Source organism: Flavobacterium piscisymbiosum (assembly GCF_020905295.1).
Lineage (GTDB): Bacteria > Bacteroidota > Bacteroidia > Flavobacteriales > Flavobacteriaceae > Flavobacterium > Flavobacterium piscisymbiosum.
This window is the reverse complement of the sequence record NZ_JAJJMM010000001.1, coordinates 461,371-519,041: the sequence shown is the minus strand read 5'-3', so window position 1 is coordinate 519,041 and position 57,671 is coordinate 461,371. Positions and strand designations below refer to the sequence as shown.

At 33.0% G+C, this 57,671-nt stretch carries 44 protein-coding genes (2 of these 44 only partly in view); 20 read left to right on the top strand and 24 right to left on the bottom strand.

All coding sequences use genetic code 11. The features are described from left to right. A protein-coding gene (locus tag LNP81_RS02465; RefSeq protein WP_230033174.1) for a hypothetical protein crosses the window boundary here: on the top strand, window positions 1-254 show its 3' portion. Its footprint begins 1,231 nt before the window's first position; only the last 254 of its 1,485 coding nucleotides appear in the window; the start codon falls outside the window, past its left edge; the stop codon is at window positions 252-254. Window positions 255-421: 167 nt separating this feature from the next. On the opposite strand, the gene LNP81_RS02460 is transcribed toward LNP81_RS02465, so the two are convergent. The 3 genes from LNP81_RS02460 to LNP81_RS02450 are packed head-to-tail and all read right to left on the bottom strand — an operon-like array spanning window position 422 to window position 3,514. Beyond that, window positions 422-916 carry a hypothetical protein gene (locus LNP81_RS02460; protein WP_230033171.1) on the bottom strand — a complete coding sequence of 165 codons (495 nt, stop codon included), beginning with the start codon at window positions 914-916 and terminating at the stop codon, window positions 422-424. Window positions 917-918: 2 nt separating this feature from the next. Then, complete coding sequence (locus LNP81_RS02455) at window positions 919-2,085, bottom strand: hypothetical protein (protein WP_230033170.1); 1,167 nt, start codon at window positions 2,083-2,085, stop codon at window positions 919-921. A 16-nt stretch (window positions 2,086-2,101) separates the two neighbouring features. Beyond that, entirely contained in the window at window positions 2,102-3,514 is a 1,413-nt protein-coding gene (locus LNP81_RS02450; protein ID WP_230033169.1) for a hypothetical protein, read from the bottom strand. Window positions 3,515-3,695: 181 nt separating this feature from the next. On the opposite strand from LNP81_RS02450, the gene LNP81_RS02445 reads away from it, so the two are divergent. Then, window positions 3,696-4,958: a cation:proton antiporter gene (locus tag LNP81_RS02445; RefSeq protein ID WP_230033168.1), complete on the top strand. Its 1,263-nt coding sequence runs from the start codon at window positions 3,696-3,698 to the stop codon at window positions 4,956-4,958. A 112-nt stretch (window positions 4,959-5,070) separates the two neighbouring features. Here LNP81_RS02445 and LNP81_RS02440 read toward each other — a convergent pair whose 3' ends face one another. The 4 genes from LNP81_RS02440 to LNP81_RS02425 are packed head-to-tail and all read right to left on the bottom strand — an operon-like array spanning window position 5,071 to window position 8,539. Next, on the bottom strand, window positions 5,071-5,730 hold the full coding sequence (locus LNP81_RS02440; RefSeq protein ID WP_230033167.1) for a SanA/YdcF family protein: 660 nt from the start codon (window positions 5,728-5,730) through the stop codon (window positions 5,071-5,073). Between the two features lie 13 nt (window positions 5,731-5,743). Further along, on the bottom strand, window positions 5,744-5,905 hold the full coding sequence (locus tag LNP81_RS02435) for a hypothetical protein (protein WP_154339901.1): 162 nt from the start codon (window positions 5,903-5,905) through the stop codon (window positions 5,744-5,746). Next, a complete protein-coding gene (locus tag LNP81_RS02430) occupies window positions 5,892-6,479 on the bottom strand; it encodes an ATPase (protein ID WP_230033166.1) in 588 nt (195 codons plus the stop codon). The genes LNP81_RS02435 and LNP81_RS02430 overlap by 14 nt, the downstream gene beginning before the upstream one ends. A gap of 32 nt (window positions 6,480-6,511) precedes the next feature. Further along, window positions 6,512-8,539: a M3 family metallopeptidase gene (locus LNP81_RS02425; RefSeq protein WP_230033165.1), complete on the bottom strand. Its 2,028-nt coding sequence runs from the start codon at window positions 8,537-8,539 to the stop codon at window positions 6,512-6,514. Window positions 8,540-8,759: 220 nt separating this feature from the next. On the opposite strand from LNP81_RS02425, the gene LNP81_RS02420 reads away from it, so the two are divergent. Then, complete coding sequence (locus LNP81_RS02420) at window positions 8,760-9,431, top strand: hypothetical protein (RefSeq protein ID WP_230033164.1); 672 nt, start codon at window positions 8,760-8,762, stop codon at window positions 9,429-9,431. Between the two features lie 104 nt (window positions 9,432-9,535). On the opposite strand, the gene purE is transcribed toward LNP81_RS02420, so the two are convergent. The 3 genes from purE to LNP81_RS02405 all read right to left on the bottom strand — a co-directional run bounded on the left by purE (window position 9,536) and on the right by LNP81_RS02405 (window position 11,673). After that, window positions 9,536-10,018: a 5-(carboxyamino)imidazole ribonucleotide mutase gene (gene purE, locus LNP81_RS02415; protein WP_041516353.1), complete on the bottom strand. Its 483-nt coding sequence runs from the start codon at window positions 10,016-10,018 to the stop codon at window positions 9,536-9,538. 70 nt (window positions 10,019-10,088) lie between these two features. Beyond that, the gene (locus LNP81_RS02410; protein ID WP_230033163.1) at window positions 10,089-10,493 is read right to left on the bottom strand and encodes a hypothetical protein; all 405 of its coding nucleotides are present in this window, start codon (window positions 10,491-10,493) and stop codon (window positions 10,089-10,091) included. A 28-nt stretch (window positions 10,494-10,521) separates the two neighbouring features. Beyond that, window positions 10,522-11,673: a 5-(carboxyamino)imidazole ribonucleotide synthase gene (locus LNP81_RS02405; RefSeq protein WP_230033161.1), complete on the bottom strand. Its 1,152-nt coding sequence runs from the start codon at window positions 11,671-11,673 to the stop codon at window positions 10,522-10,524. Between the two features lie 210 nt (window positions 11,674-11,883). Between LNP81_RS02405 and LNP81_RS02400 the strand changes: the two genes are divergently transcribed. From LNP81_RS02400 to LNP81_RS02385, 4 genes are all read left to right on the top strand, one after another. Next, window positions 11,884-12,939 (top strand): helix-turn-helix domain-containing protein, encoded by a 1,056-nt coding sequence (locus LNP81_RS02400; RefSeq protein WP_230033160.1) that lies wholly within the window; start codon window positions 11,884-11,886, stop codon window positions 12,937-12,939. A 3-nt stretch (window positions 12,940-12,942) separates the two neighbouring features. Beyond that, on the top strand, window positions 12,943-14,019 hold the full coding sequence (locus tag LNP81_RS02395; RefSeq protein ID WP_230033158.1) for a helix-turn-helix domain-containing protein: 1,077 nt from the start codon (window positions 12,943-12,945) through the stop codon (window positions 14,017-14,019). Window positions 14,020-14,536: 517 nt separating this feature from the next. Next, window positions 14,537-18,889, top strand: a complete 4,353-nt coding sequence (locus LNP81_RS02390; RefSeq protein WP_230033156.1) for a T9SS type B sorting domain-containing protein — start codon at window positions 14,537-14,539, stop codon at window positions 18,887-18,889. A gap of 22 nt (window positions 18,890-18,911) precedes the next feature. Further along, window positions 18,912-19,799: a PorP/SprF family type IX secretion system membrane protein gene (locus tag LNP81_RS02385; protein ID WP_230033153.1), complete on the top strand. Its 888-nt coding sequence runs from the start codon at window positions 18,912-18,914 to the stop codon at window positions 19,797-19,799. A 109-nt stretch (window positions 19,800-19,908) separates the two neighbouring features. Here LNP81_RS02385 and LNP81_RS02380 read toward each other — a convergent pair whose 3' ends face one another. The 3 genes from LNP81_RS02380 to LNP81_RS02370 form a co-directional block, all read right to left on the bottom strand. Further along, window positions 19,909-20,460, bottom strand: a complete 552-nt coding sequence (locus LNP81_RS02380; protein ID WP_230033151.1) for a hypothetical protein — start codon at window positions 20,458-20,460, stop codon at window positions 19,909-19,911. 21 nt (window positions 20,461-20,481) lie between these two features. Continuing rightward, complete coding sequence (locus tag LNP81_RS02375) at window positions 20,482-22,578, bottom strand: TonB-dependent receptor (RefSeq protein ID WP_230033149.1); 2,097 nt, start codon at window positions 22,576-22,578, stop codon at window positions 20,482-20,484. Window positions 22,579-22,796: 218 nt separating this feature from the next. Continuing rightward, a complete protein-coding gene (locus tag LNP81_RS02370; RefSeq protein ID WP_230033147.1) occupies window positions 22,797-24,068 on the bottom strand; it encodes a PQQ-dependent sugar dehydrogenase in 1,272 nt (423 codons plus the stop codon). A gap of 183 nt (window positions 24,069-24,251) precedes the next feature. On the opposite strand from LNP81_RS02370, the gene hpt reads away from it, so the two are divergent. From hpt to obgE, 4 genes are all read left to right on the top strand, one after another. Next, complete coding sequence (gene hpt / locus LNP81_RS02365) at window positions 24,252-24,782, top strand: hypoxanthine phosphoribosyltransferase (protein ID WP_230033145.1); 531 nt, start codon at window positions 24,252-24,254, stop codon at window positions 24,780-24,782. Window positions 24,783-24,856: 74 nt separating this feature from the next. Next, window positions 24,857-25,429, top strand: a complete 573-nt coding sequence (locus LNP81_RS02360; RefSeq protein WP_065450832.1) for an adenylate kinase — start codon at window positions 24,857-24,859, stop codon at window positions 25,427-25,429. Between the two features lie 238 nt (window positions 25,430-25,667). Next, window positions 25,668-26,942, top strand: a complete 1,275-nt coding sequence (locus LNP81_RS02355) for a hemolysin family protein (protein WP_255700728.1) — start codon at window positions 25,668-25,670, stop codon at window positions 26,940-26,942. A gap of 145 nt (window positions 26,943-27,087) precedes the next feature. After that, complete coding sequence (gene obgE, locus LNP81_RS02350; protein WP_194617139.1) at window positions 27,088-28,089, top strand: GTPase ObgE; 1,002 nt, start codon at window positions 27,088-27,090, stop codon at window positions 28,087-28,089. Between the two features lie 111 nt (window positions 28,090-28,200). On the opposite strand, the gene LNP81_RS02345 is transcribed toward obgE, so the two are convergent. Further along, window positions 28,201-28,731, bottom strand: a complete 531-nt coding sequence (locus LNP81_RS02345; RefSeq protein ID WP_230033141.1) for an outer membrane beta-barrel protein — start codon at window positions 28,729-28,731, stop codon at window positions 28,201-28,203. A 314-nt stretch (window positions 28,732-29,045) separates the two neighbouring features. Between LNP81_RS02345 and LNP81_RS02340 the strand changes: the two genes are divergently transcribed. Next, window positions 29,046-31,190, top strand: coding sequence for a S46 family peptidase (locus tag LNP81_RS02340; RefSeq protein WP_230033140.1), 2,145 nt, complete (start codon window positions 29,046-29,048; stop codon window positions 31,188-31,190). Window positions 31,191-31,536: 346 nt separating this feature from the next. Here the strand turns inward: LNP81_RS02340 and LNP81_RS02335 are convergent, their stop codons facing one another. Then, window positions 31,537-37,902, bottom strand: a complete 6,366-nt coding sequence (locus LNP81_RS02335) for an alpha-2-macroglobulin family protein (protein ID WP_230033139.1) — start codon at window positions 37,900-37,902, stop codon at window positions 31,537-31,539. A gap of 130 nt (window positions 37,903-38,032) precedes the next feature. Between LNP81_RS02335 and LNP81_RS02330 the strand changes: the two genes are divergently transcribed. Both LNP81_RS02330 and LNP81_RS02325 read left to right on the top strand, forming a co-directional pair. Then, window positions 38,033-38,719, top strand: coding sequence for a tetratricopeptide repeat protein (locus tag LNP81_RS02330; protein ID WP_230033138.1), 687 nt, complete (start codon window positions 38,033-38,035; stop codon window positions 38,717-38,719). Window positions 38,720-38,783: 64 nt separating this feature from the next. Beyond that, window positions 38,784-40,139 carry a UDP-N-acetylmuramate--L-alanine ligase gene (locus LNP81_RS02325; RefSeq protein ID WP_230033137.1) on the top strand — a complete coding sequence of 452 codons (1,356 nt, stop codon included), beginning with the start codon at window positions 38,784-38,786 and terminating at the stop codon, window positions 40,137-40,139. Window positions 40,140-40,251: 112 nt separating this feature from the next. On the opposite strand, the gene LNP81_RS02320 is transcribed toward LNP81_RS02325, so the two are convergent. Next, window positions 40,252-40,878 (bottom strand): DUF1287 domain-containing protein, encoded by a 627-nt coding sequence (locus LNP81_RS02320; protein WP_230033136.1) that lies wholly within the window; start codon window positions 40,876-40,878, stop codon window positions 40,252-40,254. Window positions 40,879-41,007: 129 nt separating this feature from the next. On the opposite strand from LNP81_RS02320, the gene LNP81_RS02315 reads away from it, so the two are divergent. The 4 genes from LNP81_RS02315 to LNP81_RS02300 are packed head-to-tail and all read left to right on the top strand — an operon-like array spanning window position 41,008 to window position 43,606. After that, a complete protein-coding gene (locus tag LNP81_RS02315) occupies window positions 41,008-41,478 on the top strand; it encodes a GNAT family N-acetyltransferase (RefSeq protein ID WP_230033135.1) in 471 nt (156 codons plus the stop codon). Then, entirely contained in the window at window positions 41,478-42,167 is a 690-nt protein-coding gene (radC, locus tag LNP81_RS02310; protein ID WP_230033134.1) for a RadC family protein, read from the top strand. The genes LNP81_RS02315 and radC overlap by 1 nt, the downstream gene beginning before the upstream one ends. 3 nt (window positions 42,168-42,170) lie before the next feature. Further along, a complete protein-coding gene (locus LNP81_RS02305) occupies window positions 42,171-42,857 on the top strand; it encodes a YjjG family noncanonical pyrimidine nucleotidase (protein WP_230033132.1) in 687 nt (228 codons plus the stop codon). Window positions 42,858-42,859: 2 nt separating this feature from the next. Continuing rightward, window positions 42,860-43,606 carry a hypothetical protein gene (locus tag LNP81_RS02300; RefSeq protein WP_230033130.1) on the top strand — a complete coding sequence of 249 codons (747 nt, stop codon included), beginning with the start codon at window positions 42,860-42,862 and terminating at the stop codon, window positions 43,604-43,606. A gap of 15 nt (window positions 43,607-43,621) precedes the next feature. On the opposite strand, the gene LNP81_RS02295 is transcribed toward LNP81_RS02300, so the two are convergent. Next, window positions 43,622-44,899: a replication-associated recombination protein A gene (locus tag LNP81_RS02295; RefSeq protein ID WP_230033128.1), complete on the bottom strand. Its 1,278-nt coding sequence runs from the start codon at window positions 44,897-44,899 to the stop codon at window positions 43,622-43,624. 152 nt (window positions 44,900-45,051) lie between these two features. Between LNP81_RS02295 and LNP81_RS02290 the strand changes: the two genes are divergently transcribed. Both LNP81_RS02290 and LNP81_RS02285 read left to right on the top strand, forming a co-directional pair. Next, window positions 45,052-45,816 carry a rhomboid family intramembrane serine protease gene (locus LNP81_RS02290; RefSeq protein ID WP_230033126.1) on the top strand — a complete coding sequence of 255 codons (765 nt, stop codon included), beginning with the start codon at window positions 45,052-45,054 and terminating at the stop codon, window positions 45,814-45,816. A gap of 66 nt (window positions 45,817-45,882) precedes the next feature. Then, window positions 45,883-46,389 carry a hypothetical protein gene (locus LNP81_RS02285; protein ID WP_230033124.1) on the top strand — a complete coding sequence of 169 codons (507 nt, stop codon included), beginning with the start codon at window positions 45,883-45,885 and terminating at the stop codon, window positions 46,387-46,389. 6 nt (window positions 46,390-46,395) lie between these two features. Here the strand turns inward: LNP81_RS02285 and LNP81_RS02280 are convergent, their stop codons facing one another. The 7 genes from LNP81_RS02280 to LNP81_RS02250 form a co-directional block, all read right to left on the bottom strand. Then, window positions 46,396-47,196: a DUF2490 domain-containing protein gene (locus LNP81_RS02280; protein ID WP_230033123.1), complete on the bottom strand. Its 801-nt coding sequence runs from the start codon at window positions 47,194-47,196 to the stop codon at window positions 46,396-46,398. A 43-nt stretch (window positions 47,197-47,239) separates the two neighbouring features. Continuing rightward, window positions 47,240-47,974 (bottom strand): 23S rRNA (guanosine(2251)-2'-O)-methyltransferase RlmB, encoded by a 735-nt coding sequence (rlmB, locus tag LNP81_RS02275; RefSeq protein ID WP_230033122.1) that lies wholly within the window; start codon window positions 47,972-47,974, stop codon window positions 47,240-47,242. Between the two features lie 174 nt (window positions 47,975-48,148). Beyond that, the gene (locus LNP81_RS02270) at window positions 48,149-49,609 is read right to left on the bottom strand and encodes a SusD/RagB family nutrient-binding outer membrane lipoprotein (protein ID WP_230033121.1); all 1,461 of its coding nucleotides are present in this window, start codon (window positions 49,607-49,609) and stop codon (window positions 48,149-48,151) included. Between the two features lie 18 nt (window positions 49,610-49,627). Further along, window positions 49,628-52,789: a SusC/RagA family TonB-linked outer membrane protein gene (locus LNP81_RS02265; RefSeq protein WP_230033120.1), complete on the bottom strand. Its 3,162-nt coding sequence runs from the start codon at window positions 52,787-52,789 to the stop codon at window positions 49,628-49,630. Between the two features lie 759 nt (window positions 52,790-53,548). Further along, entirely contained in the window at window positions 53,549-54,436 is an 888-nt protein-coding gene (locus LNP81_RS02260; RefSeq protein WP_230033119.1) for a hypothetical protein, read from the bottom strand. 17 nt (window positions 54,437-54,453) lie between these two features. Further along, window positions 54,454-56,163, bottom strand: coding sequence for a SusD/RagB family nutrient-binding outer membrane lipoprotein (locus tag LNP81_RS02255; RefSeq protein WP_230033118.1), 1,710 nt, complete (start codon window positions 56,161-56,163; stop codon window positions 54,454-54,456). Window positions 56,164-56,173: 10 nt separating this feature from the next. After that, window positions 56,174-57,671, bottom strand: the 3' end of a protein-coding gene (locus LNP81_RS02250) for a SusC/RagA family TonB-linked outer membrane protein (RefSeq protein ID WP_230033117.1). Its footprint extends 1,667 nt past the window's final position; 1,498 of the gene's 3,165 nt are visible here — the last part of the coding sequence; its start codon lies off the right edge, out of view; the stop codon is at window positions 56,174-56,176.

The following is a 57,671-nucleotide window of genomic DNA, read 5'->3' as shown; positions in this document are numbered from 1 at the left end:
ATGATATTAATAATAGTAATTTAGTAAGCTGCTTTTATTGTCATCAATCTGCAAATTTTGATAAAAGCAGACCTGGAAATTCCCCTTTGTTTTTAAGTCATTTATTTGGAGATTATTTACTGTTTACCAAACCAGCCACAGCGCTTACGGGTAAAAATGCCAATAATTTAGATAATTCACGTGCAAAACGTATTAAAGAAATAGAAGCATTGAAAACGCAGCAGCTTGTTGATTTTATTAATGCTAAGAAGTAAAAAATAACCGTCAGTGTTCAGCAAAATCTTGGGTGAAAAATAAAAATGTCGAAGTTTATCTTCGACATTTTTTATGACTTTTGTTGTCTTTAAAAATAAAGTTCTTTTAATTTAGGAAATGAAATTGTTTTTAAGTGATTAACGAAATGATGCGAAAACCGAATCTATTATTTCCTTAAAATGATAGATACACCACTGCTAAAAGAGGATTGCGACTCAGGTTCGTATTTTGTCAGCTTGAAAGCAAATGTGTATTTGCCATCTTTTGGCGCAGTAAATTTTTTATTTTCAAGTTCAAATTCAAAATTTTCCTTGTGTATTATGGTATCTTTTTCTTCAAAAGTTTTTTCAGTTATGTCTTCAGAAGTTGCCGTAGCGTTTATTATATGATTTTTTTCATAAGTGAATCTACTAATACTATCAAATTCAATTGTTTTTTTATTTTCTTCAATCAAATATTTAATGGTGTATTCAGGATATGGAGTACCGCTATTTATTTTCGTCCAAAATGAAATGGTTTCTCCTTTTTTTAAATTGATTTCACCTGAAGAAGTAATTTCTTCTTTTGTTACTGGTACTTCAATTAATTCTTTCCCAACAGAATGGCAACCGTAGAGTGTTAGTAACACTGTTAATACAATCGTTTTTAGTATGATTTTCATATTTATTTTTTTAGGGCAGGAATGTCTAATGTTTTGTTTTTTGAATAATAATTGAACATTTTAATGTAGAAGTCCCTTGTAAGATCTGAGACCTCATTAGTAACTAAGTAAAAACTTTTTCCTTCATATTGTACATTACAAATCAATTTTTCAAAAACACGATTATTGTATCCTGAATCCGTAATTTTTAAATCCGTGAGATTATCAATTTGGGTAAAACTATATTTATTTGAGAGTGAATATCTGGAACTAAAAAAAATATTATCGAAGTCGGAACTGATTTTCTCAGGAATTGTGAAGTTTTCTAAGGCGTTTGTTTTTACTGCATTTAGAAAATTAAGATAAGTAAAATCCATTTCATCATTTGTTCTGTAAAATGTGACATAATCATAGTTTCCCTCTGATCTTGGTGAAACGGATTGGTTGATGTCTAAAAAAGCTTTCATTTCTTTATCTAATTTATTAAAAATAGATTTGAATAAATAGATTTCAGCCTGAGGTGTATTCAAAACATATTCTTCCCAGGAATTGAAAGGATTTTTTTTGAAATCTTTCTTTAATAAATTTTTGCCATTTTTAAGCATATGAAGCGCCAGATTTTCTTTTTCAGGAAATTTAGCAAAATGATCTACTTCTCCGTTGTAAATAATATAGCTTTTTGAGGTAGAATCGTACTCGTAATGTATTACGGTAAAATTTTCGCCATAAATAATACTATTAGAATCTTCAAAGTAAATATGATTTTCTTTAACAATTTGTTTTTTGATTTCGGCTATAGTGACCAAATTAAGATTTTCTTCTTTGACAATGTAAACGCTTTGTGAACAAAGCCTTTCACGCGGGAGTAAAGCTGAGGTTAAATCAATAGCGATTACATCTTTTAGGGTTTCAAAATCTATTTTCCCAAATTTCAAATCAATATTACCCTGCTCGTAGACGGTAACTGTAGAAATATAATTGTCCGGAATAGAAATATTGAATTTACCTGGTTCAGAAAATGAAGCCAGGTTTACTTTTGAATTCAAAATCTTTTGAGCTTCTTGTTTGTTGATTTTTGTCGCTTGTGCAGTTAACTCATTATTGCCTTGATTTTCTTCAAGATTATATCTTTTGCAACTTAATATTGATAAAAGTAATACTAGTAAATATATTATTTTGATAATTTTCATAATGCGCATCTATTTGTTAATTAAACTTATCAATATTTACTGTTACGTTTTCTTCGTTTTTACTGTTTGAATACTCAACATAAAAGGATTTATGCAAAACATAATAAAGAACATAATAAAGAATAAAAACACCAAAACTAGAGAGCCATAGAAAGGAGAAGATTTTGTCTTTAAAAAAAATGAGATATCCTTCAGTAAAATCAAAAAAGTGTTTCACATCTTCAAAATATAAAAACAGAACAACTGCAAAAGGAACAATTTTAGTCATGATTTTATAGTAAGCAACCAAAAGGATTGCTAGTATAAATACAGGGATTTTTATCAAATCGTTTATGGCTTTTACTTCACTTGTAAAATACTCATATATTAAAAAAGCAGTCAGTAAAAGGCAATAAAGAGCCAAATGAAGTTTTTTGTTTTTCTTTAGATTAAGAAAATATTGCGTAACGTTTTCTGCTCTTTTTGTTAGCAGTAAAACTAAAAAGCTAAAAATATTGAAGATAGGAATAAGCGTAAATACATTTATAATTCCGAAATATTTTTTTAAGGAATAACCGCGAAACTGAATCAGATTGCCTAAAAATCTTCCTGAATATAGTAGAAGGAAATAGTTTGATACTAATTTTATTACTTCAGATAAATCAAATTTTGAAGAGAAAATAGAAATTGTAAATATCGATTGAGCCAGATTTAAGAGAGTTAGAATTAAAAGAAAAAAACTAATGATAAAACCCCATTTAAAGAATTTTGTGTCAATAAATTGTTCATCGATAGGTTTTCGGATACTTTTAATTCCTCCAAATCTATTGGTAATGTAGAAAAAGCCGATCAGAGCAAATAAAATTTTGAAGGTATTGATAAATTCCATAATCGTTATGAATATATCCTGCATATAAGGTTCGGTGAAATTTAAAAATGTAAAATTTCCAAATGTATTTTCAACTTCTATATCAATAACGTTGAGTAAAAGTATTGATATTAGTATAGGAAAAAGCCATTTTGTTTTTTTAGAAACATTAAAGTTTTCTAGTGCAAAGTAATGCTTGACAAAATAAAGAAAAGGCACTATTAGCGATAGAAAATTGATGATTTTGTAGATGTAACTACTCTTATACCAGGTGAAATCGTAAAGATAATGTGTGAAATTATAGTCTAATAAAAATGAAACATCATTTTTGAAAAAATAAGGAATACTCAGCAATTGTAAAATGATCCCTGTCTTTATTTTATTGTTTTTATAAAAATACCAGGAAAGAATTAGTGTGTTGAAATACCAAAAAAGTACACGCCAAATTTGTATAAATATAAATGTGTTGGGGGTAAAGACTTCGAGGTAATACAAGAGCATACTTAGTGAGAAAAGTATAATTCCGAATACCCAAATTTTATCAATAACATTATTTTGAGTTTCGCTAAAAATTAATTTCATAGAATGGTTTTAAAAAGAAGAGTAATTACGTACAAAAATATTCTTTTTAAAATGATATCAAAATATTCTTTACTATTTATCGCTTTAGAAAATCATTTCTCATAATTGTAAAGTTATGTTAATTTAGGAAATGAAATTTTGTATTAGATAATGGAAATATATTTTTGTAAAAATCACATTTATGGAATTATACTACACCTTTTCAATACTTATTGTATTGGCCTCTTTCTTCGCCTATTTAAATTTAAGATTTTTAAAACTTCCTGGAACTATCGGAATAATGATTATTGCCATGTTGGTTTCTGTAGGCATTCGCTTATTGGGAGATTCTTATTTTCCGGCTACAACCAAACATTTTTTTGAATTAATAAAAGAATTTGACTTCAACGAAATCTTAATGGGAGCGATGTTGAATTTTCTTTTGTTCGCAGGCGCACTGCACGTGAATATGTCTGATCTTAAAGAACAAAAAGTTCCTATTATGATATATTCTACAGTTAGTGTTGTGTTATCAGCATTAATTATTTCTATGCTGCTTTATTATATAGCGCCAATTTTAGGAATAAAAATACCTTATATATTTTGTTTGGTTTTTGGTACATTAATTTCTCCAACCGATCCAATTGTGGTGTTAGGCGTTTTAAAACAAGCAAAAGTTCCTAAAAGAATAGAAACCAAAATTGTTGGTGAATCGTTGTTTAATGATGGAGTAGCAGTAGTAATGTTTGCTGTTGTTCTTAAAATGGCAACTGATCCAACATTTGATATGACTTTTGGTTCTATCGCCTGGTTATTTGCAAAAGAAGGAATTGGTGGGCTTTTATTAGGAGCTGCTTTAGGATATACCGCATCGAGAGTTATGAAAAAAATCGACGATTATAAAGTGTCAGTTCTAATCACGCTTTCTATCGTAATGGGAGGTTTTCTAATTGCCCAAAGCTTTCACGTTTCAAGTCCGTTAGCGATGGTAGTTGCCGGATTGATTATTGGTAATTATGGTAAAAAAGTAGCCATGAGCGAAATTACTCAGGATTATTTAGGTAAGTTTTGGGAACTTATTGATGAGATATTAAACGCTATCTTATTCTTATTTATTGGTTTTGAGTTGTTATTATTACCAGATTTAAATAAACAATTATTAACCGGTTTTGTAGCTATTTTTATAGTGTTATTCGCCAGAATTTTTTCTATCGTTTTACCGTGGAAATTCTTTGATATATTTAAATTTTTCGGAATTAAATCTGCCTACAACAAAGGATCCTTAATGGTTTTAGTTTGGGGAGGAATTCGCGGAGGAGTTTCTATTGCATTAGTACTTTCTATGCCGGAAGGAGAATATAAAAACCTATTGCTTGAAGTAACTTATATTGTAGTACTGTTTTCAATTGTAGTACAAGGGCTGACCGTTGGAAAATTAGCCAAAAAGGTTTTGGAGAAAGAGTAAATGACTTAGAAAATAGAGCATAGAATAAAGAATAAAGAATAAAGAATAAAGAATTTTTATCTTTATTTGGCTGAAAGAAAAAAGCCTGCAAAAATATTTTTGCAGGCTTTTTTTATCGTTTGTCTTCTTTAGAATAATTCGAAGCTCCGTTTATATCAATTTGATTTCCTAAAAAGCGAGGTTCACGATTTCTCAAAACATCAAAAAAGGATTTAAAGATAGAACCATATTCTCTAAAAGTAACATATTTATATCCCAGATATTCTCCATTGTTGGCAGAATATCCAACAGCTTTTATCCCAAGTTTTTGTCCGATGTAAATTGCACGGTTTAAATGATATTCCTGAGAAATTAAAGTTGCTTTTTTGATGTTAAAAATATGTTTGGCGCGATACATTGTAGAATAGGTATCAAATCCTGCATAATCAATAAATATTTTGGTAGTATCCACACCATGATTAAAACAGTAATTTTTCATTACCGTTAATTCATCATATTCGTCGCGGCCATTATCTCCCGAAAGTAAAATTTTATTGATTCGGTTGGCTTTATATAATGCGATTCCGGCATCTAGACGGTCTTTTAAATATTTACTCGGTTGATCTCCGTTGATTCCGGCACCAAAAACAATTCCCACATCGTTTTTAGGGAATTTCTTAAGTGAATAATAAATATGTTTTTTGGTCGAAGACTTCACGTAATAGTTTACCGAAACAATAGCAACCAATCCGATTATAGCTAGATAAAGAGCGATTTTTAAATATTTTTTCAAAATATATTTAGGTTTAATCTTTAATGTCTACTGCATTTATAGTCTGAATTTTACCATCAGCATAAACAACAATTTTACCATTGATTTTCTTTTTGTTCTCAATCATTTTTTTTGATGAAACTTTAAGGCCTTCAACTATTTTATTCTGTAATTCTTTAATTTTATCTTTTGTCATGTTGTAAATTATTTATTTTTTTAAATAAATTTTCATCTATAATAACTGGTTCTTCATTAATTTCTTTTTCTAAGATAAGAACGGGTAATTTGTTGGAATTATCAAATAGCATTACATTATCACAAACATTTAAATAAATTTTGAAGAAGTTTTTAATTCCTCTAATATACCTTCTTTCAATAACATCTACGAGAATATTATGTCCTCCTTCGCTTACTCTAATTATTACTCTTTGTTTTGCAAGTTCTACTGAATTTAGCCAAAAGAAAACTAATGTTATAAAATAACCTTGGTTTTGAGCTTTTTTTATAATCGAAATATAACTTTTTGCTGAAAGAGTTGTTTCAAATGCAAAGTCAGCTTCTTTTTGTAATAATTCATCAATACGATTAAGCATTATTCTTCCGGCTTCAAAGCTTACTTTTTCAGGTTGAAAAGGAGAGAGACCTTTAGCGATTTCATCTGCATTTACAAATTCTTTACAATCTAAAATTTCGGGCAGAATTGTATATGAAGCTGTTGTTTTTCCAGCTCCATTACAACCTGCAATAATATATAAATTTTTATCTTTCAATAGATTGAATATTAAACAAAGGTATTAAATATTTAAAGTAATCCCGCTCTCTTTAATAAAGCTTCAGGTTTTGGTTCCTGACCTCTAAAACGTTTGTACAAAATCATAGGATGTTCTGTTCCTCCTTTAGAAAGTACATTGTCTTTGAATTTTGTAGCAATTTCGTGATTGAAAATACCGTTTTCCTGAAAATATTCAAAAGCGTCCGCATCCAAAACTTCAGCCCATTTATAGCTGTAATATCCGGAAGAATATCCGCCCTGAAAAATATGAGAAAACGCCGTACTCATCGCGTTTTCTTTTACATCAGGATACAATTGCGTGTTGGCAAATTGCTCTGTTTCAAAAGTTTTTAAATCTGTAATATTGGTCGGATCTTGTCCGTGCCAAGCCATATCCAATAATCCAAAACTTAACTGACGTAAAGTTGCTAATCCTTCCTGAAAACTTGCACTTTCCTTGATTTTCTGCACATACTCAATTGGGATAATTTCTCCTGTTTCGTAATGATTGGCAAATAAAGCCAAAGCTTCCGGTTCGTAACACCAGTTTTCCATAATCTGACTTGGTAATTCTACAAAATCCCAAAATACAGAAGTTCCGGATAAACTCGGGTAAACGGTATTGGCTAACATTCCGTGTAAACCGTGGCCAAATTCATGGAATAAAGTAGTCACTTCGTTAAAAGTTAATAAAGATGGTTTTGTTTCCGTTGGTTTTGTAAAGTTGCAAACGTTCGAAATATGCGGTCTTTCATTTACGCCATCTTTTATAGATTGATGTTTGAATGAAGTCATCCAGGCACCATTTCGTTTTCCTTTTCTTGGAAAGAAATCGGCATAGAAAATAGAAACTAAATTACCATCAGCATCGGTTACTTCGTAAGTCGTAACTTCATCATGATATTTATCTATGTCAAAAACTTCAGTAAATGTTAATCCGTATAATTTTTTGGCAACTGTAAAAGCACCGTTTAATACTTTTTCTAATTGAAAATAAGGTTTTAGTTTTTCATCATCTAAATTGAAAAGCTGTTGTTTCAGTTTTTCAGAATAATAAGCTCCGTCCCATTTTTCTAATTGTTCGATTCCGTCCAGCTCTTTGGCGAAAGCCGTTAATTCAGCAAATTCTTTTTGAGCGGCAGGTTTTGCTTTTGCCAATAAATCATTCAAAAAAGAGAAAACTTTCTCCGGACTTTCCGCCATTCTTTCTTCAAGAACAAAATGTGCGTGCGTTTTATAACCTAATAAATTCGCTCTTTCGAAACGTAATTTCGCAATTTTCAAGACGTTTTCCTGATTGTCGAATTCGTTATTCTGAAAAGATCTTGAGCCAAAAGCAATTGCCATTTTTTTACGCAATTCACGATTATCTGCATAAGTCAAAAATGGAAGATAACTTGGATGATCTAAAGTGAAAATCCAACCTTCTTTTTCCTGGTTTTTAGCTAATAATCTTGCTGCTTCGATTGTTCCTTCAGGCAAACCAGATAAATCTTTTTCATCAGTTAAATGCAATTCGTAGGCATTGGTTTCTGCCAAAATATTCTCTTCAAATTGTAATTTTAATTTTGATAATTCTTTGTCGATTTCTCTAAGTTTATCTTTTTTATCTTCAGCTAAATTTGCTCCGTTTCGGGAAAAGCTTTTATATTTTTTATCTAAAAGGGTAGTTTGCTCAGGATTTAGATTTAAAGTTTCTTTTTGATGGTAAACGGCTTTTATTTTAGCAAATAAAGCAGCATTTAGCGTAATGTCATTTCCGAATTCAGATAATAAAGGCGAAACTTCCTGAGCGATTTTTTGCATTTCGTCGCTTGTTTCTGCCGAATTCAAGTTGAAGAAAACACTTGAAAGACGATCTAAAATATCTCCTGAAAAATCCATTGCTACAACAGTGTTTTCAAAAGTTGGCGCTTCGGGATTGTTTACGATAGCATCAATTTCGGCTTTAGCCAAAGTAATTCCTTCCTGAAAAGCCGGAAGATAATCGTCAATTTTTATTTGCGAAAAAGGTGCTGTGTTATGTTTGGTTGTGAATTTTGAAAGTAAAACGTTCATTATAATGTAATTATTTATATTAATTGAAGTCAAATTTTTGAATTCCAAAGATAGCAATTTATAAAAATCTAATCATCTATATAGAATTGATTGTAGGCATAAAATCCTCTTAAATTGTGTTATAGATATGTTATTTATTTATGTAAGGGTTTTAAAAATCGTAAATTGAAAAAATGCGATTAGAATATAAAATGCTAATCTGAAATTGTAAAACAAAAAAATGATGAATTATCAAGTTGTAATAAAGAATATAGATACGGTTAATGAAGTAGAAGGATATTGGTCTGATGAGGATTTCGTTCAGTTATTAGAAAAATTCAATTATCCGGATGGTGCAACTGCAGACAAAGCCAGTTTGCCGGAATTGTTAGAAATGGCGATATCGGATTACGAACCTAATGAAGCTGCCGAAATAGTTTTAAAATACAAATTTGCTGATCGATTAGGCGACGGACAAATTGAGCAAATATCGCACAATATGTTGATTGATAAAGTTTGCGAGGAATATCCCGAAATAGATATGCAGGGAACTTTGTTTCATATCAATCAATTACTTTTTAAAGCATACAACGGAAAATTTCCCAATGCAAAAGCTTCTATTGTTCATTTTTCAATGACACCAACAGATGGCGAAGCGCAAAAACTGACAGCAGAAAATGTACTGAAATTATTGAACAATGGTTTGTCTGATAGAAATCTTATTAAAAGATTATTTGAAAATCAAATGTCTCAAAACATTGCGTTTCCGGAATCCGAAGCTATTATTTGGGAATTGACAACAGAAGATAATGTAAATTATAATTTGGTTACTTCTGAGAATTGGATAAATAAAGAAGATATTACAGAGTATGAATTTGAATCTGTTCTTGAGGATATCGAAGAAGAAGCATAATTCAGAATATAGAAGGGTAAAAAAATGAAGGCTTCCGTAATGGGAAGCCTTTGTTTTTTGTATTTTATTCAGTCGCTTTTTATACTGAAAACTGCGACTGAAAACTATTTCAAACCTTCAGCCGCTTTATTAACCGCAGCTTTTAGTTCTTCTTTGTAAGCAATAATCGTATCAAGCACTTTTTTATCGTGACTTCCGATGATTTGTGCTGCAAGAATTCCGGCATTTTTTGCTCCGTTCAAAGCTACAGTTGCAACTGGAACTCCGCCCGGCATTTGAAGAATCGATAAAACCGAATCCCAGCCATCTATAGAATTACTTGATTTTACCGGAACTCCAATTACAGGAAGCGGTGACATAGAAGCAACCATTCCCGGTAAATGTGCAGCGCCTCCGGCTCCGGCAATAATCACCGAAATACCGCGAGTATGTGCGTTTTTACTAAAATCGAATAATTTTTCCGGCGTTCTGTGTGCCGAAACGATATCTACTTCAGTTTCAATGTTAAATTGTTTTAATATGTCGATGGCATCCTGCATGACTGGCATGTCAGAGATACTTCCCATTATAATGGCTACTTTACTCATAGTGTGTTTTTGTTTGTTTTGTTTCAGGTTTCAGGTTTTTTGTTGAGACTGAAAATGTTTGTTTTTTTATTTATGAAATTACGTCAGTATTTTTATTGTTTTGATATTCAAAAAATGCTTTGAAGCTTTTTGAAATTGTAAAATGGTAAAGTGAAAAACTATATACGACTGTCATAATTATTATTGGAGCTTTATTTATCAAAGAGATATCAATTGAAAATAAGCTAATTATGAGAATTACGTTTGCAATCGAAAAAAGTACGATCGTTACTACTTTTGCCCATTTTTTTCCAATATATACCAGATAAAGAAGTCCAATCGTTAAAAAAAAGCGGGTTATTCCAGAGATCAAATTTTTTATGTCAATTTCTGATTGATAAGACTGATAGATGTAAGTTGAATATAATGAAATTATCAAAATACAAATGAATACAAATAATGTTTGCTTTTTTCCGATTTTTGCTAATTCAGTCATAAATCCTATTGGTTAGAAAATGTTGTTATTAAGAAATCACTTTAATTGTATTCTTAACATCCTCTGCAATTCTTCTTGCTTCGCCCATATTTTCATTTACAATCGTAACGTGACCCATTTTTCTAAAAGGTCTTGTTTGTTTTTTACCGTAAATATGTGGAGTAACTCCATCCCATCCTAAAATGGTTTCGATATTTTCGTAAACGACATCTCCTGAGAAACCTTCGGCACCGACTAAATTTACCATAACTCCGGCAACTTTACTATCTGTGTTTCCTAACGGAAGATCTAAAATAGCGCGTAGATGATTTTCGAATTGTGATGTATAACTTGCTTCGATCGAATAATGACCTGAATTGTGTGGGCGAGGAGCAACCTCATTTACCAAAATTTCATCTTCGTGAGTTTGGAACATTTCAACTGCTAAAAGACCAACATGATTGAATTTCTCCGAAACATTCAAGGCAATTGCTCTGGCTTTTTCGGCTACTTTTTCGTCGATTCGTGCAGGGCAAATTACATATTCTACCTGATTGGCTTCGGGGTGAAATTCCATTTCTACAACCGGATAGGTTTTTATTTCTCCTGAAGGATTTCTTACTACAATAACGGCCAATTCATTTTTGAACGGAACCATTGTTTCTGCAATGCATTCTACATTTGGTAAATCATCCATATCAGAGATCTGACGAATGACTTTTACGCCATTTCCGTCATAACCAAACTCTGTGCATTTCCATACAAACGGAATGGTGATTTCATTATTTCCAACTGATTTTTGCAAATGTGCCGGAGAATCAAATCGTAAATATGAAGCTGTCGGAATATTACTTTGTGTGTAAAAATCTTTTTGAACGCCTTTATTCTGAATTCCTTTTAAGGTTTTTGGAGAAGGATATACTTTTAGACCCTCGTTTTCTAGTTGCGTTAAAGCTTCAAGATTAACCAATTCGATTTCGAAAGTCAAGACATCGACTTGTTTTCCAAAATTGTATACTGTTTCATAATCCATCAAATCGCCCTGAAAGAATTTATTGCAGGCAATTTTACTCGGAGCTTCATCGCTTGGATCTAAAACATAAGTTTGTATGTCAAATTTTCGAGTGTCAAACAATAGCATTTTTCCTAATTGTCCACCACCTAATATTCCTAATTTAAAATCAGAAGAAAAATAGTTCATTGTAGTTGTGTTTCTGCAAAGATAATTGATAAAATAGAAATGCCAATTTATTGTGTATTGAATTGCTATTTTTTGATATTGTAAGATTAAAGAAATAATTATTGTAAATGTTAAAATTTTTTGAAATATCTCGTTTGAAAATTTTGTTTTGTGGACTTGAATTCCGTACGTTTGACCCGATTTTTAACCGCCGTAGATTTAATAAAGTACATGACCACAAACGATTGGGCAAAACATATTCAAAAGTTTCTTTTTCTGCTAAAAGATGACTTTTTCGAATTACCATACTTGTCTAATTCTCCTCATGTGATGTTAGACAGTCTTATAAAAATCCCTATAATTAAACATAACGCCTTAAAGCAAGTCATTTTTTCAGACAATGCTTTTTGGAAAGGTAAGATGCGTTACCGAAAAATAGAGGAAGGTTTCTGGATTTTAGAAACGAACATTAATCTTAAAGAAAATGTTCTTGCAAAAGCAACTTACACAAAAGATCATCTAAAAGAATATTATATTTTATCGTTTTCAGTTTTCGAATATAAGTTTCCTTTCAAGGATTCTGATCCTATTACTTTACTGAGTACTTGTTGGACTTTTTATAAGCCTGAAACTGAAGTGGCTACTTATTTCTATAAAGGAACCGAAGGTAAGTTCTTTAATATTGCGATGAACAAGAAATGGGTTGATCAAAATATCAAATCGGGTAAGTTTTGTGGGAAAGGTGTTTTGGAAAGTTTCTTTAATAACCAAAAAGGGTTTTATACCTGGCTGGATATTGCTCCAAATGCACATATATTGTCTAAAAAAATATCCAAAATATTAGACGATGAAAATAAAATTCATCTCAATACTCCAGAATTACGAAAGTCTTGTACAAAGTTGATTGCTGAGTTTTTTAAGAATTCATTAGACAGTCGCATTGCAGATAATATTTCACTAAGCAATTTAGATTATTATAATGTAGCGAAAGCCGAGAAAATGATTTTGCATAATCTTCAATCCTCCTTTTTAGGAATAGATCAAATTGCATATGAGGTGAATACGTCTCCAACAAAATTAAAAGCGAATTTTAAAATTGTATTTGGTTTTTCGATGCTACAATATCATAAAGAAAAAAACATGCTTCTTGCCAAACAATTGCTCGAAAATTCTGAAGTCGAAATTCAGATAATTGCTATAATTACAGGTTATGAAAGTGCAAGTAAATTTGCTGCAGCGTTTAAGAAAAGATTTGGTACATCACCTTCCGTTTTTAGAGAAAATTAAAATTTGAGTATCAGTTTTATGAATGTAGGAAAGTGGGTTAAATTTATAAAAGACAATATCAACTTTTACAGAGATGGTTTTTTTGAATTGCCCTATTTGTCTAATTCTCCTCAGGTTATAGTACAAAGTATTGTAAATTCTCCGTCGGTTAAACATGTTATAGAAGAGCAGGCTGTTTACAGAAACAATCCTTTTTCGAAAGGTGTAATGCGTTATCGGGAAATCGAAGAAGGTTTCTGGATTATTGCTACCAGCATCACTTTTAAGAAAAACGTGATGCTAAAAGCCATTTACGACGAAGATTTGCCTATTGATTATTATACACTGACTTTTTCGGTTTTTGAAAGTGAAGTGAAATTACAAAACACGTTTGCGGATAAAACTCCTTTTTCGAGCAAATACTGGGGATTTAAAATACCAGGAACAGAAGTTGGTGCCTATTTTTATAAAGGTTCTGTTTGTGAATTCTATTTATACGGATTTAGTAAAGAATGGGCCGAACGCAATTTTTCTTTTGGAACCTTACCGGAAGATAATCAGATTAAAAAATTCCTGAACTCTGATAGAGGTTTTATCACCTATCAGGATATTGTGCCCAATGCAGCTGAATTGTCTAAAGAAATTTTAATTAATTTAGAAAAGAATAATCATGATTTATTAAGTAAGGCAATTTTAAAAACACAGACATTTCAATTGATTTCTACTTTTTTTAAAAATGCTTATATAGATCAGCGAATTGGTAATTATACTCCAACAGAAACTCCCGAGTATAGAAAAATTGCCAAAGCCGAAAAATTGCTTTTAGATACGATAACCAATCCTTTTTTAGGAGTCGAATATATTGCAGAAAAGGTAGGGATGTCTCCAACAAAACTCAAATTGACTTTTAAATCGGTTCATGGCGTTTCGATGGGACAATATCATAAAGAGAAAAAATTACTTTTGGCCATGCAGATGATTCAAAATACTGATATGCAGATAAAAAACATTGCCTTGGCTACCGGTTATAAAAGTTCCAGCAAGTTTACGGCAAATTTTAAAAAGCGTTTTGGAAAAATGCCTTCTGAAATACGACTATAATCACTGTAAAATTCTTTCTTTTCCTGAGTTTTTCAATCCTGAATGTGATTTTTTTGAGCGATTTTATGAACACCGTATTTATACCTGTTTTTGTTTTTAATTTGTTGTTTTTCAGTATTTTATTTTTAGTTGTCTTCAAGTTTTAAACAGACTGTTTTATACTGAAAATGTAGTTGGTCGTTTCGGGCTATCGATGTGTCCGAATGGGCTATTCGACGTTTGGATTTCGATATAATTTTGTTCGATAATTCTAAACCAACCAATATGATAATAAAGCTACTTTACTTCGCGAATGTATTTCGCAACTTTCAAAAAACTTCTTATTTCAAATTTGCACATTAAATAATTGCAAAAGATAATTTCCAGCAGTTTTTAATTTTCCTTCCAATTTAAAAAATGTCGAAAGACAATTTAAAGTCCATTGTTATTGACAAATAGGGCAGGATGTTTATTGCTGTTTGCGAAATAAAAATTCGGAGATTATAAAAAAAAACAACTCAAAAAAACATATTTAGATATGAAAAAAAAGATTTTATTAATAATTATAATCACAATTCTACAGACTTATACTTCGTTTGCGCAGACACAGGTTTACCGGTTAGGTTTGTCGGATTTAGTAACCCCACAAACATGCGGTGGTACTATTCGCTATACATATTCAAATATGGATATGGGATTCCAATGGACATCTGTTGGTGCGGCGACACCTACTAGTGTTACAGTACAACTTAATTATGCGGTAAATTGTAGCAGTATCAATGGCAATTCGACTGTTAGGCTTAATAATTTAAATCAACCATTACAGCCTACGCCGGGGCCTTATTATTGTTCATGTACTCCCGGAGGTCCAGCTCCAACAACATGGACTCTAAATCTTGCAGATTATAATGTAGGAGGATTAAATACGGTGCTTTTTAACTCGGGTAATAATACCCAAGGTCTGGATGTTATTCCTGGAAACCCAGGTATTTATGCTATTGTGACTGTGAATTATGCAACTTCTGGCCCTGAAATTAATATTAAAGGCGGAAATACTTCAATTTTAAATGGAGATGCTTCGCCAATTGCTTCTGATGATACAGATTTTGGAACTTTAGCCGGAGGAGTAGCCTTAGATCATACTTTTACAATTCAAAATCAAGGTACAACAAATGCATTGACTTTAACAGGTACTCCTATCGTAAATATAAGCGGAAGCAGTGCTTTTTCAGTTCAAACGCAGCCAGGTTCTAATACAATTGCAGGTTTTGGTTCACAAACATTTGATGTACGTTTTAATCCTACTTGTACTCAAACTGGTTTGCAAACAGCAGTTGTAAGTATAGCAAGTGATGACACAGATGAAAACCCTTATACATTTACAGTGCAAGGTACAGCTGGCGTAGATAATACAAAACCAGTCGCAATTGCTCAAAATCTTACAGTTCAATTGGACGCAGCCGGAAGTGTAACTGTAAACGCGACTCAAATAAATAATGGAAGTACAGATAATTGCGGTATTAGCGGTTATATGCTGGGTTCTGGATCTACAGGAACAGCTTGTGATATGGTTAACGAAGGAAGCAATTTAACACTTACAGCAACACCATCTAGTGTTTTTACTAAAGTTAATTTTGCCAGTTATGGAACGCCATTTGGAAGTTGTGGTAATTATACTTTGGGTTTTTGTAACTCTTTCTACAGTGTAACTAATGTTGAAAGTTTATTATTAGGGCAATCTACTGCTACTATTCCTGCGACTAACAGTACTTTTCCAGATCCTTGTGGAGGAACTCCAAAAAGATTAGCTGTTCAGGCTTCATATGGTCCAGTACCCGGATCTGAAACAAGCTCTATAACTTATTCTTGTGCTGATATAGGTACACATGATGTTACTTTGTTTGTTACAGATAATAATGGAAACGTATCAACTGTAAATGCGACAATAACTGTTGAAGATATTGAAATTCCTGTAATTGCTTCAAACGGAAATCAAACCGTTAATGTTGATACAGATGTTTGTGGTGCAAATGTAACAGTTTCAGCATCAGCTACAGATAATTGTACTGTTGGAACGCCAACGGGAGTGCGAAGTGATGCCAAATTACTTACGGATGTTTATCCTTTGGGAACAACAACAATCGCCTGGAATGTAAAAGATGTTAACGGAAATGATGCAGTTGAAGAAATCCAAACGATACTAGTAACAGACAATCAAATTCCGGTTATTGTTTCAAATGGTGATCAAACTGTAAATGTCGATGCAAATACTTGCGGAGCTATTGTAACAGTTTCAGCATCAGCTACAGATAATTGTACAGTTGGAACCCCAACGGGAGTGCGAAGTGATACCAAATTACTTACTGATGTTTATCCTGTAGGAACAACAACAATCGCCTGGAATGTAAAAGATGTTAACGGAAATGATGCTGTTGAAGTAATCCAAACGATACTAGTAACAGACAATCAAATTCCGGTAATTGTTTCAAATGGTGATCAAACTGTAAATGTTGATGCAAATACTTGCGGAGCTATTGTAACAGTTTCATCATCAGCTACAGATAATTGTACCGTTGGAACGCCAACTGGAGTGCGAAGTGATGCCAAATTACTTACTGATGCTTATCCTGTGGGAACAACAACAATCGCCTGGAATGTAAAAGATGTTAATGGAAATGATGCCGTTGAAGAAATTCAAAAGATCATAGTAACAGACAATCAAATTCCGGTCATTGTTTCAAATGGTGATCAAAATGTAAATGTTGATACAGATGTTTGTGGTGCAAAAGTAACAGTTTCAGCATCAGCTACAGATAATTGTACTGCAGGAACGCCAACAGGAGTGCGAAGTGATGCCAAATTACTTACTGATGTTTATCCTTTGGGAACAACAACAATCGCGTGGAATGTAAAAGATGTTAACGGAAATGATGCAGTTGAAGAAATTCAAAAGATCATAGTAACAGACAATCAAATTCCGGTTATTGTTTCAAATGGTGATCAAACTGTAAATGTTGATGCAAATACTTGCGGAGCTATTGTAACAGTTTCAGCATCAGCTACAGATAATTGTACTGCAGGAACGCCAACAGGAGTGCGAAGTGATGCCAAATTACTTACGGATGTTTATCCTTTGGGAACAACAACAATCGCCTGGAATGTAAAAGATGTTAATGGAAATGATGCAGTTGAAGAAATTCAAAAGATCATAGTAACAGATAATCAAATTCCGGTTATTGTTTCAAATGGTGATCAAACTGCAAATCTTGATATAAATACTTGCGGTGCCAACGTAACGGTTTCTGCATCAGCTACAGATAATTGTTCTGTTGGAACGCCAACTGGAGTACGAAGTGATGCCAAATTACTTACTGATGCTTATCCTGTAGGAACAACAACAATCGCCTGGAATGTAAAAGATGTCAATGGAAATGATGCAGTTGAAGAAATTCAAAAGATCATAGTAACAGACAGTCAAATTCCGGTAATTGTTTCAAACGGAGATAAAAATGTAAATTCCGATACAAATGTTTGCGGCGCAGCTGTAATTGTTTCAGCAACAGCCACAGATAATTGTACAGTTGTAACCCCAACAGGAGTAAGAAGTGATGCCAAATTACTTACAGATATTTATCCTGTAGGAACAACAACAATCAAATGGAATGTAAAAGACGTTAACGGGAATGATGCTGTTGAAGTAATCCAAACGATAATCGTAAAAGACAATCAGGTTCCGGTAATTGTTTCAAACGGGAATAAAAATGTAAATGTTGATGCCAATCTTTGTGGAGCAACTGTAATAGTTTCGGCAACAGCCACAGACAATTGTTCAGTTGGAAGCCCAACAGGAGTACGAAGTGATGCCAAATTACTTACAGATATTTATCCTGTAGGAACAACGACAATCAAATGGAATGTAAAAGACGTTAACGGGAATGATGCAGTTGCAATAACTCAAACTGTAAAAGTAACAGACAATACTTTGCCAACAGTTCTTACGAAAGATGTAACAGTTCAGCTTAATGCTTCCGGAAATGCTTCAATTACAGCAACAGAAATCGATAATGGAAGTGCTGATACTTGTGGTATAGCTTCAATTACAGTTAGTCCCGATATTTTTAGCTGTAATAATATTGGAGAGAATGAAGTAACGCTTACAGTAACTGATATTAACGGTAATGTTGCTAAAGAAATCGCAATTGTTACTGTTCAGGATAATATTGTGCCAATAGCTAAAACAAAAGATTTGACTGTGCAACTTGATGATGCAGGAAATGCATTTATAACAGCAGCGCAAATCAATAACGGAAGTTCTGATAACTGTGGTATTGCTACAGTAAGTCTTGATAGGATTTCTTTCGATTGTACAAAAGTGGGTGTAAATACAGTGATTTTAACGGTAAAAGATAAGGCAGGTAATACTGCTACAGCCACTGCAAAAGTTACTATTGTAAACACATTTGGAGATAATGATAAAGACGGAATTCCGGATAATTGTGATAACGATGATGACAATGATGGAATTTTAGATTCATCAGATAATTGCCCAATTACCTTTAATCCATATCAGGAAGATCGTAACAATAATGGTATTGGAGATGCTTGCGATAAAGATCAGGTAAATATTTCTGAAGCCTTTACTCCAAACGGAGATGGTATCAATGATACATGGGTTGTTTCTAATATTGAATATTATCCTGCTTCAACCGTACGTGTTTTCAATCGATGGGGAACAGAAGTGTTTGTTGCCAGAAATTATCAAAATGACTGGGACGGATATTACAAAGGAAATTCAAGTTCATTACCTGAGTCAAGTTCTTATTACTATCAAATTGATTTAGATGGAGATGGCAAAACAGACAGAGAAGGTTGGATATACATTAACAGGTAATTGAAAAAATAAAATTTTAGAAATGAAAATAATTAAAAATATATTGGCGGGAGCATTACTACTTTTTAGTAGTATGCTTTTTGCTCAACAAGAAAGTCTATTTACAACTTATCGTTATCACATGAATCTGGTAAATCCGGCTTATGCAGGTGTTGATGGAGAAACTGTTTTAGCAACTACTATTCGCCAGCAATGGACAGGGATTAAAGATGCACCGCAAACACAAGCGGTTTCTTTTGGAACATCAGTAGGAAGTAACCTTGGAATTGGTATTTCTATGGTTTACGATAAAACTTTTATCGAAAAACAAACACAATTAGGTCTTGATGTGTCGTATAAAATTCAGGTGGGAGCCCTTACAGATTTGTATTTAGGAGTAAAAGCCGGAGGAAATTTTTATAATGTTAATACGTCAGGTCTTGAAACCTATGTACCACAGTCAGATCCTGCTTTGGCAACTATCAATCAGTTTAATCCAAATGTAGGTGTTGGAGCATTATTAAAAAATGATAAATTTTACGTGTCCCTTTCTGTTCCAAGAATATTAAATACTGAGCGAGCAAGAAATAAAGATGGTTATACCGCAGTTGCGACAGACAGAGCGCATGTTTATTTAAGCAGTGGTTATGATTTTGATTTGGAAACCGCAACAGCCTTAATCTTAAAACCGTCATTTATGATGCGTTATGTGAATGGGTCGCCTCTTTCAGTAGATCTTAATTTGATGTTGCAAATCGAGAAATTTTTAGAAATAGGAGCAAGCTACAGGGTAGACAATGCTTATGCAGGAATATTGGGCTTTAATATTAGTGATCGTATGACACTTGGTTATGCCTATGAAGTAAGTACAGGGAACGTAATGGCAAGTGCTAAAAACTCAAACGAATTTTACCTTCGATTTAAGTTTTAAAACGATAAAAAAACAATAATCTAACTGTGTTATTTTTATTTTTTGAGTAGGAAAAAAGAGGGCATCTGTAAGTAGATGCCCTCTTTTGATTCTATAACAGTTTATTAAATTATTTTATCTTCTTCAAAACTTCTTTGGCAACAGCTTTATAAGCTGCCGAATGATCTCCATAATCTTTGTTCAGGATAATTTGCAATTCAGGATGAATCCAGTCGTAGTGATTTCCCAAAATATATAAGGTTCTGATAGAATAGGCTTTTGTTGCCACTTTTACATCATTGATCAGCCAGTCAAAAGAAGCTTCTATACAATCCTGAAGGTTTTCTTCAGAAAGTAAAATACTGTCATCGTTTTTCTTATAATGTGATTTTACCAAAAGCTGAACCACTTTTGCAATTGGCCTTATGGAACTTTCATCCTTTAAAATTTTCAAATTAGAACATAAAAAATCAAGATGAGGCTGCAGCCAGATTAATTCTTCGTAGGATACAAATTCTAAAATCCAACAGGCTTTATGATTGTTTTTGTCTTCTGGCGAAAAACAAATCGAAACCAATTCTTCAAATAAATGATGATTTTCTAAAACATACTGAGCCGCCATGAGTCGGTTTTCTCTGTAAGCATTTACATAGTCTAGTTTTGCTTGCAATTCAGATGACATATTTTTCGATTTAGGACACATCTAAAATAGGTAATTTAGTGAAATAGTTCCGTAATAATTTACAGGAAGTCCCGGATAATAATATCGTGGACTTGCGTTTCCGACAGCAACGGCGTTGGGCAAAATCATTGAAGCATATTTTTCATCCGTAACGTTATTAATACCAAAAGCTAAATTGGTATTTAAGTTAGGAAGAATTTCAAAACGATAACCTGTTTTTAAATTGACGATATTGTAAGAATCTGAATAAGCAGAATTAGCATCATTCAGAGGAATTTTATCCGTAAACTGAAAATCGGCAGAAAAATAAATTCCTAAAGAAGTATTTAAAATTAATCCAGCATTAACTTTATTTGCTGCAACTCCGGTTAATTTATTTCCGGAATAATCGTTTCCGTTATCGACAAAATCTTTAAACTCATACTTTCCTAACGAAGCTGCAATAAAAGAATTCAAAGTAAAAAAACGATTAATCGTCCAGTTGTGTTTTGCTAAAACTTCGATTCCTTCATGAAATGTTTTTCCGGCATTTACACCTTCATATTGATCATCGCCAATTCGTTTCGCCACCAATAAATCTTTTATTTCCATTCGGTAAACCGCAAATTCAGTATAAAGATTTTTATTAAAGAAATAAAATTTTCCACCAGCTTCAAAATTATAACCGCTTTCAGGTTTTATATCAGGATTGATGTTGCCGGAACTTGTAAGTGTTTCTTCGGTCGCAGGCAATGAAAATCCGCGACTTGCCGAAAAGTATAAAGTTCTTTCGGAATTAGGTTTGTATAAAAAAGACAATTGAGGAGAAAATATTCCATCATAACTGTATTTTTCAGTTGAGGTCTTATTCGGCAGAAAATTCGTTAGCTCAAAATGAGTTTCATTATAATTTAACCCTGCCTGAATTTCGAATTGATCAGAAAGTAACGTTCTGATTTGCGAAAAGATATTATAAAAATGTCTTTTCTGATCGGTTTCAGTAAGTTGATTTCCTTGTAAACTTCCCTGGCCGTTGTTGGTTTTGTAGAGGTTTTTAAAAGTATTTCCGTTATAGTTATCTGTAAAATATTCAATTCCAGCAATAAATTGATTTTCTGTTTTTCCTATTTTAAAATCTCCTGAAAATTGCGTTCTCCCTCCGGTTCCAAAAGTATATTGACGTAAAATATCAAAAGGACGAGGTTCGTTACTGTCTTTATAATTTACAAATATTGAAGTAGCATTACTCAGATGATCATTAATTTTAAAATCATAAGCCAATCCTGCCAAAGTAGATTTATATTCTTTAAACCCTTTTGAAGCCACCCAGGTCGAAGCGCCCAGTTTTGGGTTAGATTCAAAAACTTCCTTAGTAATCGAACTTGGAATATAGGCTTTCAAATAGGTATAATTTGTAAAATAAGTCAGTTTGTTGTTTTTCTTTTTGAATAATTCACCGGCAAGTGTGATTCCTTCCCTTTTATATGAACTGTTTTCTCTCCATCCATCGGTTTTAAGATTATGGTAACTGATATTCAGACTAGCACTTTTTTCATTCAAACTATAATTCAAACTGTTTTTAAGTAATCCAAACGAACCGAAAACGCTGCTTACGCTGGCATTTTCTCCATTGGTTTTAGAAAGTTGAGGTGAAATTAAAATCGCACCGCCCAAACCTGCGCCGTAAATACTCGAAAGCGGCCCTTTGATTACTTCAAGTTGCCCAATATTTTCCAGATCGATATCGTCAATAACCGTTTCGCTGTTCCCGGAAGTCAGCGGAATACTGCCATAAAAAGCCCTGATTTTATTAGTTCCATAAGGAGATCTTGCGCCAATACCACGAATCGAAATGCGGGTTGTGGTAAAATTAGAGGATTGCATAAAAACTCCTGGAATTGTATTAATTACCGTAGTAATATCTGTTGCATTATTTTGCAAAAGGTCTTTTTTTGATAAAATGCCAATTGCTGCTGGTGTATTCTGTAATCTATTATTAACATGAAGTGAACTGATAACAACTTCGTCCAGTTTCTGAGTTTTGAGAGAATCAATAGTTTTGCTTTCTTTTTCTTGTGCTTTACTATTATGAAAAATGCAAAACACAAAAAGTAGAAAACAATATTTTTTTAAAATCATAAAAGAGTTTTGATCAGTTTTTGCGCATAATTTTAAACACATAGAAACATAGCTTTTGATGACGTAAAAAAGGCGTTTCACTTAGCATTAATTCACATAGCTATGTGAAAGAAATGTGTTTGTTTTCAATGACCTTTTCGCAAAATAAAACCTATGTTTCTATGTGTTTAAAATTACTCGCGTAAAGTTTGGGATTTGGAATTTAAAAAATTTGGGATTTATTTTTTCGCCGTTACCTTCCAAATCGTGTTTCCACTATCATCATTCACCAAAAGCGATCCGTCTTGCATAACTGTTACAGCAACAGGACGCCCGTAAACTTCAGCTTTATCAGCATTTGCAACAAAACCAGTCAGGAAGTCTTCAGGTTTTCCGGGTTTTCCATTTGTAAAAGGAACGAAAACTACTTTATAACCTGATATTTTGGCGCGATTCCATGATCCGTGCTGACCAACGAAAGCTCCGTTTTTATATTTTGCAGGGAAAGCTTCTTTATTATAAAAAGCCAATCCCAAAGATGCTGTGTGGGCACCAACAGGAACATCAGGAACAATAGATTTAGCAGCAAGATCTTTACGTTCGCCTTTCATTCTTGGGTCAAGATTGTTTCCGTAATAAGAATAAGGCCAGCCGTAGAAACCATCTCTTTTTACACTTGTAATATAATCAGGAACAAGATCGTCACCCAATTCATCACGTTCGTTTACCGCTGTCCAAAGTTCCTTGTTTGCAGGATTCCAGTCCATTCCAACAGGATTTCTAAGTCCGGCAGCATAAATTTTTTCTCCGGTTCCGTCAGGATTAATTTCTAAAATATCGGCACGACGAACTTCTTTGTCCATTCCGTTCTCACCAACATTACTTCCGGAACCTACAGAAACGTAAATTTTTGTTCCTTCTGGATTTGCAATTATATTTCTTGTCCAGTGATTGTTGTAACCTCCGGCAGGAAGTTCAAGAATTTTAGTTCCCTGAGTTTCTAATTTTAGCGGATTGTTTTTATAAGGATATCGGTATAATCCGTCTGTATTGGCAATGTAGAAAAAGTCTTTTAGCACCAACATTCCAAAAGGTTTGTTTAAGTCTTTTATAAAAACTTCGCGAGTTTCAAATTTGCCGTCTTTATCCTTATCACGCAAAACAGTAATTTGATTTTTACTGGTTCTTGTTCCGCTTTCTACCACAAAAATGTCGTCGTTTGGCGCGATATAAGTCCAACGCGGATTTTCAAATCGATCAGCAAATTTTGTAACCGTAAATCCTGCAGGTGCAATTGGCGTTTTTCCTTCAGGCCAGCCAATGACTTTACTATTATTTGTTTTAGATTCTGTTGCATACGGCGGCGGCAAAGTAAGATCGCCAATCGCTGTTTTTACAATTATATTGGGTTGTTTTGCAAGAGCTTCTTTTTCTTCTTTTTTAACCTGTCCGTTGCAGGCCGTCAGTATGGCTAATAGGGATATTGAAAATATTTGTGCCGTGGTTTTCATTAATCTTGGGGTTAAATGTTTATAGAACAACAATTTAGTAAAATTAAAAATAGTAGGGAGAAAAAAAAAGTAAATATTAAGTCATATTTAACATTCTTAAAAAAATATGTGTACAGCCTATTTTGATACTTACAGTTTGGTTGTAATTCTGTATCTTTGCCCATTATTTTAAACATAAAAATAATGATACAACTTCACGATAAACAATTTGTTCCGTTTATTTCGGCCAAAGAAATTGATTTTGCTTTGACCAAATTAGTAGCTCAGGTAGAAGATGATTTTGGAGATGATACTCCAATTTTTATTGGGGTTTTGAATGGTGCATTTATGGTCGTTGCAGATTTTTTAAAAAAGTACAAAAGCCCTTGCGAGGTTTCATTCATCAAAATGGCATCTTACGAAGGAACCGAATCTACTAATACCGTAAAGGAGTTAATAGGAATCAATCAGGATTTATCCGGCAGAACCGTAATTATCATCGAAGATATTATCGATACCGGAAACACGATCGAAGAATTAAAAACGATGTTTAAAGCGCAAAATGTAAAACATTTTAAAATTGCGACTTTGTTCTTTAAACCAGATGCCTATAAAAAAGACATCAAAATAGATTACATCGGAATCAGGATTCCAAATAAATTCATCGTGGGTTACGGATTAGACTACGATGGTTTAGGACGAAATTTACCCGAAGTATATAAATTGGCAGAATAATTATAAACACACACAACTATATATTCATTTAAAACTTCTTATAAAAAACAGAAGTAACAACACTCACTCATATTATGATTAATATTGTTTTATTTGGAAAGCCAGGAGCAGGAAAAGGAACTCAGGCAGAATTTTTAAAAGAAAAATACAAATTGACTCACCTTTCTACAGGAGATATTTTTCGTTTTAATTTAAAAAATGATACAGATTTAGGTAAAAAAGCAAGAGTTTTTATGGACAACGGAGAATTGGTTCCTTGCGAAGTTACCACTGCAATGTTAATAGACGAAGTAAACAAACATCCTGATACAGCAGGTTTCTTGTTCGATGGTTACCCAAGAACATTAGATCAGGCACAAGCACTGGATAAATTTTTACCAACAATTGGGTCAAGTGTTACTGCTACAATCGCATTAGAAGCCGATGATGAAATTTTGGTAGCGCGATTGTTAGAAAGAGGAAAAACAAGTGGAAGAGTTGATGATCAGGACGAAGAAAAAATTCGTGTAAGATATCAGGAATACAATGAAAAAACAGCTCCGCTAATTGGATATTATAAAGAACAAAACAAGTTTTATGCCGTAAACGGTATCGGAACTATCGAAGAAATTACAGAGCGATTAACGTCAGTTATAGATAATTTGTAGAAGCTTTTTCCAGCTGTACGTGAAATCCCGATAGCTATCGGGACGCAAAAAAAACTATTTTTCTATACCATAAAACGAGCTTATCCCGATGCTTCGGGAGTCGACTGTTTTCTGGCAAGAAAAATTAGTTTTTTTAGCTCCGGGCTTTTCACTCCTCCGGATAGCTATCGGGAGGGCTATGAAATACCGAAGTTGCAAATTATATTAACGAACTATTAAATAACGAATAACCCTCAAATTGGAAATACTAATAATATTTTTTCTAATACTATTAAACGGAGTTTTCTCTATGTCTGAAATTGCACTTATTTCAGCAAGAAAAAACAGACTCGAAACTGCCGCAAAAAAAGGAAATAAAAGTGCTAAAATTGCGCTTGACTTAGCCAATTCGCCAAATAAGTTTTTATCTACAGTACAAATCGGAATTACACTAATCGGGATTTTGACCGGTATTTATAGTGGTGATAAAATAACCGTTGATGTAGAAACATTTGTTAGCGGATTTGCAGTTTTAAAACCTTACGCACATTCAGTTGCAGTGGGAATTGTTGTGGTGGTTTTAACATTTTTCTCATTAGTTTTAGGAGAATTATTGCCAAAACGAATCGGGTTGAATTATCCGGAAGCGATTGCAAAAATGGTTGCATTGCCAATGAAAATTATTTCGATTATTACAGCGCCTTTCATTTGGTTGCTTACGACTTCGACAGATTTTTTATTGAACGTTTTTCAAATAAAACCTTCCGCAGATGGTAAAGTAACCGAGGAAGAAATTAAAGCCATTATAAAAGAAGGAACAGAAGGCGGAGAAGTTCAGGAAATTGAACAAGATATCGTGGAACGTGTTTTTCATATTGGCGACCGAAAGGTAAATTCATTGATGACACACCGTAAATCGGTTGATATGTTGCCTTTTAATGCTGATAAAACCAAAATAAAGGAACTTGTTCTTTTGGATTTGCATACTGTTTATCCGGTTTACAGAGATAATTACGATGATATTGTTGGTATCGTAACCTTAAAGAATATATTTGCCAACATCGAAAGCGATCATTTCGATTTAGGTGCTATAATGATAGATGCCCCATATTTAATGGAGCAGACAACAGCTTACAAAGCCCTTGAAAATTTCAAAAAAACAGGAATTCATTATGCTTTAGTTTCTGATGAATATGGAGTTTTTCAGGGAATTATTACTTTGAATGATATTCTTGAAGCTTTGGTTGGAGATGCATCTGATTTTTATAAAGATGAATTTCAATTAATAGAAAGAGAAGATGGTTCATGGTTGGTAGATGGACATTATTCATTACATGATTTTCTAACTTATTTCGAGTTAGATGAACTAACAAATGATTACGAAGTAAATACCGTAAGCGGAATGATTATGACCGAGCTTTCTCATATCCCGAAAGAAGGCGAAAAACTAATCTGGCAAAAATTTGTGCTGGAAGTCATTGATATGGATGGCGTAAAGATTGATAAAGTGTTGGTGAAAGCACTTAAAGAGTAAAGAGAATAAAATAGTTTTCAGTCACAGTATTCAGTCGCAGTTTGCACTGAAAGCGAGACTGAGACTGAACTAAAAACAATAGAATTTAGTAATACGATTTAGAGCAATCTAAAAATCCAAAATCTAAAATCTGAAATTAAAAAAAATGACAGAAGGAAATTTTGTAGATTATGTTAAGATATATGTTTCTTCCGGAAAGGGAGGAAAAGGATCTACACATTTACATAGAGAGAAATTTATTGAAAAAGGAGGCCCGGACGGAGGTGATGGTGGTCGTGGAGGACACGTGTATTTAGTAGGAAATAAAGGTTTGTGGACATTATTTCACTTAAAATTTGCTCGTCATATCAAAGCTGGTCACGGTGGAGATGGAGGAGGAGATCGTAGTACAGGTGCTGATGGAGAGGATAAATTTATCGAAGTACCTTTAGGAACTGTCGTAAAAGATAAAGAAACCGGAGAAACCTTGTTCGAAATTACCGAAGATGGTGAAAAAAGAATTCTTTCAAAAGGAGGAAAAGGTGGTTTAGGAAACTGGCATTTTAGAAGTTCAACCAATCAAACGCCAAGATACGCACAGCCAGGTTTGCCGGGCGTAGAGATGGATGTGATTCTGGAACTTAAAGTTCTGGCCGATGTAGGTTTAGTAGGTTTTCCTAATGCTGGAAAATCAACTTTGTTATCTGTATTGACTTCTGCAAAACCAAAAATTGCCGATTATCCTTTTACAACCTTAAAACCAAACTTAGGAATTGTAGCTTACAGAGATTTTCAATCGTTTGTAATTGCAGATATTCCGGGAATTATTGAAGGTGCTGCCGAAGGAAAAGGTCTTGGACATTATTTCCTGCGTCATATCGAGCGTAACTCGACTTTGTTGTTTTTAGTTCCTGTTGATACACCGGACATTAAAGGAGAATATGATATTTTGGTTAATGAGTTAACGAAATATAATCCTGAAATGTTAGACAAAGAACGTCTTTTAGTAATCTCAAAATGCGATATGCTGGATGACGAACTTAAAGCCGAACTAAAAACAGAATTAGATGTGGCTTTCAAAGACATTCCTTATATGTTTATTTCATCAGTTGCCCAACAAGGTTTAACGGATTTGAAAGATAAGCTTTGGAAAATGTTAAACGACTAAGAAAGATATTTCAAAAAATAGAAAACCCGACCATTTTATGATTGTCGGGTTTTTTGTTTTTTAACGAAAAAAACAAATGATCTCAGATTAATTTCCAGTTAAGCGAAGAAATTATAGTCCGAAATTTTTAGAGATTCCAATGTTAAGTGTTTTTCCAAAATCAAAACCAAATCGTTCTTGTCTTGGGTCATTTTTACCATCAAGATTGTCGTATTTAATTCCTCCAATAGAAAAATTTAATCCAAAACCTCTTTTCATATTAATGAATAATCCCGGATCAAAACTTGCGTACATTCCTTTTGCATTGTTTAAGGAAGTGTTTTGATAACCAGCTCCTAAGTCTGCATAAAATGAAAATGTTTCAGATAATGGTGCAGAATAACGAACAAAACCTCCAATTTTATAATTTTCTGTTTTTTCTAATCCTTTTACATCCAAAGTACCAATTGCTCCCTCAACACCCGCTGTCCAGTGGTCAGCAAATTGATATCCAACTTTTGGGGCAAATTCAAAGTTTGTAGATTTAGCATCTCCGATTTTTTCTGATGAAAATCCAACATTTCCACCCAATAGTATTGATCCTTTTTGAGCACTCGCAATTGTTGCCACTAATAAAGCAACTCCTAAAAATAATTTTTTCATTTTACCTTAATTAAATAGTTGGCGCAAACTTAGGGAATTAATTTTTGTAAGAAATAATTTATTTTAAAATTTTATTATTGAAGGTAAATTTTTACAATTTAATTAAAGTATTTGGTATTTCTAATTGTTTTTGTCTTAAGTTTTAAGAGTTTTATCGAATTAGAATTTACTGTAAAGCACATATTTTTATCTTTATGAAATTATGGATTTCGTAAAATTGTCTTAAAATGTATTCTGGATCTTTTGGTTTTGATGACTTGTGCTATTTTTTGTTGCGAAAATGAATTATATTCGCATCACTTAAACAAAATAACATGAAAAAAATAATTTTATTCTTCACCATGTGCCTAATGGCTTTTCCTGTAAAAGCTGACGAAGGAATGTGGTTTTTGATGTTTATCGAAAGATTGAACCATAGAGATATGGAAAAAATGGGCTTGCAACTTACAGCCGAAGAAATTTATAGCATTAACCATCATAGTTTAAAAGATGCGATTGTGCAATTCAACGGAGGTTGTACTGCTGAGATGGTTTCTAAAAACGGTTTGGTTTTAACCAATCACCACTGTGGATACAATGCAATTGCTGAACTTTCTACAGCTGAACAAAATTACCTGAAAGACGGTTTCTGGGCAAAAGAAAAAAGTGCCGAAATGAAACCAAAATCATTATACGTTCGTTTCTTCGTTCGTATGGATGACGTTTCTAAAAGAATTTTATCAAAAGTAAATGATACAATGACTGAGACTGAAAGAAACAAAATCATTCAGCAAGAAATCAGTTTAATTGAAAAAGAAAACAACGAAGGCGGAAAATATACTGTTTCTGTTCGTCCTTTCTTTCAGGGAAATGAATATTACTATTTCGTTTACCAGGATTATACCGATGTGCGTTTAGTAGGAACTCCTCCTGAAAGTGTTGGTAAATTTGGTGGAGACACTGATAACTGGGAGTGGCCACGTCAAACTGGAGATTTCTCTATGTTTAGAGTTTATGCTGATAAAGACGGAAATCCTGCAACTTACTCAAAAGACAATGTGCCTTTACAGCCTAAACATTACTTACCTGTAAGTATAAAAGGAGTTAAGGAAAATGATTTTGCTATGATTTTAGGATATCCAGGAAGAACAAACCGTTGGATGCCAGCTGGCGGAATCGAGCAAAACATAAAATATGCTTATCCTGCATGGGTTGAAGGTGCTAAAACCGGAATGGATGTAATGAAAAAGTATATGGACAAAGATGCAACAGTTCGTTTGCAATATGCGTCTAAATATGCTTCGACTGCTAACTACTGGAAAAACCGTCAGGGAATGATCGATGCCTTAACAAAAGCTGGAACAGTTGATGTTAAAGCGGCACAGGAAGATAAGTTCTACGAATGGGCAACTAAACCTGCTAATAAAGAAAAGTACGAAAATGTAATTCCTACTATTAATGAGTATTACAGATCTACAAATATAAAAGCAACTCACGACAATTACTTAATGCAACTTTTACGTACATCAAGTTATGCAGCAGGACCTTCAAACTTAGGAAACGCATTGATTGCTTATTATAATGAAAATGACGCTAAAAAAGCAGAAATGTTACCTAAGATCAATGCGATGATCGATAACATTTATGGAGAGTTTTATGCGCCGCTTGAAAAAGATATTTTTGCTGCACAATTGAACTTGTATACTTCTAAAGGTGCTGAATATGGTTTAGGTACGCAAGTAGCTAAAATGAAATCAGAGAATAAAGGTGATTTTACTGCAGATGTTGCAAAAGCAACAGAGATAAGTTATTTTACAACTAAAGAAAAAGTATTGGCATTTATGGCTAATCCAAAACCATTAGCAATTGTACACGATCCTTTGTATATTATTTCTAATGATTTGATGACAAAATACCGTGCTAAAACAGATGATCAGGCTAAAGCCGATGATGGTTTTGCAACTGCTTTCCGCGAATTGGTTGAAGGTTTAAGAGAGTCAAAATTAAACACAATTCAATATCCTGATGCCAACTCTACTTTGAGATTGACTTACGGAAAAGTTCGTGCATTACCTGCAGATCCAAGAAATGATGCTACAATTAATAACTATACTACTATGGAAAGTATGGTGAAAAAATACAAAGCAGGAGATCAGGAATTTGATTTGCCAAAACGTTTATTAGAATTAAACAAAGCAAAAGATTTTGGACAGTATGCTGATAAAGCAGGATATATGCCAGTAAACTTTTTGACAGATAATGATATTACAGGAGGAAACTCTGGTTCACCGGTTCTTAACGGAAAAGGAGAATTAATTGGTATTGCTTTTGACGGAAACATCGAAGCAATGGCTGGAGATGTTATTTTTGATCCTAAATTGCAAAGAACAATCAACGTAGATATTCGTTATGTTCTTTGGATTATCGACAAATACGCAGGAGCTAAAAATATTATTGATGAATTGACTATTGCAAAATAATCTCAATTTAATATAAAAGTAAACCCGACAAGTTTTTAAAGCTTGTCGGGTTTTTTGTTGCAGAAAATTTTTGGAATTTTATTAGATCACTCTAAATTTTTGAGGAGGAACATAAAAAAAAATATTCCTAATTATTTTTTAACGCAGAGAACACAAAGGTTTTTCGCAGAGTTCACTAAGATTTAAGTTGTGTTTACACAATCTAAGTTCGCAAAGCTTTGTGAACTTTGTGTTTTACTAAACTTAGCATAATTAAAAAACTTTGCGTTCTCCGTGGTAGATTTTTTTTCTATCTCAACAGGTTTGCTATTAATCAATTTTGCTGTTGGAATTTTTCAACACCTAATTATTGAACCTTTACATGTATCCCTTTTGTATGACTTGAAAACTCCGGAGCATACATACTTTCGATTGTGGTAATTCCGTTGGAGAATTCACCGCTGTTGTTTACCCTAATGTCATATTCAATTACATAAGTTCCTTTGTTGATCTGGTCAAAAAATAAATGTGTTGCAGCATCTTTTGTACTCATATAATATCCTAATCCATCTTTGTATTGATATTGTGAAAGAACATTTACAGGCTCAAAGCAAGAAGCGCGCATATCTTTTAAATGGACAAATTCCATGTCTTCTTTAGATTTTATAACTAATCTTACCGTAACTAAATCGCCCTTTTTTAAAGGATTTTTATTTGTAATTCTTTCTAATTGATCGCCTTTCATAGAGTTTTTCTTTAGATATAATTCTTTAGAAACTGATAAAACAGCACCTGAATTAGTTTTGATTTTATCCAAATCTTCAAAATATTGCCAATAAACACCACCAAACCCCGGAACTTTAGATTTGTTTTGAATACTGATGGAAGCCATTTCTTTTTTAACTTCATCGGCTTTCCAATTCAGTTTGATGTAACCGGTTTCAGCTTCTTTTTCGTTTTCGGCTATTTTTTTGGTTACCATTTTTTCGCTTCCAATTTTAATGATGGTATTGTCTTTTACACTCAACCAATCATTGCCTTGCATCAATAAAGCATAAACAGCTTCTGTTGTCGATTTTGTCGTTGGCCAGTTTTTGGTTTGCTTGTTTTTTAACAACCAGACTTTCATGGCATCTACAGATTTGGTGTCGTGATTTACTTCGGTGAAAGCCTCAATCAATAAAGCCTGAGTTTCTATAGGTGCCTGATACCAATACCAACCTGCTTTGTTGGCGATCCAGTACATGCCCCAATCTTCATTATTCGATGACGTTTCTTTCAGGTTTTCTATGATTTTTTTAGCCGACTCGCTTTCTCCAAAACGATTTAGAGTTAAAGCGGCTAATCCTTTTTCGTAAAGGGAATACTTTAACCAATCTTTTTTAGTTGTTTCTAAATACAATTTAGTTGCTTTTTGCAAAGTATCAGAAAGCGGATAATTTTCTAAATAAAAACTTCTGGTATACAAATAATGCAAATCAGAATACGGATTGATCCAAATTAATTTCTCTGATTTTTTTAAGTTTTTGGTTCTTTCTTTATAATAATCTAAGAATTTATTATCCAGAAAAGGTATTCCGGTTTTGGCAATTTGATCGATTTTAGAATTGTTATTTTCTGTTTTGTTCAGTTTGGATAAATGACCTAAACCAGCCAGAATATGTCTGGTGATATATTCGCTTTCAGAACTTCCGTCAAACCATGAGAATCCACCTGAAGGTTTTTGCTTTTGTTTCAATTTATCGAAAGTAGCTTCTTGCGACGTTTTCATTTTTTCTAGATCAAACAAAAGAGCCAGGTTCTTTTTCTTTTCGTCTTCGCTTTGAGCGTCATTCAGCCACGGCGTTTCTGTCAGAATCATTGATTTTAATTCTTCGTTTTCTTCTAATTTCGAATTCAGTTTTCCATTTTTTCTCCAGTTTTCAAAAACAGTTGCAATCTTCGGATTACTCGAAATGATTTCTGAGGCCAAAGCATTCGCATAAAAACGAGCAAAAGTCTGTTCGGCACATTCGTGTTCATATTCCATTAAATAAGGCAAAGACTGAATCGCAAGCCACGAAGGATTTGATGTGTATTCGAACGTAAGTTGATGATTTTTTAAAGTCGTTGAATTGTTGTTTTTTAAATTCTCAAACGTGTATTGTTTAGTAGAATTCTCTCGAACCCAAATAGGAATACTTTCTGTAACCAACATATTATTGGTCAAAACCGGAAGTATGTTTTCTTCTCCATCAGAGAAATTACCAGATTTGGCCAGAATTTTATATTGTACACCTTGCAAACTTTCGGGAATTGAAATTGTCCAACTCGCCGTTGTGTTCCCGAAAGCACCAACCGTAAAGTTACGCACGTTTTTTACGTTTAGCATTTTGGCATCAATAGATTGCATTGTTGTTGCATCGAAAAACTGTAAAATAACGATTCCTGTTTTTGCCTGATCTGTAATATTCGAAATTTTGGCAGAGATTACAATTGTATCTTTTTCTCTAAAGAAACGCGGGAAATTCGGTAAAACCATTAACTCTTTCTGAGTGATAACGCTTTTCTCCAAATAACCGGAAACGGCATCTTTATTATGTGCTAATAAACGAAGTTTCCAAGCCGTTAAAGCTTCCGGCGAAGTAAAATTGAAACTTACTTTTCCGCTGGCATCTGTTCTTAAATTTGGCAAGAAGAAAGCGGTTTCAGAAAGATTTTTTCTGGATTTTACTTGGGTTAATGCCTCTAATGCTTTTTTTGTTGTGATGATTATGACTCCGTTTGCCGCTCTGCTTCCGTAAAGTGCTGTGGCTTTTTCATCTTTTAAAACATCCATTGAAAGGATATCTGCTGGATTTAAATTGTTAGCCTCATCTTGAGAAGCAATTTCTCCATCGATTATATACAAAAGATCAGCAGAAATTGTTACACTGCCTTTTATTTTGAAAGAAGATTTTTCTGAACGATTGTTATATATTAATGCTTTTTGTGTTTTGAATGCTGCTGCTGCTGGCATAGTTTTGTAAAGTGTTGAATCTTCTTCGATTACGATCGCATTAGGAGCAGCACCAACAGGTTCATCAATGGTTAAAACAGCATCAGGATCTCCTTTTATAGTTTCGCTGCCTACTTTTCTGTCTTTAATATCTACTGTCGTAATGCCAAGGGAATCTCCATATCGGCTATTATTAAAGTCAAAACCAAACCAGTTTAATTGTGTTTCATCATTTTTGAATTCAGTTAGCGGTAAAAATTCATTTAGATTATGCAGAGAAGAATATATCCGTTCAAAGCCTAAACCAGATTTAAAATTAGGAGAATTGTAATGATAACTATTTATGCTTAAGCTATTCTTCCAGTCTCTTTTTGTAAATTGATCCAAAGAGCTGTCATACATAGACGCTAATACTTCTGCTTCGGTTTTTGCATTGATTGATTTTAGTTTAAACGACCAGTTTTCTTTACTTCCGGGTTCGATTTTATTTCTAAAACTTTCTACAAGTAATTCAAGTTTAGATTCTTCTGTTTTTAGTTCAATTTCTATTTGGTTACTAAAAATTTCATTGTCGAAAATGCTTTGAAAACTTATACCAACCAATTTTTCAAATTCTTTTTTTATCGGAATTTTGATCGTTACCTCATTGTTTTGCAAATGATACATGTTTTCAAAATAGGTTTGATTGCCATAATTTCCTTTTGTATTAATATAAATATCCGGAATTACAGAAGAAAGTTTAATTAATACAAAACCATCTTTTTTTGGATCAGTATTTATTTGCTCTGCCGTAAATAATTTACCTGGATTGAATTTGTCTTTGCTTTGTTTGATTTCAAAAGTAGAAACAGATTCTATAGGATTGTTGAAGGAGTCTTTTGCTGAGAATACAATTTTATAGTTTCCGGATTTATAATCTGAAATAAAATCAAGTGCTATCTTTTTGTCTTTTTCGGTATCTACTTTCTTCGAAAACAATAAAACTTCGTTTGCTTTATCAGGTTTAGTCTCTATAATTTCATAAGGAAACAATTTTTCAAAATCTGATGCTGAAATGCTCTCGATTTCTGGTTTTTGCCAAACGTTTTCTTTAAACTTATTAGAAAAAGGACTAACGAAATACAATTTAATTTCACCTTTGGCTGCTAAAAATTCTCCGTTTAAGTTGGTGCTTGTAAGTATGATTTCGTTTTTTTTCTTAGTTTCAATACTACTCGGAATACTGGCATTGATGATCAAATCATGATAACCCACTTTTACAGTGGTTTCTGAGGTATGTGTTTCGCTGTTAATATCGCTTACATCAGCAGTTATGCTATAGCTAAAAACAGGCAATTGTTCTTTGATCGCATTTTTTGAAGGTTCGGCAATAAATTCTATTACAAATTTTCCCGAAGCATCTGTTTTGGTTTCGCCGGTTGCTATTATTTCGTTTTGTTCGTGCCCCCAATAATCACTATAGTTTCTAACATAACGCGTAAATCGAGTTACCTTGTAAGTTACTTTTGCATCAGAAATATTGCTTCCGGCAAATGCTTTTGCAGTTCCGTTTACTTTAATCGACTGATTAACCTGAAAACTTTCTTTTTTAGGATCAAAATCTACTTTAAATTTTGGACGTTTGTATTCTTCGACTCTAAAGTAAGTTTGAGAGTTTTCAAGTCTTACGGTTTTCCAAAATGATGCATTTGGTTTATTTTTCAACGAAATGTCTCCTTTTTCATAATTATTCGGTTGAGTAGCATAAATATTAAAATCACCTGTAAGGCCGCTTGTAGGCAAAGTAAATTCTCCTGAAAAAGAACCAAATTCATTGGTAATAACTTCAAGCTCTTTAAAATTTTGATAATTAGCATCTCTAATAAATAACCTAAAAGTAGTATTGGCAACAATACTGGTTTTACTTTTTTGTTTTTTAATAGCAATTCCTTTATAATATACCGTTTGTCCGGGACGATAAATTGCTCTGTCTAAATAAAATTCAACCTTTCCTGTTAAATTATTATCTTCTGTTTGATTGTATTGCTGCGTATATCTAAGATAATTTTTTGTAATTAAAATTGTGTCATTGGTCAATGAAAATTCTATATGCTCATCATAATCGTCGTTATTTGGTTTGATATAAGAAGCTAATCCGTTTGAATCTGTTTTAAGCGTATAACGATTAGATTTTATGCTTACATTTTCAAGAGGTTTTCCCGTTTTTCTATCCAAAACCTGAAAGTTTTCTTTATTATTTTCCTGAGATGCCAGAACGCTTATGTTTGATACTGTAATGGTTTGATAAGATGATGCTTTTTCATTTTTTGAATCAGAATCACTTTCAAAATAAATCAAATAACTTCCTGTTTCCAGTTGTGGTAAAACAACTTCTGTTGTATATTCAAAGTAATCCTTTTTGTTTAGAAGCTGATATTCTTTATATGCTGTTTTAATTTGGTTTTTTTTAATAACATCACCTAAACTATCTAATTCAATATCATTATATGAATTTACAAATGGTTTGAGTTTTTTTTGGTCTATTTTGTAGAAAGAGATTCTTAAATGATCAAGATTTTTATAAGTGATAAAAGCTCTTGTATTTTCCTTATTGTAGATAAATTTATTAAGCCGAATATTCAATGATTTTAAAGTAACGGCATGCTTTTGCTCCAAAGCAGTTTGAGCTGAATTAGTTTGATTGTTAATTTTTATTATATCGTCGTATATTTTTAAGGCTTCGATATTATAATCCGGATGTGACTCTTTTGACGCCTGATTAATCAGAATTTCTGCTTTTTTTAATAGAATTTTTTGAGTAAGAATTGGATCATTCGAACGTTGTTGAAATTCATTTAAAAACTTTGTCAAGTTTTCACTGTTTTCCGGTAGAAAATCACTGCAAAAAATAATCCGGTCAAATTGATTTTCTAATGATGGATTGCCTGATTCGAGCTTTTGATATAAAGAAAGTACTTTTTTGAAATTTTCTTCTTTTATAAAATTAAGATCAAGACTTAAAAAGGCTTCTGAATTTCCTAAAAGTTCATTTTTGTAGGCCGGAATTTGACTGTTGTCAATTTTCCATCGCTCCATTTTTTCAGTAAAAAAGGCAATATTTTCTTTTAGTAAGTAATCATATAAGTTTTCGTTTTTCAGCTTTTCTAAAGTCAAAAAGCTAAAAATTGCCTGATACTTTTTTAAAGACGTTTTTTTCAGGATCGATTCATTTTCTAGTGTTTTTTCATAAAGTGCAATTACTTCTTTATCAGATGTAAAATCAATGCTTGCGTTATCATCTTCCGTCATATCAACAACGGCTGTTGTGTCTATAGCTACAGCAATAGTATCTACATCTAAAATAGCAGAATCTATCATTGCCGCAGCTTCATCAACTACCGCCGCCGCACTATCTACAACTGCATACGCTTCGTCATAATTAGAATAATTATGTAAGCATTTGGCATAAATTAAATTCAAAATTGCTTTTGATGGTATCGAAACCCGGCTAATATCTGTTTTAAGATGATCCAGGATTTTAGTTTTTGCATTTTCATCGATTACCTGCAAATATTTAGATTGATAAAAAAAACATTTTATCATTTGTACTTCATCTTTTCTTGAAACTGCTTTTTTATAAATTTTGTCAACTATTTCATTTGCTGATTTTATTTTACCTTCATTTTCATAAGAAGCAACTTTATCCCAGTTTTTATCATTTTTTTGAGCAAATAAAGCAGTAGTAAACAATAAGAAAACAAATAATATTTTTTTCATAAGTGAATTTTAGTATATAGAGTGTGGTTTTGTCTAAAAGGTTGGGAAAATGATAAAATAAATTTCGTACAAATTACTAATTTATCTTCAAAACTAAATGTTACGTTTTATATTTCCCTATTTTTGAAACATGAAAAAGCTGCTCCTCTTTTTTTTATTTGTACCAATTTGTATTTGGTCACAGTCTAATTTTGAAAAAGCAGAAAAGCTATATCATGCAAAAAAGTATGATGAAGCGCAGATTATTTTCGAAGGAGTTTTAAAAAGCAAACCTTCGGATATAAAAACGATCGAGTATTTGGGTGAAATTGCAGCGCATCAAAAATCATGGGTAAAAGGCGCTGAATATTTCAAGAAATTGAAAGAATTAAAACCTACAGAAGCAGATTATTTTTATAAATACGGAGGCTGTCTGGCAATGCGGGCAATGGAAGTGAGCAGGTTAAAAGCTTTGGGAATGGTGGGTGAAATGAAAGAATCATTTGAAAAAGCTATTATTTTAGATCCAAAACACCTTCCGGCCAGATGGGCATTAATCGAAATATATTTGCAATTGCCGGGGATTTTTGGCGGATGCGAATCAAAAGCAATTTTATATTCTAATCAATTAGCGCAATTATCGCCTGTTGATGGTTATTTATCGAGAGGAAGAATAGATGTTTATTTTAAGAGATATACGGCAGCTGAAAAAAACTTTATAAAGGCCCATGAAATTGGTAAATCAAAAACCACGTTTCAAAAATTATATAATTTATATTTGAATAATCTAAAAGACACTAAAAAAGCAAAGGAATTAAAACAGAAATTCGAGGCTTAATAAATGTCAAAATTGAATTCCATTTGAAGATTGGAATTTGAAATTTTAAAAAATTGGAACTTAAATGAGAACACATTTCATCGCAATAGGCGGGAGCGCTATGCACAACTTAGCATTAGCATTACATAATAAAGGATATAAAGTTACGGGTAGCGACGACGCTATTTTTGAACCATCAAAATCAAGATTAGAGAAAAAAGGAATTCTGCCGGCTGAATTAGGTTGGTTTCCTGAAAAAATAACCGCTGATATTGATGCGATAATTTTAGGAATGCATGCCAAAGCTGATAATCCGGAATTGCTAAAAGCGCAGGAATTAGGTTTGAAAATATATTCGTATCCTGAATTTTTATACGAGCAATCTAAAAATAAAACGCGTGTTGTAATTGGAGGTTCTCACGGAAAAACAACAATTACTTCGATGATTTTGCATGTTATGCATTATCATAATATCGAAGTTGATTATATGGTAGGAGCACAGCTTGAAGGTTTCGACACGATGGTACATCTTACCGAAGAAAATGATTTTATGGTTCTGGAAGGTGATGAATATTTATCTTCTCCTATAGACAGACGTCCGAAATTTCATTTGTATCAGCCTAACATTGCTTTGATTTCAGGAATTGCCTGGGATCATATTAATGTTTTTCCAACGTATGAAAATTATGTAGAGCAATTCGAAATTTTTATTGCTAAAATTACCAATGGAGGAATTCTGGTTTATAATGAAGATGATGCTGAAGTAAAGCGTGTTGCTGAAGCTGCTACAAACCCTATTCGTAAACTGGCTTATACTACTCCAAAATACAGTGTAAACGATGGTGTGACGTTATTAGAAACTCCGGAAGGCGATATGCCAATTGAAGTTTTTGGAGCACACAATTTAAATAATCTGGCTGGAGCCAAATGGATCTGCCAAAACATGGGCGTAGACGAAGCTGATTTTTACGAAGCAATTGCGAGTTTTAAAGGAGCATCTAAACGTTTAGAAAAAATTGCAGAAGGAAAAGGAAAAGTTGCCTATAAAGATTTTGCGCATTCGCCAAGTAAAGTGGCTGCAACCACAAAAGCAGTAAAAGAGCAATACCCAAACAGAACTTTGGTAGCTTGTCTGGAATTGCATACTTATAGTAGTTTAAACGCCGAATTTTTGAAAGAATATGAAGGAGCTTTAGAATATGCAGATGTTGCTGTAGTTTTCTATTCTCCGGATGCTGTAAAAATTAAACAACTCGAAGAAGTAACTTACGACCAAATTGCAACAGCTTTTAATCGTAAAGATTTAATTATTTATACTAATCCTGCAGAGTTCAAAGAATATCTTTTCAATTTAAATCTTGATAATTCTGCTTTGTTATTGATGAGTTCAGGAAATTACGGAGGATTAAACTTTGACGACGTAAAAGGTTTAATTGAGTAGTTAATTAGATAATTTGAGAATGAGATAGTATGCCAATTGCAGTTTTGCAATTGGCATTTTTTTTAGTTTAAATTGGAATTTGGAATTTTTCTATTGGAATTTTATTTAATCCTTATTTCCAATACCTATAATGTCCCACAATTTTATATTCAAACAAGCAATCCTGCAAAACTTGTCCGTTGCCAACATTGTGTACAATGAGATTTCTTTTCCCGTCACTGGATTTTTTGCTGGTAACGATTCCAATATGTGGTAATTTGTTATTAATGAGCCAGGTTACGATTTCACCTGTTTTGTAATCTTTTGGATCTTGGGTTATGGGAAGTTTTTCTCCTTTTCTTTCAAAGAAAATTTCCAAATTAGGAACTCTTCTATGGTCGATATTAGTGTCTGTTTTTGTCATTCCCCATTTTTCTAAATTTGGATATTTAGAGAAATTTTCGATCATATCTTCGTGAACTTCTTTTTGCAAATCGATATCTAATATTCGATATGAACGAATAATAACATCAGTGCAAACGCCCTTATTTTTGGGTACATCTCCGTTAGGATATTCGATAGAAAAATAAGCAGGATCATAATCTATTGCAGGGTCAATTATTGATATTGCTGCATTGGATAATTTCTCGGCAAAATTTTTCGCTTCTGTTGGTGCGGTTTGCGAGTAAGAGATACTTTTTTCTTTTTGATTACATGACAATAATAAAAAAGTTATTAATAGTGTGTATGGAAATTTCATTTGGAATATGACAAAAGTTTGGTTAAGAGTATTTTGGCTTCTAAAGTTAATTAATTTGAAAATAGTAATTACTTTTTGTGACTGATTTTTCTTATTTTTAGATATATTAGCCTTTTAGATTAAAGTAAAATGAATTCAAGAATAAAGGTTGTAAAAACCACAAGCGAAAACTCTGATTTTATATCATTAATAAAAATATTCGATACTTTTTTATGGGAGCGATATCCGGAGTTAAAGAAAGATTATTGGGGTAACAATCTGATCGAGTTTAACGCAAATGTCGTTCTTATTTATTTAGATGACAAACCTGTTGCGAGTGGCTGTTTTAAAAAATATGATCAAAATACAGTTGAGTTAAAACGTATGTTTGTTTCGCCAGAAGCAAGAGGTTTAGGCCTGGCTCAGCTTGTTATCAAAGAACTTGAAACTGAAGCAAACTATCAAGGTTTTGAAACTATGATTTTAGAAACGCTGTTCAAACAGACAGAAGCTATAAGTTTATACAAAAAAGTAGGTTTTGAGATCGTAGAAAACTATGAGCCTTATGTTGGTTTACCGAACAGTATTTGCATGAGTAAATCTATTAATACGATACAATAATGGAAGCAGCTCATTTTCCTATTACAAATTGGTCTGAAGATGACAGACCTCGTGAAAAATTAATGTTAAAAGGCAAAATAGCCTTAAGCGACGCTGAACTTATTGCCATCTTGATTGGTTCAGGTAGTCGAAATGAATCAGCGGTAGCTTTGAGCAAAAGAATTTTGTCGAGTGTTGATAGTTTGAACGCGTTAGGTAAAATGTCTGTTGCGCAATTGATTAATTTTAAAGGAATAGGAGAGGCCAAAGCAATCACAATTATTGCTGCTTTAGAATTAGGTCGCCGCAGAAGAGCCGAAGATGCAGTTGATTTAATAAAAGTTACGTCTAGTAAACTGGTATTCGAAATGATGCAGCCCATTATTGGGGAATTAGCACATGAAGAATTTTGGGTGCTTTTTCTGAATAATTCTAATAAAATAATTTCTAAATCGCAACTTAGTAAAGGAGGAATGACAGGTACGATTGTCGATGTACGTCTTGTGTTTAAATTAGCATTGGAAAATGGTGCTACAGGCCTGATTTTCTGCCATAATCATCCATCAGGTAATTTGGAGCCCAGTATGGCTGACAAAGAAATTACAAAGAAGCTGAAATTAGCAGGTGATAGTTTAGATGTTAAAGTTTTAGATCATTTGATTATTACTGAAACAAAATATTATAGTTTTGTAGATGAAGGAATTTTTTAACAGATGAAGACAAATATTACCGATGTTTTTTTTGATTTAGATCATACACTTTGGGATTTTGATAAAAACTCAGAGATGGCTTTCGATCGAATTTTTAAAACCAGATTTCCTGAAATCAAAATTCAGGATTTTATAGAGAAATATGCCCCAATAAATCAGGAATGCTGGAGGTTATACCAAAATGATAAAATTTCGCATGTTGAATTGCGATACAACAGATTAAAGTTTTCTTTTGATGCTCTAAATGTTGGTATTTCAGATGAAAGTATCGATCAGATTTCGAACGATTATCTTGAATACTTAACAGATAATAATCATTTGTTTGAAGGTGCTATTGAAGTTTTAGAATATTTAAAGCCTAAATACAACTTGCATATCATTACAAATGGTTTTGCCAAGGTTCAGGATAAGAAAATTAATAATGCTGCGCTAACAGGCTATTTTAATACTATAACAAATTCTGAACTCGCAGGTGTGAAAAAGCCAAATAGTATTATCTTTGATTATGCTATAAATATTGCAAAAGCTTCGAAACAGAATAGTATTATGATAGGCGATTGTCTTGACGCTGATGTCAACGGCGCATTAAATGCTGGTTTAGATGCTATTTTCTTTAATGAAAAGAATGTTATAGCGCCGGAGAATATTAAACAAATAAACCATTTATTAGAACTTAAAAAATATTTATGATTATGAGAATAAAATTTTTGTTGATTGCACTTCTTACTTCAGTTATTGGATTTTCGCAATCTGTTAATGATTACAAAGCTGTTATTGTGCCATTAAAATATGATTTTCTTAAAACAGAAAACCAATATAGATTGTCAACGATGACTAAGGCAAATTTACTTAAAGCTGGTTTTCAGGCTTTTTATGGTAATGAACAACTTCCTGCAGAATTTGCTGATCGTTGTGATTTATTATATGTTGATGTAAAAAGAGATAACGGTTTTTTAGTTACTAAACTTTTTGTAGAATTTAAAGATTGCTACGGTAAAGTTATATATACTTCACAAGTAGGAAAAAGCAAGGAGAAAGAATATGAAACAGCTTATAGAGAAAGTCTTGAATTGGCATTTGTTTCTATAAATGCACTACAATATAAGTATAATGGTACAAGAGCCAATACTGTAAAAACTGCAACAGCTTCGGTTCCTGCAACTGTTCACACTGTGGCCGCAACAGCAATTGTATCAGCTCCGGTTGCAGATATGACAGATCCTAATTTATTGTATGCACAACCTACAGAAAATGGATATCAATTAATTGACAAAACTCCTAAAGTGGTAATGAAGTTGTTAAAAACATCTCGCCCGGATTCATTTATTGCTATAAAAGATGGTATTCAGGGATCATTGAACGCAAAGGACAATCAATGGTTTTTTGAGTATTACAAGAATGATCAATTAGTATCTGAAAAAGTTGTAGTGAAATTCTAAAAATAAAATAAGGTTTTAATAACCATATTTATCTTTCCAACGGTTCTTTAAAAATTCACGGTTGCTATTCTCTCTAGAGTTGCTTCCTGGATTATAAAGAACCGTTTCTTTTACAGCATCAGGTAAAAATTCCTGCTCGGCAAAATTATTAGCATAGTCGTGCGAATATTTATAATCATCGCCATAACCTAGTTCTTTCATTAGTTTAGTAGGAGCATTTCTTAAATGAATAGGGACAGGTAAATCACCGGTTTGTTTTACCAATTGCTGCGCATTGCCAATTGCCATATACGAAGCATTACTTTTGGGAGATGTTGCCAAATAAATAGCGCATTGGCTTAATATGATCCGGCTTTCAGGATAACCAATGGTAGTTACGGCCTGAAAAGTATTGTTTGCCATTATAAAAGCGGTTGGATTTGCATTTCCAATATCTTCACTGGATAAAATAAGCATTCTTCTCGCAATAAACTTCACATCTTCACCACCTTCAATCATTCTTGCCAGCCAATAAACTGCTCCATTTGGATCGCTGCCGCGAATTGATTTTATAAATGCCGAAACAATATCATAATGTTGTTCGCCACTTTTGTCATACAAAACGGTATTTTGTTGTACCAGTTCAAAAACCCTATCATTCGTGATAATTATTTCATCACCTGCAGAAGCATTAATAACCAGTTCGAAAATGTTCAATAATTTTCGTCCGTCTCCGCCAGAAAGTCTTAGTAGAGCTTCTGTTTCTTTTAATATTATATTTTTTGAAGCCAGATAAGTATCTGTTTTCATGGCACGATGTAATAAAGCTTCTAGATCTGCTTTTGTAAAAGCATTTAGTATATAGACTTGGCAACGTGACAATAATGCAGGAATAACTTCAAAACTAGGATTTTCTGTTGTTGCACCAATAAGTGTGATCCATCCTTTTTCGACTGCTGCCAAAAGTGAGTCTTGTTGTGATTTACTAAATCGGTGAATCTCATCAATAAATAAAATAGGATTTTTTGCCGTAAATAATCCGCCACTTTGTTTTGCTTTTTCGATTACATCACGAATGTCTTTTACGCCTGAATTTATTGCACTCAGGATGTAAAAAGGTCGCTTTGATTCCTGGGCAATAATTTGTGCAAGAGTTGTTTTTCCAGTTCCAGGAGGCCCCCAAAATATCAATGACGGAATGATTCCTTTCGAAATTTGTTGCGTTAGCGAACCGTTTGGTCCAACCAAATGACTCTGACTAATATAATCTTCTAATTGTTGTGGGCGAATACGCTCGGCTAAAGGTGCTTCCATTTTGTAAAATTACTATTTCAATTTTAATTTCATAGTTAAAAAAGGGTTACAAATCATAACAAAGGGCATAAAGGCTTTAGCTGACAAATTATCAGTAAATTGTAATTGGATAGTTTTTTGATATTGTCTTTTTAACTTTATTTCCAAAAACAATGAATGATAACCACTTTAAGTTTTCGAATGCCGTTATTGGTCTTCCTCTTTTCTTTGTTCTTTTTCTGTGGATTGTTTATTGGGTGCAAATCCGCTTCGATTTTGATTTTTATCAACATGGTATTTATCCTCGTGACTTTTCAGGTTTACAAGGTGTTTTGTTTAGTCCTTTTATTCATGAAAATTTAGATCATTTATATAACAACTCCATTCCGTTATTAGTATTATTGGCGGCCATGCAATTTTTTTACCCCAAACAATCTTTTTCTGTTATTGCTTTCGGAATCTTATTTTCAGGTTTAATAACCTGGGTTATTGGTCGTGAAAATTATCATATTGGCGCAAGTGGACTGATTTATGTTTTGGTAAGTTTTATTTTTTTTAAAGGAATTCAAACTGGTTATTATCGTTTAGTGGCACTTTCACTATCAGTGATTTTACTATATGGAGGAATGATTTGGTATGTTTTTCCAGATGTTGATAAAACAATTTCCTGGGAAGGGCATTTGGCTGGTTTTATTACCGGATTTGTGATCTCTTTATTTTACAAAACTCCAGAGTATGCAAAACCTATAGTTTATGAATGGCAAAAACCTGATTTTAATCCGGATGAAGATGCGTTCATGAAACATTTTGATGAAAACGGAAATTTTGTAAATACAGAAATACCAGAAGAAGAACCGGAATTTTTTTCGACTTATTACAATTCAGATGTTTCGGTTAATTATACTGTAACCAAAACAGAATCAGGATATAAAAATTAAATGACACGATTTGGATTAATTTAAAAAGAGTATTTTTGTTAGTGTTCTAATTTTAATCAATGTGTTATGAGAAAAATAACTTCTGCAATTGTTTTTTTATTACTCTTAATTAGTTCAAAAAACCATGCACAATGCGATGTAAAGAATCGGGTTCTTGCTGATGCTACTATGACATATTATTTTGATCCTGCTGATTTTTATACAACGAAGTCGAAATCATTAAAAATTAATATCGTAACAGATAAAGAGCATTTTTTTATAGCGCTGCAACCTTCGCCATTTCCCGCTAAAAAGGATGGAATTAAAATTAAGGATGATTTAGTTATTCATCTTGCCGATAAAAAAGTCTATAAACTTAGCCATTACGATACGCAATACAGGAATAACGATTCAGTGCTGCAAGTACTTTATTTAATAGATGAAAAAGATATTGAGGCTTTTTCTAAGTTTGAAGCTGTTGTAGCTGAAATTAATATGCAAGGAACAGAGTTCGTTCGTAATTATGATTTCAAATTACATAAAGATGCTATAGTAAAACAGCTGGCTTGTTTTTTGAAAAAAGATGATAAATAAAAAGTACTAATCTTCACTTGAAGCTTCGTTTTTATGATGTAACTTTTTCTTCAAGTTTTTAAATAGATTATTAAAAGTAACAGTCAAAGATGCCGCATTGACAATTTGATTTCCCTCGTCTCTGGGGAGGTATTCGTTGGCATATGTTACTTCGACTTGTATGTCGTCAGTAAATAAATATCCGGCACCAAGATTTAGACGATTTCGATCAAAAAAGCTAAGGCCGGTTACTTTTGTTCCTGATTTAAAAAAGAGCTCATCTGAAGCAATTGCATAGACAACACCTTCTCTTAAAACTTTACTGTTTATTGGCTGAATGTATTTTATTTGTTGGCGATATCTTAAAACATTATCATAATCTCCTTCTTCATTTCGCATATGCCTCAATTCCATTCTCATTCTGGTACTTAATGTGTAACCTGTTTTGTGAAAATAGTAAATTCCTTGTAAAGCAAATCTAACTTCGGGAGACTTAAACTGACCAATCTCGGGAACATCTTTGTTGTAATTGTAAGCGAGAAAAGAAGAAAATTTCCAACGGGGAGAGAAGTAGTAATGTCCCCAAACTCGTGCAGAACGTTGTATGTTCTGTTGGAAAATATTTGATGAAGATTCAGTGCTGCTATATACAGCTCCCAGATTTAATTCAGCAGACCATTTTTCATTGATCGTTCTGTTAAATTGAATTTCATTCCAAAATTGATTATATGTAGTAGTCTGTCCGTAATTAATACTTGTAATCAATAAAATTACAAGTATTAAACCGGTCTTTTTTGATAATATGTTATGAGAAGGCTTTAAAGACATCAATTATTATATTTATTTGTCAACCTAATTCCTCAATACTTATTTAGCTTCTTTGGCGAACAGTCTCGTATAAAAATGCGCCACAAGCAACAGAAACGTTTAAAGATCCTATTGATCCAAACATTGGTAATTTTGCTTTTTCATCAACGATTTTAAGTACAGAAGGGTTTATTCCTCTTTCTTCAGATCCCATAATAATAGCTACAGGTTCGTTTAATGTAACGTCATAAATATTCTGATCTGTTTTTTCAGTTGCGGCAACAGTTTTAATTCCTGAGCCCTGAAGATAGAAAATAGCATCTTTGATATGTTCGACTTTGCAAATTGGCACATTAAATACAGCTCCTGCGGATGTTTTTACTGTGTCTCCGTTTACTGGGGCAGAACCAGATTTTTGTACAATGATTCCGTTTACACCAGTGCATTCTGCTGTTCTGATAATAGCTCCAAAATTACGAGCATCAGAAATCTGATCTAATATTAAAAATAAAGGTTTAGTTCCAGATGCAATGGTTGATTCAACCAAATGTTCCAGTTCTATAAATACAATAGGGGATATGGTTGCCACTGCTCCCTGGTGATTGTTTGGAGTTAATCGGTTTAATTTTTCTACAGGTACGTATGAGAAATTAATGTTAGCGCGTTTCATCACTTTCATTAAGTCTTTCATTAATTCTCCTAAAATCTCTTTTTGTATGAATACTTTATCGACTTCTTTACCTGCTTGAATTGCTTCTATAATGGCTCTAATTCCAAATATTTGATGTTCTTTTTCCATGGGACAAATATAGGGATAATGTTTGCAAAAAAAAATCACTCTGAAAAGAGAGTGGCATAAGTGTTTGTTTTCTATTTTGACAAAAAGGCTTTGGTGGCCATTAAAAGTAAAAAGGGCACTCATCATAAGATAAGTGCCCTTTTTTGAAGTTGTTTTTAGATCTAAAGAATACTATTATCTAGTACCTCCAGCCCACCAAACATTTTGTGTATATACGTATGTTCCATCTCCATATGCTGCTTTCACGTTTTCATTTGCAGATACGTCAGAGTCACCATAAGGTAATCTAAGTGGGAACTCAGTTGCGTTCTTTGGGTTTGCCAATTGAATTGGATGCGCAGCTTTTGATCCATACATTGCCAATAAACGTCTGTAGTCATTATATGCTTCAGCAGATTCGTTTTCGTAGAATGCCAGATATTTTTGTACAGCAATTTCTTTTAATAAATCAGCATTAGTTACAATATTTAATCCAGCAACATACGCTGATGCATCTTCATCTGCAAAATTAATATCTTCAGTTTTGTTGAAAGCGGCTTTTACTGCTGCAGTCAAACTAGCTGTGCTTGTTACAGCAGCTGAATTTCTGGCTTCTGCTTCAGCTTTTATGAACAATAGTTCATGGTAGCTTAACATAAAGATTGGATTGGTTTTGTTTAATAATCCTGAATAAGAATAGTTTTGACTTTGAGGGCTAACACCTTGAATGAAAAATTCGTAAGTAAGAGGAGCTCCTTTTGTTTTTTCAATTTTCTCAAAATAAGCATCAGCACGTGGATCATTGTTTCTTGCAATTAACTTATCATGTAAACTGTTACTTGCAAATAGGTATCCTCTTTGATTATCAAATTCGAAGTATGGATTCGGAATACTAACATTTTTCATTGCAAATTCTCCCTTGTTATCTGTGAAAGATTTACTTACATAATCTAATACCTTTGCGTAATCAGGGTTTTTGAAAGAAAGACGTAATGTGTAACGAGCTAGTAAGCCATTAGCTGCTTTTGCCCATTTAGCATTGTCTCCTCCGTATATTAAATCCTGGGATCCTGTAGCTGGGTAAAGTGTTGTTGTTTTTCCTAAATTAACAATAGCTTCTTCTAGAGTTGCGAAAATGATCTTGTAAAGATCTTCCTGACGATCTATTTTTGGAGTAAAAATTACTCCAGGTTGAAATGACTGAGTGAAAGGAACATCTCCGAACATATCTGTTAGTAAAGCTAAGTTGTATGCGTATAGAACTTGTGCCATTCCTAATGTATTGTAGTTGCCCTTTTCGTCACCAGTTTTACATTTATCGATGATCAACTTTAGGTTATACATTGTTTGATATATATTGTTCCAAGAGTTGTTGAAAGTGGTCTGGTTTTTAGGCTCGCCATTTCTTGTTTCTGCATTATACATTTGGTTAAAACCTCCTGCATTTAATTCTACATAAACACCAGTATAGAAAGAGATATCTGAACCAGTATTGCTAAATGCAGTTCTCGTCATAGCGTCAGTAATAGCGAAGCGAGTTGGTACATCTTTGGGATCGTTTACGTTTTTGTTGATTTCGTCCATTTTATCCTCTGAACAAGAATTTAATGAAAGTGACGCAATCACCAAAAGTAAGATGACTTTATATTTTTTCATGATTTTTTTTGAATTATATTAATTAATTGTTAGATTCATTCCAACTCCAATACTTGTTGTCTGTGGAACAGATAATCTTTCAAAACCTCCGGCCATATTATTGTTTCCTTGAGAGGACTCTGGATCTAAGTTTGGCATTTTGGCCCATAATAAAATGTTTCTTGCGAACGCATTAACACGTATGTTATATCCTGCAGAAAATTGTGGTAGAGTATATCCTAGTGATATTTCTCTTAATTTTACGAAAGAAGCGTCATATACAGCAGTTTCATGAATGTTACTATATGCATCATAAAGTGCTTGTTTAGTAACCCCTTTTGTGTTTGGTTGTCCGTTTGCTAATACTCCTTCTTGAACTACTAATTCATCACGGTTTCCTGTTTTAGCGCTTAATCCGTAAGTGTCAAGTAGTGAATTTGTTCCGCTGTACATTTTTCCTCCGTTTTTCCAGTCAAAAGTAGCTGCAAGAGTTATTTTTTTGTATCTGAAAGCGGTTGTTCCTCCTAAATTGAATTTTGGTGATACCTCGCCAAGTGATTTAGTAACTCCTGATATAGGTAATCCATTAGCATTAACTAAAATATTTCCGTTAGCATCTCTTGCGAAAGCTGTCCCGTAAATTACAGGGAAACGCTCTCCAATACCAGCTCTAATCTGTGGTGTTGTAAATCCTCCTAAAGTAATACTTGGTACTCCTTCTTTTAATTCGTCTACAAAGTTGTCAATTTGAGTATAGTTTGCAGATATTGTCCATTCGAAATCATTAGTTCTAACTGGTACAACACTTAGGGTTAATTCGTGACTATTAGTATGAATTTTTCCTCCGTTTGTTACGAAATTGGCAGCTCCTGTTGAACCTGCTAATGGTACACTGAAAATTTGATCTATTACATCTTGTCTTGAATAAGTATAGTCTACACTTATACGATCTTTAAAGAATCTGAATTCACCACCTAATTCGTAAGATCTTGTGTTTTGAGGTTTTAAGTTTGGATCATACATTACATTGTTTGGTATGTATGAATTTGTACCGCCAAGTGGATAGTTTACAGGAGCGTTTAACCAGAAACCACCTGAGTAACTAGGTACAGTATAGTAGTTATCATAATAGTCACCGGCTTGACCTACTTCAGCCCAAGATCCTCTAAGTTTAGCAAAAGATAATGTTGAATTTCCTTTTAGAGCTTCCAATTCAGTTAGTACTAAACCTAACGATACAGAAGGGTATGTAAATGAACGGTTATCTCTTGGCATTGAAGATACAATATCATTTCTTACTGTACCAGCTAAGAAGATAAAGTTTTTGTATGAAAGGTTTACGTTTCCGAATACACCAAAAGTTCTGTTTTGACGAATTTCATCCGTTGCAACTGTTTGTCGTGCATTTTTCAAATTAGGGAAACCACCAAAATTAAGGTCATTTCCAATCATTTCATATGATTTGTTATATCTGTCATTAATCTCATTACCAAGTAAAGCAGTTAAGTTTAAGTCGTCTGAAATTTTATATTCATAATTCACAGTGAATAATGAGTTGATAGTTCTAGATGAAATTCCGTAAAGATCTAAGTGACCTGCTGTAGTTTGCGAATTTCCGTACTCCTGAATATCTCTATAGTTCGTTGTATAAGTATCAGCACCAAGTTGATAACGGAATGTTATTTTATGTTGGTCGTTTGCTGAAATTACTGGCGTAAATTCAACATATGTATTTCCGTAGAAACGATCAGTTTGCTCGTCAAATATGTTGTTTTTAGCTGCCCAATATGGGTTGTTGAAACCTGTTGGTCTGTAATAAATTTGTTTATAAGGATCTGTTGGAGTTGCAAATCCATTTCCTTTTAAATCGTAGCTTATTGGACTTGCGAATGCACCTGCAACAGATGAGTCATTTGCTCCTGTGGCTTTTGAGATTTTAGTGTTAACATAGTTACCTACAAATCCAGTTTTCCATTCGTCTCCCAATTTTGTACTAAAAGCCGCTTTTGCATTGTAGCGATCCATACCAGTTTCAGGTATAAAACCATCTTGGTTTGATGAACCCAAACTAAACGCATAATTACTTTTCTCAGTAGCTTGTGTTAAGTTGAAAGAGTTGTTAACTGTTATTCCTGTTTTAAAGAAATCACCAAAATTGTCATATACTTTAGGAGCTACCCATGGGTCTAAACCTGCTGATGCTCTTTGTGGTACGTAATATTTACCAGGATGAGCTCCTGCATTCATTCCGTTTAAAGTGTTTGGTACGTTACCTCCGTATGCTGGGTCGTTTGGTAATGAAGAAATTTTAGGACCCCAAGAAAGTGAATTTGTTGGACCGTATACTCCATTTGTGCCTTGTGCATATTCATCTTGATAATTAATTTTTCTAGATATATCATCTGCAGTAATCGAACTATTGAAATTTATAGTAGGTTTTCCGCTTTTAGAAGCTCCTTTACCACTTTTTGTAGTAATTACTACTACACCATTTGAAGCTCTAAGTCCGTAAATTACAGATGCAGCTTGTCCTTTAAGGATATTGATAGATTCAATATCGTTTGGATCGATATCAACTGCTCTGTTAGCAAGATCTGATCCAGTTACACTGTTTCCAGTGCTGTAATCAGCCTGTGATGCTACTGGCATACCATCAATTATATACAAAGGAGTATTGTTTCCTGTAAAAGAACGAGCTCCACGAATAACAATTTGAGAAGAAGCTCCAGGAGCACCACTAGAAGGAGTAATTTGTACCCCGGCTAATTTTCCTTGAAGAGCCCCAGCTAAGCTGTTGTTGTTTCCTCTTGTTAATTCTGCAGCTTTAACCTCTTGAGTAGCATATCCTAATGCTTTTTTCTCTTTTTTGATACCTAATGCAGTTACTACAACGCTTTCCAATTCTACTGAATCGTTTTTTAGTTTTGCATTAACGTTAGACGAACTTGCAGCAAGTTCTTGGGATTGCATCCCAATGTAGCTAAAAATTAATACTTGGTTTGGTGCTGCTTTGATAGAATATTTTCCGTCAAAATCAGTTTGTGTTGCTGTCTTCGTTCCTTTAACTAATACACTAACACCTGGTAAAGGCATTCCTGTATTGTCAGAAACTGTTCCAGAAACAGCTCTTTCTTGCGCGAAAGTAAGTTGCGCAATTAGTACTAATAAAAGCACTAAGAATCCATTGAACTTTAGTTTCATTTTTAAATATTTTGAATTAGTGCGACAAAACTCTTAATTATTCGTTAACTTTCCTAATGGATTAGATGGTTTTTTTGATGATAGTTTAAACTTTAACATTATTCTCATTGTAATGTTAGTTGGTGATTTCTATAGATTTATTAGTTTTTCTGGCCTTTTTTTTGATTTTTTGCAAGTTTTTTTTTAGTATTTAAGTTTTTGAATATGAGTATTTTAATCTCTTTTTTGAATATGGTTTTTTATTTGTTTAGTAAGGTGTTGTTTTTTGGTAATAACATGTTGTTTTGATAAAATATAACAATTTTGATATTAATTGTTAATTAATAAAAAATTAGCAATTTAGTGTTAATTTTAACAAAAATAATTATTAGTTAGGAAGATGGGGGTTGTGGATATTCATTGTTGGAAATAAAAAACAAATAAGATTGAATGCTTATTTTTTTTGTTTTTTGATTTCATTTTTTAATGATAAGTAGTGTTAAATTTCCTTGTATTTATCGTCCATTAAAATTGAATTCTTAATTCCTTCTTCTGTTTTTAAACCATAGATTTTAAGTTGGTCGTTGTTGTGTTTATAACTGATTCACTTTGTTGGTGTTTTCTTATATTTTATTTTATGAAAATAATCCGTTAAAGTAATTGTAGTTTTTGGAAGGTTTAAATGTGATTTTTTGGTTCGCAATATTTATGCGATAAAAAAAAACCATCCCAAATAAATGGAATGGTTTAGTAAATATTAACTTTTAAGTCTTTTTTTGCTTAATTAGATTTAACTAAGTTGAAATTAAAACCTGATTGGTTAAAACCTGGGAAGTTTAATTTTAGGTTAATGTCTCCGGTACAAGACCCTACAGTTCCTGTTCCAGTTACAGGTGTTGTATCACCTCCTCCATAATCGAAATCTATATTTGATTTTACTGTAACAGTATTAGTGGCTGGATTTATAGTAACTAATAGATATGCAGTCGAAGGATTAACTAAAGCGGGATTTTTGGTTTCTAAAATTCTAAAAGTGTATGTTCCGTCTGTTCCGTTATACACTACAGGGATTATAGTTCCTGCTTTGTAGTCACTCCAGTCATCAGCAGTAATTTCGTAATTGCCATTAAATAGAGACGCGTCGTCTAGAGGGCAAAGAGCTGTGTAGGTTTGTGAAACTTTCCATAACGTTGAATTTGCGATATCAGCACCGTAATTTGGTGTTCCGTCATCATTGAATGTTTTAATGACTGTGCCATTTGTTAGTGTTAGATCGGCACTAATGATTAGTTTATCATTAAGTCCAAAACTTTTAAAAGTTGGAAAAGCTTTAACTAAATCAGCTGTTTTGTAGCTTAATTTTGCAGGGAAAGAAGAAACATTTGATTGTAGTACAGCTTTTGTTACTGCGCCACTGTGGGTAAAGTAACCTACCACGTTCATTGATGCAACCTGACCTGTTGCTACTTTTAGATTTAGACCTAAATTTATGTCTTCATTATTTTGAAGTGCAATAATATTTATTCCTTGATCTGTTGTAGGTTCTTTTCGTAAATCTGGGGTGGCTCCTTCAATTACATCAATAACTGAAGATCCTCCATCGTTATCACAAGATACTGCTATTAGTATAAATAGCAATGAAGTGAATAATATTTTTATGTTTTTCATTTTATCAGTTTTAATTATTAATTATCCCAAAAGATTTTATAAGTGGCTGGGTTTTTTTGTGCTGGCGCATTTTTATTAGCATTCAATTCGTTTTGTGGCCAGAACATTGATATTTGAAAAGGATTCGTTAGTACTGTTTGAGAATCGTTTAAAGGAAAGGCATCGCCATTATTTAATTGATATTCTTTAGTAGTGCTATTTGGATCTGCTAGTACAGGGTATCCTGTTCTTCTGTAGTCAGTGTACTGATCTGTTGGGTCTCCAAAAGTACCTACCCATTTTTGGGTCATGATAATTTCTAATTTTTTGTCTGGAGTAGCACTGTTGAATTCAGTTAATAATTTTGCCATAAAATTATTTACAGCAGGTGAACCAGTTAGTACTGGAATTCCTGTTTGTTGTGATTTGTTGTTTGCAACCACTTGATCAACTTTTGCAAAGCTAGCTCTTACAGCAGCGTCAAGTTTTGTAGCAGCACTTCCTGTTAATTTGCCTACTTGAATTAATTCTGCCTGAATGTATAAAAATTCATCATAGGTTAATATACGTTTAGGTGAAATACCTGTACCTGATGCTAAGGTTAAAGTAGATAAATCTGCTCCTTGTCCATCATCATAACGTCCTCCTGATGGAAAAATCCCAGGATATGTGTATGATGTTTCTGTACTTTTGTCTCTGTCTGGGCCAGTACTTCCGAATCTGATACTGAAGAATCCAGTTGATTTGTCCCAATAATCTGCAAGTGGGTTTCCTGTTGTTGTATTCCCGTCTTTTGGAAATTGGCCAGCTTTTAATTGATTGAAATAGTAAAACTTCATTCTAGGGTCTGGATTTCCGTTATGAATAAGAGGATTTACTCCTTTTAGGATTTCGTACATCCATGGGCTTTGGTAGGTTCCAAATTGAGTACTTTCATAAGATTCTATAAATAATCTGTTTCTCTCATTTGTAGGGGAGATATTGTTAAATCTTTCGACTTGAAAATCATCTGCATTTGATATGAAGAAATTGTTTTCATTGATTAATGCATTAAAACCCGTTTGGTCAAAATCTGAGATAAGTCTGGTTTGATTGTAAAGTTTTAGCTTTAATGTATTGGCAAATCGAATCCATTTGCCGATGTTGCCTTTGTAAATTAGGTCATCTGCTCCTGGTTTTTGTGTTCCGGTATTAAGTTTTAGATTCACTTTTGCTTTATCAATCAATTCAAAAACACTAGCGTAAATAGCTTTTTGATTGTCGAATTTTGGTGCAATTATACCTGTTGGTAATTGTGTTGCTTCTGTATACGGTACATCTCCCCACATATCAACAGCATAGGCCATTATATAGGCTTTTTGTAATTGTCCAATCCCTGCGTAAGCTAAATCGCCACTTTCGAGTGCTTGTTTAATTAAAGTTTCTATATTCGTTAAACCTAAATAAATAGAAGTCCAATCGTTGTTTAGTGGGATGTTATCAACTTTTACGCCATATTGATCTTGCTCTTCTCGTGAAGTCATTTGGTGAGTGTAGGTAGCGTATATACTGCCTGGACTATTGTTAAAGTCGCCAATTTCTGAAATACTGGTTTCAATATTGGTTAATAAATAGTTTAAGGGGGCGGTAGTAGGGTCATCAGTATCTTTGTCGACATCCAGATAATCGCTGCAACTACTAAAAATGGTAGTTAAGGATAATAAAACTAATGCGGTTTTATTGTTTTTTATGGTGTTATATAATTTCATGTCTGTTGTATTAAAATGTTAAATTGATCTTGAATCCCCATCTTTTTGCAGTTGGTGCAGCAGATGTTTCGATACCTTGCAATGTAGATTTTCCGTAACTTGTTGTTTCAGGATCAAAGTTGGTGTATTTAGGAACGTTAGGTGCATAATACCATAGGTTGCTTCCTAAAAGACTAAAGCTAATTTTTCCAAATGGTGTTTTTTCTAAAATTTTAGAAGGAACATCGTATGTTAAATTTACCTCTCTTAATCTAAAAGTTGTACCGTCGTAAACTGAAGCTTCATTGACTCCATTTATTGCAAAAGTACTTCCTGCTCCAGATGGTGAAAAATACATTTCAAACATCGAGATTTGAGTAGTATTTGGGATTTGGTTTCCATTTGCATCTAAAATTGGTGTTCCGTCTGCGTTGTTTCCGTAGTATCCTGGAATAATATAAGTTTTCTCTCTGTCTTCAGTGTCTTTAGTAACTCCTCTACCTAATAATTGTTGAATTGTAGAAGATGAAATATCTCCACCTTGCTTCCAGTCAAATTGAGTTCTTAGACTCCATGCTTTATAGATAAATGTATTTGCGAAACTTAATTTGAATTTTGCATTAGGATCCCCAATTATACCTGGTGAAGGGTCTATAATCACAGCTCCGTTTGATTTATTTATTAAGTAGTTTCCATTAGCATCTCGAGCAAACCTTGTTCCGTAAAATACACCAAAAGGTTGTCCGGGAATAGCATAGGCAATTGAGTTAGGATCTAATTGAAGTCTTTCCTGACCGGCATTCAAACTTAGTACCTCATTGTCATTCTTTGTAAACTGGGTTAGTAAAGTCCATTTGAAATTATTAGTTTTTACTGGAACTAATGTTAGTCCAAGCTCTATACCTTTATTTCTGATTGAACCTGCATTTGTGTTAAATTCTGTAAAACCTGATGAAGCAGGCGTGTTTGCAGGTGTAATTAAATCCTTAGTTTTTTTGTTGTATAAACTTAAGTCTACAATTATGCGTTTGTTGAAGAATTCTAAATCTGTACCTACTTCAAATTCTTCAGAGAATTCTGGTTTTACATTTTGATCTCCTAAGAAAGTATTGTTTCCTATTTGTGGGTTACCATTGTAGGCTTGTTCTTGGGAGTAAGATATTTTTAGAAATTCTGCTGGTACATCTCTACCTACTTTTGCGAAACTGGCTCTTAGTTTTGCGAATGTTAATACATCATTTTTAATATTGAAAGCTTCTGTTATGACTGCAGAAGCACTCACAGATGGATAGAAGTATGAGTTGTTTGCTTTAGGTAAAGAAGAACTCCAGTCGTTTCTAGCTGTGGCATTTAAAAATAAATAGTCTCTGTATGATAAAGTTACATCGGCAAAAACACCTACGTTTCTTTTTATTGCTCTTTCATCTGTTATATTAGAGATGTTTTTAACGTTGTGAAAAGTGAAAATATCAGGTACGATAAATTCTTTTCCTTCGTTTTGAATTCTTGTGTATTCATTCTGTAAAACG

What these genes read in the sequence shown, in the direction of transcription:
- LNP81_RS02460 (WP_230033171.1), bottom strand. Translation starts at nt 916, where the DNA reads ATGAAAATCATACTAAAAACGATTGTATTAACAGTGTTACTAACACTC.
- LNP81_RS02455 (WP_230033170.1), bottom strand. Translation starts at nt 2,085, where the DNA reads ATGAAAATTATCAAAATAATATATTTACTAGTATTACTTTTATCAATA.
- LNP81_RS02450 (WP_230033169.1), bottom strand. Translation starts at nt 3,514, where the DNA reads ATGAAATTAATTTTTAGCGAAACTCAAAATAATGTTATTGATAAAATT.
- LNP81_RS02445 (WP_230033168.1), top strand. Translation starts at nt 3,696, where the DNA reads ATGGAATTATACTACACCTTTTCAATACTTATTGTATTGGCCTCTTTC.
- LNP81_RS02435 (WP_154339901.1), bottom strand. Translation starts at nt 5,905, where the DNA reads ATGACAAAAGATAAAATTAAAGAATTACAGAATAAAATAGTTGAAGGC.
- LNP81_RS02425 (WP_230033165.1), bottom strand. Translation starts at nt 8,539, where the DNA reads ATGAACGTTTTACTTTCAAAATTCACAACCAAACATAACACAGCACCT.
- LNP81_RS02420 (WP_230033164.1), top strand. Translation starts at nt 8,760, where the DNA reads ATGATGAATTATCAAGTTGTAATAAAGAATATAGATACGGTTAATGAA.
- purE (WP_041516353.1), bottom strand. Translation starts at nt 10,018, where the DNA reads ATGAGTAAAGTAGCCATTATAATGGGAAGTATCTCTGACATGCCAGTC.
- LNP81_RS02410 (WP_230033163.1), bottom strand. Translation starts at nt 10,493, where the DNA reads ATGACTGAATTAGCAAAAATCGGAAAAAAGCAAACATTATTTGTATTC.
- LNP81_RS02405 (WP_230033161.1), bottom strand. Translation starts at nt 11,673, where the DNA reads ATGAACTATTTTTCTTCTGATTTTAAATTAGGAATATTAGGTGGTGGA.
- LNP81_RS02400 (WP_230033160.1), top strand. Translation starts at nt 11,884, where the DNA reads ATGACCACAAACGATTGGGCAAAACATATTCAAAAGTTTCTTTTTCTG.
- LNP81_RS02390 (WP_230033156.1), top strand. Translation starts at nt 14,537, where the DNA reads ATGAAAAAAAAGATTTTATTAATAATTATAATCACAATTCTACAGACT.
- LNP81_RS02385 (WP_230033153.1), top strand. Translation starts at nt 18,912, where the DNA reads ATGAAAATAATTAAAAATATATTGGCGGGAGCATTACTACTTTTTAGT.
- LNP81_RS02380 (WP_230033151.1), bottom strand. Translation starts at nt 20,460, where the DNA reads ATGTCATCTGAATTGCAAGCAAAACTAGACTATGTAAATGCTTACAGA.
- LNP81_RS02375 (WP_230033149.1), bottom strand. Translation starts at nt 22,578, where the DNA reads ATGATTTTAAAAAAATATTGTTTTCTACTTTTTGTGTTTTGCATTTTT.
- LNP81_RS02370 (WP_230033147.1), bottom strand. Translation starts at nt 24,068, where the DNA reads ATGAAAACCACGGCACAAATATTTTCAATATCCCTATTAGCCATACTG.
- hpt (WP_230033145.1), top strand. Translation starts at nt 24,252, where the DNA reads ATGATACAACTTCACGATAAACAATTTGTTCCGTTTATTTCGGCCAAA.
- LNP81_RS02360 (WP_065450832.1), top strand. Translation starts at nt 24,857, where the DNA reads ATGATTAATATTGTTTTATTTGGAAAGCCAGGAGCAGGAAAAGGAACT.
- obgE (WP_194617139.1), top strand. Translation starts at nt 27,088, where the DNA reads ATGACAGAAGGAAATTTTGTAGATTATGTTAAGATATATGTTTCTTCC.
- LNP81_RS02345 (WP_230033141.1), bottom strand. Translation starts at nt 28,731, where the DNA reads ATGAAAAAATTATTTTTAGGAGTTGCTTTATTAGTGGCAACAATTGCG.
- LNP81_RS02340 (WP_230033140.1), top strand. Translation starts at nt 29,046, where the DNA reads ATGAAAAAAATAATTTTATTCTTCACCATGTGCCTAATGGCTTTTCCT.
- LNP81_RS02335 (WP_230033139.1), bottom strand. Translation starts at nt 37,902, where the DNA reads ATGAAAAAAATATTATTTGTTTTCTTATTGTTTACTACTGCTTTATTT.
- LNP81_RS02330 (WP_230033138.1), top strand. Translation starts at nt 38,033, where the DNA reads ATGAAAAAGCTGCTCCTCTTTTTTTTATTTGTACCAATTTGTATTTGG.
- LNP81_RS02325 (WP_230033137.1), top strand. Translation starts at nt 38,784, where the DNA reads ATGAGAACACATTTCATCGCAATAGGCGGGAGCGCTATGCACAACTTA.
- LNP81_RS02320 (WP_230033136.1), bottom strand. Translation starts at nt 40,878, where the DNA reads ATGAAATTTCCATACACACTATTAATAACTTTTTTATTATTGTCATGT.
- LNP81_RS02315 (WP_230033135.1), top strand. Translation starts at nt 41,008, where the DNA reads ATGAATTCAAGAATAAAGGTTGTAAAAACCACAAGCGAAAACTCTGAT.
- radC (WP_230033134.1), top strand. Translation starts at nt 41,478, where the DNA reads ATGGAAGCAGCTCATTTTCCTATTACAAATTGGTCTGAAGATGACAGA.
- LNP81_RS02305 (WP_230033132.1), top strand. Translation starts at nt 42,171, where the DNA reads ATGAAGACAAATATTACCGATGTTTTTTTTGATTTAGATCATACACTT.
- LNP81_RS02300 (WP_230033130.1), top strand. Translation starts at nt 42,860, where the DNA reads ATGAGAATAAAATTTTTGTTGATTGCACTTCTTACTTCAGTTATTGGA.
- LNP81_RS02295 (WP_230033128.1), bottom strand. Translation starts at nt 44,899, where the DNA reads ATGGAAGCACCTTTAGCCGAGCGTATTCGCCCACAACAATTAGAAGAT.
- LNP81_RS02290 (WP_230033126.1), top strand. Translation starts at nt 45,052, where the DNA reads ATGAATGATAACCACTTTAAGTTTTCGAATGCCGTTATTGGTCTTCCT.
- LNP81_RS02285 (WP_230033124.1), top strand. Translation starts at nt 45,883, where the DNA reads ATGAGAAAAATAACTTCTGCAATTGTTTTTTTATTACTCTTAATTAGT.
- LNP81_RS02280 (WP_230033123.1), bottom strand. Translation starts at nt 47,196, where the DNA reads ATGTCTTTAAAGCCTTCTCATAACATATTATCAAAAAAGACCGGTTTA.
- rlmB (WP_230033122.1), bottom strand. Translation starts at nt 47,974, where the DNA reads ATGGAAAAAGAACATCAAATATTTGGAATTAGAGCCATTATAGAAGCA.
- LNP81_RS02270 (WP_230033121.1), bottom strand. Translation starts at nt 49,609, where the DNA reads ATGAAAAAATATAAAGTCATCTTACTTTTGGTGATTGCGTCACTTTCA.
- LNP81_RS02265 (WP_230033120.1), bottom strand. Translation starts at nt 52,789, where the DNA reads ATGAAACTAAAGTTCAATGGATTCTTAGTGCTTTTATTAGTACTAATT.
- LNP81_RS02260 (WP_230033119.1), bottom strand. Translation starts at nt 54,436, where the DNA reads ATGAAAAACATAAAAATATTATTCACTTCATTGCTATTTATACTAATA.
- LNP81_RS02255 (WP_230033118.1), bottom strand. Translation starts at nt 56,163, where the DNA reads ATGAAATTATATAACACCATAAAAAACAATAAAACCGCATTAGTTTTA.